Origin of the sequence: Vibrio fluminensis (assembly GCF_015278125.1) — a bacterium.
Taxonomy (GTDB): Bacteria; Pseudomonadota; Gammaproteobacteria; order Enterobacterales; family Vibrionaceae; genus Vibrio; species Vibrio fluminensis.
The window spans coordinates 403,699-461,369 of sequence record NZ_JADILO010000001.1; the positions used below are offsets into that span (position 1 = coordinate 403,699).

Consider the following 57,671-nt stretch of genomic DNA (forward strand, 5'->3'; position numbering starts at 1 on the left):
GTATTAACGTCCCCTCGTTCTAGCCAAATCCCGACCATTGAAGCTCATGAGCAGTTGACACTCACGGCCAAACCGGCCATGAACATCTCATACATTGCCGTCAATACTGAGCATCCAGCATTAAGTGACGTAAGAGTTAGACGTGCTCTGAACCATGCAATCAATCGTCAAAATATCCTCGATTCAGTTTACTACGGCACAGGTAGCCAAGCCTTCTCTGTTCTGCCGCAAAACTCTTGGGCCTATAACGGCGACAGCATTCAGGTACGTTATGATCGTAACTATGCGATTGCTCTATTGCGTGATGCCGGTTTCGCCGATGGACTGACACTGAATATGCTCGTACCACTTGAGCCTCGATCGTATAATCCTAGCCCGAGAAAAACCGCAGAACTGATCCAAGCCAATATGGCTGATATCGGTATTACGCTAAATCTGTTGACCGATGACAGATTTAGCGGTGTGGCGAGCGAAAATAGTGATAAAATCGACCTGTACTTAACGGGTTGGATTGCAGACACTGGTGACCCAGATAACTTCCTAAGACCACTACTCTCGTGTAATGCTGAGCTTGCTGGTCCAAATATCTCTAGCTGGTGTAATCCGGACTTCGACTTCCTACTAGATTTAGCTTTGGAAGTAGAAACGCCTCGTTATCGCATTAACTTATATAAGCAAGCGCAAAACATTCTCAATTCAGAGTTTCCTGTAATACCACTGAACCACGGAATGCAGTTCCAAGCGCATGATAGTTCGTTAGTAGGTTTTAAAATGAGCCCATTCAATGCTCAGCCATTCGATCAAGTAGAGAGGATTCGCTAGATGTTTCTCTACACAATTCGACGACTGAACTTATTTATTATTACGTTACTGATCTTAACCATTGTCGGTTACAGCTTATTGCGTCTCGACCCAACCTCACATTGGGCAATGCAAAGCTTTTGGGGTGGTTGGACAAGCTACATTGGCGAGCTAACCCACCTCAATTTTGGTGTTAACAAAGCCGGCGTGCCGATTATTGATGAGCTAGAAACGGTATTCCCTGCCACTTTAGAACTCGGATTAATTGCCTTTATAATCTCATTGATCATCGGCATCCCTGTCGGCACTATCGCGGGTATGAAGCAAGGTAAATGGGTTGATACCATCATCTCCTTTACCTCGATGTCAGGCTACTCAGCACCGATTTTTTGGGTAGCGCTTTTGATGATCATGGTGTTCTCACTCCATTATCAAATGTTCCCGGTAGCCGGACGATACGATCTGCTTTACCAAATTGACCATGTGACTGGCTTTGCCTTGATTGATGCATTTTTAACTGAAGGTCCACAACGCGCGCACGCTTTACAAAGTGTGATCAACCATCTGATCTTACCGTGTTTTGTTTTGGCTTTAGCGCCGACAACACAAGTCATTGGTTTGATGCGAGCATCCGTTTCAGACGTAATGAGCAAAAACTATATCCGCGCCGCACGAATCAAAGGTTTATCCACGCGAGAAATCGTTATGCAGCACGTGCTACGTAATGCCATTCCGCCAATCATTCCTAAAATCGGTGTACAACTCTCTAGTATGTTGACCTTAACGATTGTGACTGAATCCATTTTCAACTGGCCTGGTATTGGCCGCTGGCTATTGGATGCTCTCGCAAACCAAGATTATGTGGCGATTCAAGCTGGTGTAATCGTCGTGGCAACGCTAGTACTCACTGCCAATATTCTTTCAGATTTGATTGGCGCGATGATCAACCCATTGGTAAGGAAAGAGTGGTATGCTAACCGATAACATATATCAAGAAGAGCGCATCCCAACTCAGTTTGAGCGCTTTTGGCGTAGTTTCCGCGCTAACAGCTTGGCCATGTTCGGTTTATGGTGTCTGATCATTGTTGCGCTTATCACCATCATTGCCCCGTGGATCACGCCGCATGACCCTCAAGCACAAAGTGGTGAGCTATTACTGCCCCCCTCTTGGAGCCCTGCGGGAACGGTCGAGTATTTTCTTGGCACCGATGATTTAGGCCGAGATATCTTGTCGCGCCTGATCATTGGTTCGCAACCAACGTTTGGTGCAGCGGTGTTAATTACCGTTATCGCTGCGGCAATCGGCAGTGCTATCGGCACTCTAGCGGGCATGACCAAAGGCTTGATATCAAGTACGTTAAATCACCTGCTTGATACCGTAATGTCTATCCCGTCGCTGCTGCTTGCGATTATCTTCGTTGCCTTTCTCGGCTTTGGTGAATTCAATGTGTTACTGGCGATCTGTATCGCATTGATCCCAAGATTTATTCGCTCGATCTATATCGCTGTCCATACTGAAGTCGAGAAAGACTACATTATGGCCGCCCGCCTAGATGGTGCGAATAACTTCTATCTCCTGTGGAACTCGATCCTACCTAACGTATTAGTGGTGTTTGCCACCGAATTTACTTTGGCGCTTTCTATTGCCATTTTAGATATTACTGCGTTGGGTTTCCTTGGTTTAGGCGCTCAAGCCCCAAGTGCTGAATGGGGTGCGATTTTGGGTGATTCAGTAGAGCTGATTTATCTCGCTCCGTGGACAGTAACACTACCGGGATTGGCCATCATGTTTACTGTCGTGGTTGTAAACTTAGTGGGTGAAGGCGTGCGCCAAGCTCTAAATGCAGGGGTAGAATAATGCCGTTGTTAGATATTCGACACCTGACGATTGAAATCGAAACGCCACAAGGTCGCGTGAAAGCCGTTGACCGTATGAGTATGACACTCAATGAAGGTGAAATTCGTGGTTTAGTGGGTGAGTCTGGCTCAGGCAAAAGCTTGGTCGCGAAAGCGATTGTCGGCGTTTGTAAAGACAACTGGACTATCACTGCGGACCGTATGCGCCTTGGCAACATTGACCTACTTCAGCTCACCCCTCGTGAGCGACGCCGCGTAATCGCGCGTGATATCGCGATGATATTTCAAGAACCGTCTACCTGTCTCGACCCTTCAGAAGAGGTGGGAAAACAATTAATTGAGTCCATTCCTTCACGCTCTTTTGACGGGAAATGGTGGCAGCGTTTTCAATGGCGTCGCAAGCAAGCGATCGCCCTGCTACATAAAGTCGGCATCAAAAATCACCGCCAGATCATGAGTAGTTATCCTTATGAGTTAACCGATGGTGAGTGTCAAAAGGTCATGATTGCGATGGCGATTGCCGCCAAGCCAAAATTGCTGATTGCCGATGAGCCGACCAACGATCTGGACCCAATCACCCAATCGCAAATATTACGTCTACTAAGCCGCATGAACCAAATCAACAATACCAGTATCTTGTTGATCGGTCATGACCTGACAACCATTACTCAGTGGGCAAATCGCATCACCGTAATGTACTGCGGGCAATCGGTAGAGTCGGCGGATACAGATAAAATCCTTGAGAAACCGAAACATCCTTATACCGCAGCTCTGCTTAAAGCGATGCCAGATTTCTCAGAGTGGATTCCACATAAGCAAAAATTACAATCGCTTCCGGGCTCGATACCGCCATTGCAACATTTGCCGATTGGCTGTCGCCTTGGTCCTCGTTGCCCTTATGCTCAGCGTCAGTGCGTAGAAATTCCGATGCCAAAACGAATTAAAAACCACAAATACGCTTGCCACTTCCCACTCAACACGGAGAAGAAAGGATGAGTGCATTATTAGAAGTCACCGACCTGTCCAAGGTTTTCATCAGTCGCCCGGGGCTATTTCGTAAGAAAGAGCACGTTGCGGTGCAGCCTGTCAGCTTCAGTTTAGAAGCGGGACAAACTATTGGTTTTATTGGTCAAAACGGCTCAGGAAAGTCGACACTTGCACGCATGCTGGCTGGCATGGTTGAACCGACGTCAGGAGAGATCCGCGTCAACGGCGATTTGCTAGAACACAAAGATTACTCAACTCGCTGTAAGCTCATTCGCATGATCTTCCAAGATCCTAACACCTCACTGAATCCAAAAATTCAGATTGGTAATATCTTAGAAGGTCCATTGAAGCGTAATACCAACATGCCGCCCGAGGCGCGAGTAAAACGTGTAAAAGACACTCTATTGCGCGTCGGCTTGTTGCCAGAACATGCGTACTTTTACCCACAAATGCTCGCGACAGGTCAAAAGCAGCGTGTATGTTTGGCTCGGGCACTGATTCTACAACCCTCAATCATCGTCGCGGATGAAGCGTTAAACGGTCTCGACATGGCGATGCGCTCACAGATCATCAACCTATTTCTTGAGCTGCAAGAAGAGATGGGCGTGTCATTTGTTTACGTATCGCAACACATCGGCACGGTTAAACACATCACGGATAAGATTATGGTGATGCATGAAGGCGAAGTGGTTGAAGCAGGTGATACACACGCTGTATTGAGTAACCCGCAAAGCACCATCACCCAGCGTTTGGTGGATAGCCACTTTAACAAGGCACCAAATTTCAGATAAGGATGTAAATTGTGGCAAGGATCGCCTCACTTCTCCTACTGCTACTCAGCTCGAGTTCAGTCCATGCTACCGAACAAAATTGGCTCGATATCAGCTTTGTTCGCGCCGCTTTCCTTGATGTGGCGCTGAAAAATGAATACTCATCCGGCGATAAACCCTTAGTTAAGTGGCAGCAACCAATTAAGATCTGGGTGAAGCATAAAGTTGGCGATCAAGACCTGCATGATGAATTAGTCGACGCCCACCTCCAACATCTTCAGCAAGTCACTAACCATCCGATCTATCGCGTTCCAACTCGCGAGCAAGCCAATGTAGTATGGATATTTACCCGAGAGTCATGGTGGCAGCAAGATATCAGCCAAGAAATTGGTAAAGATGCACTGAAGCATATTCGCGGCGCCATTTGTAAAGCCAGTTATCGCACCTCCGTACGAAACAAAGACATTGTTAAGGCGACGATTATTATCCCTGTCGATCAGAGCCGCGCATATGGTAAGTTGCTCGCTTGCATTGTAGAGGAGATCACCCAAGTGATGGGACTACCGAATGACTCGCAACTCGCCTACCCTTCTATATTTAATGACTACACACCAGATGATCTTTTATCACCGCTCGATGTGGTATTACTCAAACTCCTTTACGAGCCATCGCTCAAAAGTGGCATGACCAAACCGCAGGTCGCAAAGCAGCTTGATGTTTTACTGCCGCAATATCAGCGCAGCGGTTTGCTAAAGGATGCAGTCAACATCTCACGCTCTGCGCCACTTCGCAAAATGCTGGAGTAAATTGATATAAAAAAACCCATCCGAAGATGGGTTTCAAAATCATTCTGTGCTCAGTTAACCGATGGATTAAGCAAGCTCAGTTTGTAGCCATGGCCAGCCTTGCTTCTTACGGCTTAGCGTGTTTTCCATCATTAGCATGCCGTCTTGTTCATGCTTAACTAGCTTCTCAGCCCACTCACCTTTGTAAAGTAGACGAGTTTGCGCTGTTGTGATGTCTGTTAGCATCACAGCTGCGAATGCTAGACCTTCTTCAGCGCAACGGCGCTCTAGGTCAGCTTCAAGTGCATCGATCATGCCGTCAACTTGCTCTAGAGTTGCAAGCTCAACTTGACCTACTACTACGTCACGACCGTTGAATGGGTAACCTTTAAGGTCTTTCTCAACAAGTTCAGCCGCAGATAGACCTTCGATGTCTGTCTTAGCGATCAGTAGATCTTTGATGAAAGCGTCAACATCTTGTACATCAGCAATTGCCGCTAGTTCAGCAACCGCATCTTTGTCTTTTTGCGTACAAGTTGGAGAAGCAAAACCTACAGTGTCAGAAAGGATTGCTGACATCATAAGCTTAGCGATTTGAGGAGTAATTGCGTGACCTTCAATCTTGAACATGTTGAATAGTACAGTGTTTGTACAACCTACAGGCCAGATCCAAGCTTCCATTGGGTTCACTGTCATCACGTCACCTAGACGGTGGTGGTCAACGATACCTAGGATTTCTGCTTCAGCCACATCGTCTGGTGCTTGTGCTAGATCTGAGTAGTCAACTAGCCAGATTTGCTCGCCAGCAACAGAAGTACGTAGAACTGGAGTTTCAGCGCCAGCTACTTCTAGAATGTGTTGAGTTTCGCGGTTGATCTCGCCTTGGCGAATTGGCATTGCTTCAACGCCACGTGCTTTAAGTAGCTCAGTTGCTACGATTGCACTACAGATACTATCACTATCAGGGTTCTTGTGACCTACAACTAGAATCATTGCTCTTCCTATTTAAGTCTTACCACTTGCCTAAATTATGTTTTTGCCACGTAAACGCGGTTTTCTAGGCAATTACTTACGAAAGCCGATACTTTACCTGATTTTTGCAATTTGTCATCGGTAAATTAATCGGAACGCTTCGCTTACAGACGACGGAATACGGATTAGGGAAGAAGGATTACGGAACGCTCAACTTTGTGGAGCTACGGATGCAGGGCTGGAGAAAGGAGAAAATAATAAAGGGTTGCCTTATTTCAGCAACCCTTGAGTGGTTTCAATCAACAAGTGATTATTTGTGGCGCTCTTTTAGCTTGTTGATCACATCATTGAACGACAAGCCTTGGTCTTGAAGCAAAACAAACAAATGGTAGATGAGATCAGCAGATTCACAGACTAATTCCGCCTTGTCACCCGACGTTGCCGCAAGCGCGACTTCAACGCCCTCTTCACCCACTTTCTGCGAAATACGTTTGGTGCCACGGGCATAGAGACTCGCGGTGTAGGATGAATCGGGATCGGCATCTTTACGAGCAGCCAAGAGTTGTTCAAGTTGATGAAGCCAAACCAATTGAGATTCTTCTTGCTTATCGCCATCCCAACAGGTTGTGGTACCCGTGTGGCAAGTTGGACCGATTGGATTCACTTTAACCAATAAGGTGTCATTGTCACAATCAAGTGCAGCATTAACGAGGTTGAGCACGTTGCCCGAAGTTTCGCCCTTGGTCCAAAGACGCTGCTTGGTACGGGAATAAAAGGTCACATGCCCTGTTTCACCAGTTTTTGCTAACGCATCTTGGTTCATGTAACCCATCATTAATACTTGGCTTGACTGGAAATCTTGCACAATCACAGGCAATAAACCATCCACTTTATTCCAGTCAATACGCTCGCTTAGTGCCACAATATCGCTCACTTGAAAACTCATAACTTCACCTCGACTGGTCGTGCTACTACGCCTTGCGCTAGTAGGTACTGCTTTAATTCGCCAATATTAATCACTTGTTTGTGGAATACAGATGCTGCGAGTGCGCCATCAACGTTGGCTTTATGGAAAGCTTGCGCAAAGTGCTCCATTGCCCCTGCACCACCCGATGCAATCAGTGGCACCTTACACACTTCACGCACCATATTAAGCTGCTCGATATCGTAACCGTTACGCACGCCATCTTGGTTCATCATGTTAAGTACAATTTCACCTGCACCACGTTTTTGCACTTCTTGTACCCAATCACGGGTTTGCCATTGGGTCGCTTTAGTGCGTGCTTCATCACCAGTGAACTGATAAACCTGATATTTGCCCGTCTCTTTGTCGTAGTAAGAGTCGATGCCCACCACGATACACTGCACGCCAAATTTATCGGCTAGTTCAGTGATAAGCTCAGGGTTTGCTAGTGCTGGCGAATTGATTGACACTTTATCAGCGCCAAATTCTAAAATACGCGCCGCATCTTCTGCCGATTTAATACCACCGGCAACACAGAAAGGAATATCAATCACTTCCGCTACGCGTTTCACCCAGCTTTTGTCGACCACGCGACCGTCGCTTGATGCGGTAATATCGTAAAACACCAACTCATCTGCGCCTTCTTCTGCGTAACGCTTTGCTAGCGGAACAATGTCGCCGATGATTTCATGGTTGCGAAACTGAACGCCTTTTACTACCTGTCCATCCCGCACATCGAGACACGGAATTATTCGCTTTGCCAACATGCAAATGCCTCCTCTGCGGTAAACTTGCCATCCAGTAGAGCGCGACCCACAATGACACCTGCCACGCCAGTACCTTTCAGCGCTTCAATATCCGCTAAGCTGCCGATACCTCCAGAAGATTGAAACTGCACTTGTGGGTACTGCTTACAAAGGTCGACATAAAGCTCAACGTTAGAGCCTGCGAGCGTGCCATCACGCGATATGTCGGTGCAAAGCACATGCTTTAGACCCACCGTTAAGTAGTCATTGATCAGCGCTTCAATGGTCACGCCGGAGTCTTCTTGCCAACCTGAAATCGCTACTTTTCGTGTACCGTCAGCATCGATATTGATATCCAGTGCCAAGACAATTTTCTCCGCACCATATTTCTTCATCCAACCTTTCACTAGCTCAGGCTGCTTAACGGCAGTTGAGCCAACGACGACACGTTGTGCGCCCGCTTCTAGCAAGTCGACCACATCTTGCTCGCTGCGCACCCCGCCACCAATTTGAATGTTGGCAGGCGTACTGGCGAGTAGCTTGGCGATAAGATCAAGCTGACGAGCGGTGGTGTCTTTCGCACCCGTTAAATCAACTAAGTGCAGCCAATTGGCGCCCGCTTGGTGATAAAGGTTGAACTGCTCAGCCGGATCAACCTTGTATTCTGTTACTTGACCGTAGTCGCCTTGGTAAAGGCGAACTACTTGTCCTTCAATTAAATCTAACGCTGGAATGATCACGTGTAGGTCCCTCTACAAATTTAAGAAATTCTCGATAAGTTTTGAGCCCGCGCAGCTTGAGCGCTCAGGGTGAAATTGCACCCCATAATAGTTGCCACTTTGCACCGCGGCGCTGAACGGCTGACCATAATCACACTCCGCAATAGTGTAGTCACCAACAGGCATGGCAAAGCTATGCACAAAATAGAAATACTCGCCTTCTTCAATGCCTTTAAATAACGGATGTTCCGGTAGAGATTTGACGGTATTCCAGCCCATGTGTGGTAATGGCAGTTCACCGGTTTGCATCAGCTTTACTTCACCGTCACACAAACCTAAACACTCAACTTGCGCGTCCGCTTTCTGCCCTTTCTCTTGGGAGAATTTGCCTAAAAGTTGCATACCAAGACAGATGCCAAGGAGCGGCTTTTCTACTTGCTTAACCAAACTAATCAGATTGCGCTCTTCGAGGTTTTTCATTGCCTCACTCGCCGTGCCTACACCGGGTAAAAACAGCTTATCAGCAGCCAAAACCACTTGAGGATCTTTGGAAATTTCAACTTCACAGCCCAAGCGTTCAATGGCAAATCGAACCGAGGAGACATTGGCACAACCGGTATCAATAATGACGACTTTCTGTTGTTTCATAATGCCTCCTACAACACGCCTTTGCTGCTTGGTAGCTCTGTACCTTCCACTTTGATGGCTTGGCGCAATGTACGACCAAAGGCTTTAAATAAGCTTTCGATGATGTGGTGATCATTATCACCTGACGACGATAGGTGCAGCGTACAAGCGAGAGTGTCGGTTAATGAACGGAAAAAGTGCACCACCATTTCGGTTGACAGATCACCTACCTGCTCGCGGCTAAACTCGGCGTCAAACTTAAGGTACGGGCGACCTGATAAGTCAAGTGCACACTGCGCCAAACACTCATCCATTGGCAAGCTAAAACCAAATCGACCGATGCCGCGTTTATCCCCCAGCGCATCTTTAAGCGCTTGCCCAAGTGCCAGCGCGGTGTCTTCGACTGTGTGGTGATCATCGATATGCAAATCACCTTCCACTTGGCAAATCATCTGGAAGCCACCATGGGTAGCGATTTGATCCAGCATATGATCGAAGAAGCCTAAACCTGTTGAAATCTGGTTGCCACCTTGCTCATCAAGATTAACGCGCACTCTAATATCGGTTTCTTTGGTGGTGCGAATCACTTCCGCAATGCGTGCATTAACCGTCAAATCTTTGAGGATTTGCTGCCAACCCATGGTTTCTGGATGATATTGAATGCCGCGAATCGCCATGTTCTCTGCCAATTGCAGATCCGTGGCGCGATCGCCAATCACCACTGAATGTTGGAAGTCAACCTTGCCACTTTGTAGATACTCTTTCACCATGCCAAGCTTTGGCTTGCGACATGAGCAGTTGTCCTCTTCAAAGTGCGGGCAGATCAAAACATCGTCAAACTTCACGCCTTGCGAGGAAAAGATCTCCATCATCATGTCATGTGGGGCGTCAAAATCGGCTTGTGGGTAGCTATCGGTGCCTAAACCATCTTGGTTCGTCACCATCACTAGGCGGTAACCTGCATCTTGCAGTGCAAGTAAGCTTGGAATAACGAAAGGCTCAAGTTTTAGCTTATCGAGGCGATCAACTTGGAAGTCGATTGGTGGCTCAACGATCAACGTGCCGTCACGGTCGATAAACAAGATTTTTTGCTGCTTGCTCACTGGAATATCCTTATCAATTTAGCGCCCTCGCCCTCAAGCCAGAGCGCACTACTTATTTAACTGCTCGTCGCTAAGCGTAGAAATTGCGAATAAAACCTAAGGTCTTTTCACATTCGTCGCGATTGCCGACACTAATTCGCACGCAATTTTCAATCGGTGAGTTACGCAAAATAATGCCACTGTCCCAAGCCGCTTTAAATAGCGCATCGCCATCAGGGAATTTCACCAGTAGGTAGTTACCCCAACCATCGAACACTTGCACATCGGCAATCATCGATAAGCCGACTTGTAGATAAGCGCGGTTGGCGTTGAGATCTAAAACCTGGAACTTCGCGCGTGCAAGCCCCGCTTCAGACAGTGCTTGAATCGCAATATCCGCCACAGGCACTGGCACTGGGTAAGGCGCGATCACCTTATTAAGCACACCAATTAACTCTTCATTCGCAAGCGTAAATCCGCAGCGCAGTCCCGCAAGCGCGAACGCTTTTGATAAGGTGCGCAGAATCGCTAGGTTTGAATATTGGGCGAGCAAATCGACCGTTGAAGCTTCAGGGCAAAAATCAATATATGCTTCATCCATCACCACAATCGCGCGGTCTTTGGTCATCTCTAGTAAGCTGATAATGTCTTCGCGCTTAACCAAATTACCGGTTGGGTTATTTGGGCTACAAACAAACACCAATTTCACCGCATCTAAGTTGGCTTCTATGCTCGCTAAATCAAGTTGCCAATCCGCAGTTAGCGGAACGGTCTTGCGCTCCACCCCGATGGTTTCGGCACTGATGGCATACATGCCATAAGTCGGTGGACAAAATAGAATCGCATCTTCACCCGGCTCACAGAATGCGCGAATTAAAAGTTCAATACCTTCATCCGCACCACGTGAAGTTAAGGTTTGCTCTGGCTTCACGCCCGCATAGGCAGCGTAAGCTTCAATTAAAGCTTTAGGCTGACACTCACTGTAGCGGTTTAAACGAGTAAAATCGGTCTTATATTCATTGTCGAACGGAGATTCATTCGCGTTGAGCCACACGTCGCCACTGCCGCCGATACGACGCGCAGAAAGATAAGGTGTTAACTGCTGAACCTGTTTACGTGCTAACTTTTCCATTACGCTTCTCCTCGTTGAAGCAACTTCTCTACGCGAATTGTAACAGCTCGCTTGTGCGCGTCTAAGCCTTCGGCTTCTGCCATCGTCACGACCGTTGGCGCGAGTGTTTGTAAACCTTCGGCTGATAGTTCCTGTACTGTCATACGTTTAGAGAAATCTGCCAAACCTAGGCTCGAATAGGTGCGGGTATAACCGTAAGTTGGCAGCACATGGTTAGTACCAGATGCGTAATCACCCGCTGATTCTGGCGACCAATCACCTAAGAAAATCGAACCGGCATTATCCAGTAAAGGCAGCAGTTCGCGTGGGCTCTTGGTCTGTACAATCAAGTGTTCAGGACCGTAGTAATTCGAGATAGAAACCGCCTGCGTCAGCGATTCAGAAATAATGATCAAACTGGAAGCGAGCGCTTTTTCAGCAATGTCAGCGCGGGTTAACTCTTTGAGCTGACGCTGCACCGCATCCGAAACTTGATCCGCAATCACTGGTGAAGGTGTCACTAACACCACTTGCGAGTCAGGTCCGTGTTCAGCTTGGCTTAGCAAATCAGCAGCGATAAAGTCGGCATCAGCACTTTCATCCGCAATCACCAGCACTTCTGACGGACCAGCAGGCATATCAATCGCCGCACCGCGAAAATCGTTACTCACTTGTCGCTTCGCCTCTGTCACATAGGCGTTACCCGGACCAAAGATCTTATCCACTTTCGCGACGGTTTCAGTGCCGTATGCCATAGCCGCGACTGCTTGACCGCCGCCTACATTGTAAACTTCATCAATATTGCACAGCTTAGCGACATAAAGAATTTCATCAGCAATCGGCGGTGGTGAACACAACACCACTTTCTGACAGCCCGCGATTTGCGCGGGTACACCAAGCATCAATACCGTTGACGGCAGCGGTGCACTACCACCAGGAATATACAGACCCACTTTTTGAATCGGGCGAGTGACTTGCTCACACAACACACCCGGCTGCGTTTCAACCTTAATTGGCTGTGGCTTTTGCGCCTTGTGAAACTTAGCGATATTGGCATACGCTTGCTCAAGCGCCTGCTTCATTTGCTCAGTCAGCCGCTCAGAAGCGGCATCAATTTCCGCTTTAGAGACGCGAATGGATTCTGGCTTTACGCGATCAAACTTTTCAGTTAACTCAAGTAACGCTGCATCACCTTGCTGACGAACTTGCGCAATCACTTCAGCGACCGCGGCGGTAATATTCGCCCCTTCAGCTATCGCCGGACGCTCTAATACCGCATCTTGCTGGGTTTCACTTAATGATTGCCAAACAACAGTTCTCATGACAATTACTCCATCATTTTTTCAATTGGCAATACTAGAATTGAACTCGCACCCAACTCTTTGAGTTGTTCCATGGTTTCCCAGAACAGATTTTCGGTACTCACAAGGTGAACGGCAACTTTTTGTTTTTCTGCAGACAGAGGCAATACAGTTGGGTCTTCTGCACCAGGCAGTAGTGCTTTAATCTGCTCTAAGCGATCAACGGGTGCGTGCAACATAATGTATTTTGATTCTTTAGCTTGTTGTACACCTTGCATACGAGTCAGCAGTTTGTCGATAAGCTCTTGTTTCTCTGCATCAAACTCGCCTAAGCGCTGAATAAGCGTCGCTTTAGAACGGAAAATAACTTCGGCTTCTTTTAGACCATTGGCTTCGAGCGTCGCGCCCGTTGAAACTAAATCAGCAATCGCATCTGATAAACCTGCGCGCGGCGCCACTTCAACCGAGCCAGTCAGCATACAGGTAGAGAAAGGAATACCCTCTTTGTCCATATACGCTTTTAGCAGTTGCGGATAAGTGGTAGCGATACGTTTACCAGCAAGATCTTGTGGACCGTTGTACTCTTGATCTTTATTAATCGCGATAGACAAACGACAGCCACCAAAATCAAGGCGACGTAGCTGAACAAACTCACAAGGTTCACCCAAGGCTTTACGATCGAGACGAACTTCTTCTAATTCGTTTTCACCGATAAAGCCAAGATCTACCACGCCATCCATGATCAAACCTGGGATGTCGTCATCACGAACCAGTAACAAATCAATGGGCATATTAAGTGAGTGAACAACCAAACGCTCACCCATAATGTTAAATTTTACGCCGCACTTTTTAAGCAATAGCTGACTCTCTTTGCTTAGGCGACCTTTCTTTTGAATAGCGATTCTTAGGCGTTGTGTTTGCATTGCGTTATCCCTGTGCAAGTAATACTTAGATATTTTATAAAGCCGTAAAATTGAAAAACCCTCGGAAGATCTTTGTCTCCCGAGGGTTAATTCTTAAAATCTCTGACTTAAGCCTCCGGGAGTATCCTGTCCCCCGGGTACGCGTACATCTCCCGAAAGACTACATTGGGTGATGGTGATGATGAATGTTCATGATAAAATTACGCATACTTATTTAAGCTCTTCATTTCTGCTTGGTTGATAACCACACTAACCAAGCCGTTAACTTTTTTCAACTATTAATTTAAGTTTTTTTCATCTTATAACAATATCTAGCCCATTGCGTCGCATTGATTGAACTTGGCTATATGTTGTTTGCTTTGATTAGCTTCTCTCTCTCGCCTGATTCACTTTTCAAGGCACACAAAAAAAGGAAGCCGAAGCTTCCTTTTCAATCTTTGTTTTGCCGAGTTTTAGCAAGAGCTCATTTTTGACTTAGACAATACACTCAATACAAAACATACCGCGACAAATGCTGCTGTTGCTGCTGCGAAAGAAATCGCTAGGTTGTCAGTAATACCAAGCGCGATAAAGCCGATACAAGAGACAAGCGCTACCGACAGCGCGTATGGCAACTGTGTCGCAACGTGGTCGATGTGGTTACAACGTGCACCTGTCGATGACAGAATCGTCGTATCAGAGATTGGAGAACAGTGGTCACCAAATACTGAACCTGCTAGTACCGCACTTAGCATAGGTAGCATTAGAGCAATATCCGTATTACCAGCCATGTCACCCGCGATTGGCAGCATGATGCCAAACGTACCCCATGAACTACCGGTTGAGAATGCCATCACACCAGATAGTAGGAATAGGATCACTGGCAACCACTGAGGATCGATGTTGCCTTGTGCCATTGTTGACAGGTAACTACCTGTTTTCATGTCACCAATCACAGTGCCGATTGACCATGCAAACACAAGGATCAGAATCGCACCGAACATTGATTTTGCACCAATCCATAGCGTGCGATTGATTTCTAGTGCTGGCAGACCCTGCTTTACTACCGTAAACAGTGCAACAAACAGACCAACCAAACCACCGTAAATTAGCGAAGTACCAACATTGGTATTTTCAAACGCGCCAAGTAGCGCGAATGACTTACCCGCTTCTGCTAGAGCTTGACCACCGGTGTAAAGCATAGAAGCAACCGTTGCGATAATTAGCGCAACAATCGGCAGAACTAGATCAGATACTTTGCCTTTTTCGCTCTCAGTAATGTCCAGCTCTTCATCTAAAGCGCGTGCTTCATCAAAATCGTCGCTTTGCACGTCATCAAAGCCGCGGCCTTGTGCTGCTGCGATTTCGTGATCACGCATCTTACCTACATTCAAACCAAACCACGCAACCGCAAATACCATCAGTAGTGCAAAAATTGCGTAAAAGTTCATTGGCACCAAACGCATATAGGCACCCAGCGCTGAATATTCTGTAATACCGTGAGAAACCAAGATACCGCTGATGATTGTCATGATGTATGCGCCCCAGCTTGACGCTGGCATTACGACACACATTGGCGCGGCAGTTGAGTCTAGGATGTAAGCTAGCTTAGCGCGTGATACATAAAAACGGTCAGTTACAGGGCGAGAGATAGCACCAACTGCCAAGCTGTTAAAGTAATCATCAATAAAGATAAAAATACCTAAAAACGCAGCCAATAGTTTTGCACCACGTTTACTTTTCACTCGTGACTGAGCCCAATCAGCAAATGCGCGAGTACCACCCGATAGGGTTAATAATGCGGTCATCATACCTAGTAATACTAGGAAGCCGATGATGCTCATATTACCAGCATTGATTGAGCCATCTTCAACAAATACGCCAAACACAGTGTTTTTAACGTAAGTTAAAGTGTCACCCAACGAGTAATCAGCCAAAAGAATAGCACCTAGTAGAATACCCATACCAAGTGATAACAATACACGACGCGTAACAATAGCTAGCGTCAAAGCCACTACCGGAGGCAGCAGTGATAAAGGAGATGATGCAAAATCGATTAAATTCATGATCTTCGAAACCAGTAATAAATGGTTAGAGATCTACTGCAGACACATAGATTCCATTATCTATGCATGTTGAACATAGCGACAGGGAAGTGAACACTCCACCCAACCCTACAGTAGCGCTCCATAGTTATACAAATAATAGACTATGGCAGTGTTGCCCCTATTCGAACGCAACCCCAGCGAGTGGTTTTGATATACCAGTTCACTTCGGCGGATAAGACCTTTCACGCTTGTTCATTGGCATCACCCCAACAAACGTTACTGATTCATTCCGCTCCTCTACCGCGACAACCAAAGAATAAGCTGAATTAAACATTCTTTAACACAACTTTAACCAATGTGACGCATTAGGTAACGGTCATTGTACTTATAAAAATCACATTTACAACAGATATTGCTATAAAAAATCACCGTAATATTGTCACATAAAACCAATAACTCGGATTAGGGATTGAGGCGTTATCGGTCAGCTTACTCTTAATACTTTCTAGAATAAAAAGTTAGCTCCAATTACTCGTTATAAAAATACAATGACTATTGATTGTTCATCATGATTTATTTTTGCTCACATTAACCTTCTTCTCAGCACCTTAAACGTATCACTTGGAATTAGTCTTAAGGTGGTAACTAAACCACCGTTCTATTTACGACCTGCCACCCTTTGTCTTTAACAATAATTTGAATAGATATTATTTGAATAGTTAAAGTGGCGATTATGAAACTAGGCACTATACTTATAGGCTATTTTGATTCTATTCATATTACTTCTTATTAAAGAACAGAATGTGAACTGAGTTTAAACTTTCAAATCTTATCAGCGCGACAAATTTATTTCATACAATTTACAATATTTAAATTGTATTATCAGGAATACACTATTAATATTACTTTGTCGCTTACAATATATTGGTGAGATTTTATGTCGGAATTAACAAAAACTCTTTTAAACATTCGTAGTCTTCGTGCTTTTTCTCGCGAACTTACTCTTGAGCAATTAGAAGAAGCACTAGAGAAATTAACTCTAGTCGTTTCTGAGCGCAAAGAAGTAGAAGAAGAAGAGCGCGCAGCACAAGCTGAGCAAGAAGCTAAATTAGCAGCAATCGCAGAACAAATCGCAAAAGATGGTATTGATGTTAGTGCACTTATCAGCGCACTTGCTGGCGAGACGAAAACCAAAGCTAAATCTAAGCGTGCTCCTCGTCCGGCGAAATACAAATACCTAGACGAAGGTGAAGAAAAAACTTGGACAGGTCAAGGTCGTACACCTTCAGCAATCCAAGCTCAATTAGATGCGGGCAAATCTCTAGAAGATTTCCTAATCTAATTTATCTAGATACAGATATAGAAAAAGCTCCCTTCTAGGGAGCTTTTTTGTATTCGTGGTTTTTATTAAAGCCCACACTAAGGTGAGCTTTAATAATCTCGCTTATCTTTCCCAGTAAGCTTCTTCTAAGCTGTCTTCACGCTCAGGCAAACCACGAGACAAACGAGGTGAGTGCTGAACCAGCACTTCGTAACTAGCGCGGTTTGAGTATTTACATACCTGAGAGAATGATGAATAAGTTAAGAATGCGTAAGCGTGCTTACTTGAGTTTGGCACGTTTTCTTTATGGTATTTATTTGCCGCCATATCATGCAAAAGCGCAGATAGAGCTGCGTCGCCAGCACCATTAGTATTCTTAATTTTCTCAGGGCCACCCATATAAGGTGAAATATGCGAATAAACTTTAATCGGATTTTCACATAGCGACTTCGTTGCTGGGCGGCTAAACTCATAACGGTTAAATTCAGCAATACAGCCAGGAAGAAGTGGCAACGTAGTTTCACGTTTTGCTTCGTCTTCACTGTAACCCGCCATATATAAACCAACAGGGCCAGCCGTACACAATACCAAATCAACCCAATCCAAAGCTTTATCTGAAGCCGCTAGTGGATCGTGTTCACCCGTTAATGCTTCTGCTTCATCTTCGTTCATCGCAACAACACTTACATGATCACGTAAGAAGTCTTGCCAGAATTTAGGATCGTCTTGAATAACGAATTTAGTACCCAGAGTTAATACAACTGGCACATCATATTTCTTCGCATATTCAATTGCACGCATTGTTGCTTCAGGCATTGGATCACCTGGCTTACAACGAACTAAATAAGCAGTCAGTACTAACGCAGAAGCATTTTTAAAAATCTTCTCTGGAATACTATCAGGGCGAAGTTGGTTCATTTGACCTTCACTAATTGCAAAAGTACGTTCGCCATCTTCTGTAATAAGCGCAAAACAACGACCAATAGCACCTTCAACACCTTGTAGGTAGTTAAGGTCCATACGACTAGAGGTATTACACAAATAACGATAACCGTAGCTACCTATTTTTATGTCTTGGCTCATTACACCTAGTAGTGTTGATTTATCGTCTGCTAATACAGAGTAGTTATGTAGTGTATTACCAATTGTACCACCAGCGTATTCGTTAGTGATAAGGCAAGTCTCTTTTAACTCGTTGTATAACGCTTCTGCCGTTTGGTCATCAATCACCAATGAGTGACCTTTGCTCAGACCATATTTTTCGATGAGTTCCGAATCAACCTTTGCTTCAATGTCCACCAATGTTTGATCGATACCAATAATATGGGTACGAGACATTTTCTTACTTGTTTGCGCTTGGCTCACCAAAGGATCACGCGCATGTACTGGAAAGTAGTGCTTTGATTTACGTTGACCGGGAAATTTCATAATACAGGTTCTGATTAAGGGAAAGACAGGAAGGCGAATTCTACTGCGCTAGCGAATACGCTGCAATAACTGCGAGTATAGCAAACGTTTACTCTATTCACCTTCCATAAAACTAAGGTCAGGAAGACGTTCTAGGTGCTCAGAATAGCGCTTCAAATTGAATTCACCTTCGTTTTTCATAACATCAAAAATCTCAATTGATACTGCACATGCCATCATCGCAATTGCATCATCACGGCTAGTCCCTGTCATCATTAAACGCATCAAGGTCTCTTTGACTTTTAATGGATTACCATCGGCCAATTGGTTCTCAATCACTTCAATTAAATCTGATTCTTGGAAAACTTGGTTCTCATCACTCATGGTGCTTATATTACCTAATAAAATACGAATTCAACTGCTAGACGAAGATTGTTTGCCTAGCAGCGCTTGATTTTCGCCTACTATGCCATATATAGAGGACTTATCGTTATTAATAACGCAGGTTTTAACCGATAAATTGACAAAAAGAGTATCATTTCGAAGTGTGATTTCGATCTCGGATCTGTCGCAGCGAAACGCTTTCTGTTAAAATCTGCCCCCAGTTAATTTTTGTGGTGTTAAGCAATGTCTGAGAACTGTACTGACAACAGTCAAAAGAAAGTCATCGTTGGTATGTCTGGCGGTGTTGATTCATCGGTTTCTGCGTATCTTCTTAAGCAGCAAGGCTATCAAGTAGAAGGCCTGTTTATGAAGAACTGGGAAGAAGATGACAACGAAGAATACTGTACTGCGGCGCAAGATCTAGCCGATGCACAGGCAGTGTGTGACAAGCTTGGCATTCACATGCACAAGATTAACTTTGCTGCTGAATATTGGGACAACGTATTCGAGTACTTCCTAGAAGAGTACAAAGCTGGCCGTACGCCAAACCCTGATATTCTGTGTAACAAAGAAATTAAATTCAAAGCATTCCTCGAGTATGCTGATGAAGTGCTTGATGCAGACTACATCGCGATGGGTCACTATGTTCGTCGTTCTTTCCCGACAAATGGCGAGAAGCCACAAATGCTACGTGGCCAAGACGGCAACAAAGACCAAAGCTACTTCTTATATACACTTAGCCATGAACAAGTTGCGCGTAGCCTATTCCCTGTTGGTGAATTAGAGAAGCCAGAAGTTCGTCGTATTGCTGAAGAGCAAGACCTAATCACAGCGAAGAAAAAAGACTCTACCGGTATCTGTTTTATCGGCGAACGTAAATTTACTGATTTCTTGGGCCGCTACTTACCTGCTCAGCCAGGTAAAATTGAAACCCCTGAAGGTAAAGTGATTGGCGAACACCAAGGTTTGATGTACCACACACTAGGTCAACGTAAAGGCCTACATATTGGTGGCACTAAAGGCGGCGGTGGTAACGAAGAACCATGGTACGTAGCAGAAAAAGACCTAAAGCGTAATGTACTGATTGCAGTACAAGGTGCTGACCACCCACTTTTAAAATCTAATGGGTTAATTGCATCACAATTACATTGGGTTGATCGCACACCAATTAATGAACCGTTACAATGCACTGTGAAAACACGTTACCGTCAAACTGATATTGCGTGTACTATCATCCCTGTGGATGACAACACAATCAAAGTAATTTTTGATGAACCTCAAGTTGCTGTGACTCCAGGTCAATCGGCTGTTTTCTACCAAGGTGAAGTATGTCTTGGTGGTGGTATCATCGAACAACGAATTTAATCAGACGTATTATTCAGGAGTAACTCTACGTGGCTAACACTCTTTATGACCGCACCATTGCTTTTGCAGGTATTTGTCAAGCTGTCGCTTTAGTTCAGCAAGCAGCAAAGAACGGTTATTGTGACACTGACGCGTTTGAAACTTCACTGAAAGCGATTCTGAATACTAACCCAAGCAGTACACTCAATGTGTTTGGTCGTGAATCTGACCTAAAGCTTGGTTTAGAGTGCTTGGTGAAAGGCATTGATAGCACACCAACTGGTAGTGAGATTACTCGCTACATCATTAGTCTTATGGCACTAGAGCGCAAGCTTAGCAGCCGTAACGATGCGATGGCACAGTTAGGTGATCGCCTACAAATGTTAGAACGCCAAGCTGACCATTTTTCTTTAACCGATGATCAAATGCTCAGCAACCTCGCGAGCGTTTACCTTGATGTCGTAAGCCCGATTGGGCCACGAATTCAAGTCACTGGCACACCAACAGTATTGCAGCAAACCAGTAATCAGCACAAAGTCCGCGCTTTGTTGCTTTCAGGAATTCGTTGTTCTGTACTTTGGCGCCAAGTCGGAGGTAAACGCCGACATTTGATCTTCGGCCGTAAAAAGATGGTCGAGCAAGCACAAATTCTACTCGCTCGAATGTAATTTAAACACGCGGCCTACCGCGTGTTTATTTTTTCAGAGTAAAACAACCTTGGCGCAAACGTTTGCGCAACTTTAGTGACAAACGCCAAACTTCTTGGTATAAAGCTCACAAATTCTAGAAATCAATTCAGGAGAACATCATGGAACTGTCAGCATTGACTGCTGTTTCACCAGTAGACGGCCGTTACGGAAGCAAGACTATTGCGTTACGCGAAATTTTCAGTGAGTACGGCCTACTAAAGTACCGTACTATCGTTGAAATTCGCTGGCTACAAAAGCTTGCTGCTACTGCTGAAATCGCCGAAGTGCCTGCTTTCAGCGCAGAAGCTAATCAATTCCTAGACGATCTTGCTGCTAACTTCTCTGAAGAAGACGCAATGCGCATCAAAGAAATTGAGCGTACAACTAACCATGACGTAAAAGCGGTTGAGTACTTCCTAAAAGAAAAAGTAGCTGATGTTCCTGAACTTCACGCGGTTAACGAATTCTTCCACTTTGCATGTACTTCTGAAGACATCAACAACACCTCGCACGCTCTAATGCTAAAAGAAGCGCGTGAAACGGTTATTCTTCCAGAAATTCGCAACCTAATTGATGCGATTAAAGCACTTGCAGTGGAATACCGCGACATTCCTCTACTGTCTCGTACACACGGCCAGCCAGCATCTCCATCGACTATGGGTAAAGAGATGGCGAACGTAGCGTACCGCATGGAACGTCAGTTCAAGCAAATCGAAAACGTTGAGATCCTAGCTAAGATTAACGGTGCTGTAGGTAACTACAACGCACACCTTTCAGCTTACCCTGAGCTAGATTGGCACAAGTTTTCTGAAGAGTTCATCACAGAGTCCCTAGGCGTAACTTGGAACCCATACACTACGCAAATCGAACCACACGATTACATCGCTGAGCTGTTCGATGCAGTAGCACGTTTCAACACTATCCTTATCGACTTCGACCGTGACGTATGGGGCTACATTGCTCTAGGCCACTTCAAACAAAAAACCATTGCTGGCGAAATCGGTTCTTCAACGATGCCACACAAAGTTAACCCTATCGACTTTGAAAACTCAGAAGGCAACCTAGGTCTAGCGAATGCAGTATTCGGTCACCTAGCACAAAAACTGCCTATCTCTCGTTGGCAACGTGACCTTACAGATTCAACAGTTCTTCGTAACCTAGGTGTGGGTGTGGGCTACGCTATCATCGCGTACACTTCTACGCTAAAAGGCATCAGCAAACTAGAAGTAAACCGCGAAGCGCTACTTGCTGAACTCGACAAGAACTGGGAAGTTCTTGCAGAACCAGTACAAACTGTTATGCGTCGTTACGGCATCGAAAAACCATATGAGAAGCTAAAAGAGCTGACTCGTGGTAAGCGTGTAGACGGCGAAGCAATGCGCAACTTTATCGACGGCCTTGAACTGCCTGAGCATGAAAAAGCGCGTCTAAAAGAGATGACGCCAGCGAACTACATCGGTCAAGCTATCGAGCTAACTGACAAGCTGTAATTGCTTACAAACACTTAATTAATCAAGCCTCCCTTGGGAGGCTTTTTTCTAGGTTTCTATTTAAAACACCGTTATACCAATCAAGATAAGTAACTGGTCAGCTAATTGCGCAAGGAAAATCGCTTAGAATTAGGCACAGATTGCCGCTAACTAGTTATTCTAATTACAAAATCTGTAACGACGTTATCAGCGATTTTAATCAGCAAGAATGGTCAAAGACTTGTGCTGATTGGTATTACTGCTTCTGAAAGAAAATCGTCACTGTTGCGACCTGCACACCAAATTTTTTCACCTTAGTGATGTTAAACAGGTGTTTATCATCTTGACGAAACAGCCAATCATCCATCGTAACAGTTAATGTTGAGCCATCGTAAGGCAATTCGAAGTCATATTGCCATCGCATCGCGTTCCCCTGCTCTGCCCCAGTCGCGATACCAATAATATCTTGCGCTGTGCCTTGATAAGAACCATCTTCTAACCGCTTAATATGCCAAATACGCTGCTCTTCAACCCCGTCGCTGTAAACAAAATCTTCGACCAAAGTTAATTTGTTGCCATCAACTGTCCCAACAATATCGACCTTGAAACTGCGCGTCTTCTTGCCAGAAAAATCTTGTACCATTCCCCAGGCTTCCACCTCGCCTTGGAAATAGTCAAATAGGGCGAAGTTTGGACTGCTTTGTTTGTAGTCATCAAGTTGTGTACCACAGCCAAACAGAGTCAATAATGTTGAGCACATGATCAACAGTTTCACTTTCATCGTTTCATCCCTATTAGTTGTCGCCTTAAATCAGCATATTCCGTTTTTGGTGAAAGCCAAATTGATAGAAAGGCATCGTTCAGACGTTCATCAGAAATGGTACCAATATGGCGACTTTTTGAGGGCAAGGGAGAATAAACAAATTGCCCCGTTTCACCATTCGTTATATACGTCAGTGTCTGTCCCGATTTGATATTAGGAAAAATAGCAGATAATTGCGTAATCCAGGCCTTAGCATCCCTTTCCGTATAGCCAAGCTTTACCCATTGCTCATAGGTAGCATCTAAAAGCTGCTTTTGAGTTATATTTCTTTGGTAATTTATTGACAAGGCCAATGGGTGAGGTGTGACATCTAAAGATTGCTGCTGATATATTCCCGTCGGCGAAGTTAACTTTGATTGGTAAATATCAAAAAAAAGTATTGATAATTGTGCTTCACCAACTTGATTCCAATTTTGCCAGTTGTCCGTTTGTTGTGAATTCTTCTGATTTTCTGCCGATAGAGAGGCCAGAGAATAGGGTGAACAAAAAACAGCGACGCTCAGCAATATCAATTTATACCAAGTTATCTTTTCCATGCTCATGATGTTTTGCCCCAACATTTATCATTTTCATACAGAAGAAAACAAAAGCAAGCCACTGTATGAAAAACAACACAATTGCCACAGGCAATGAAAATCCAAGTGACACTGCTCCAAGTTTGTAACCCGCCAAATAGCTCAACGCTCCGGCTAGACCACCTACTATAGATACGATCCACGTTGGGTAATGGCTCACTATTTTGCCAAGAAAGAGTGCATACCAACAAAATCCCCCCCAAAGAGCCACCAGCCAAATGGGAATAAAAGCACTCTCAAAAGCAATTAAGCCAAATTTGATATTAACGCTATCGAGAACAACCCCGATTATTGTGAGAATAAGCCAAATACGCCAATTAAACTCTTCACGCCTCGCCGTGACTAAAATCAAACAAGTTACGCCTAACAAGACAGCCCACTGCCATGATTCTTTGCCGAGCACCGCTGCAAACCAGACCATTTGAAACAATGTCGAGATAATGAGTAAGCGCTTTAATTGACTCATAGATTACCTACATCATTACCCTAAGGTCTCTGAAACGTCATATGCACAGTACTGATCGTCTTTGCTTTAAAACCACCCTCGCAATAGCAGAAGTAGTAGTTCCACATGCGAATAAAGCGCTCATCAAACCCAAGCTCGGTTACGCGCTCTAAATTAGCGTTAAAACGCTGATGCCAATGGTTGAGAGTGACCGCGTAATCTTCCCCAATATCGAATAAGTCACGTAACACGAGATCACTACTTTTGGTTGTAGTTTGCGTTAACGCAGTAATCGAGGGTAAGAATCCACCGGGGAAAATATACTTCTGAATAAAATCGACACTGTTGCTGTAACTCTTGTAGCGTTGATCAGCGATGGTGATAGCTTGAATCGCCATCAGACCTTGTGGTTTAAGTAGTGATTGGCACTTTTGAATGTACGAAGTTAAGTACTCTTTACCCACCGCCTCGATCATTTCAATAGAAACCAGCTTGTCGTATTGTCCTTCCAACACTCGGTAATCTTGTTTGACCAAAGTAACACGATCTTCGAGGCCTAATGATTCTATACGCTGTTTGGCGTAAAGGTATTGAGCATCAGAGATCGTAGTAGTAGTGACTCGACAACCATAGGTTTGTGCCATATAAATGGCCATCGCCCCCCACCCTGTGCCAATTTCAATCACATGATCACTTGGTTTAAGTTGTAATTGCTGACACAAACGCTCCATCTTATTGATTTGCGCCTGTTCAAGAGAGTCTGTACCTTTATTGAATACTGCCGACGAGTAAAGCATGTTTTGATCGAGAAACGTTTGGTATAAATCATTACTCAAATCGTAATGGGCATGAATATTTTTTTCTGAATTTTCAAGCGTATTTCGGTTAAGCCAATGAGACACCCGATGGATAATCTCAGTAAGAAAGCCGGTACGACTCTCTAAGTTATCCAACATTGCTAAGTTACGCGCCATGATCTCAGTTAACGCAGTAAGATCAGGGCTGTCCCACCAGCCATCCATATAGGCTTCTGCTGCTGCAATACTGCCACCTTTCAGCAGGCGAGTATAAAAAGCAGGGTTGCGTACGATGATCACAGCGACAGGCTGCGAGTCATTGCCACTACCAAAATTCTCTCGATGCACGACCTTACCTGCTTCGAATTCTTCGACAACAGTTAGGGTGCCGATAGTGATCTTATGTATACAACTGAATACTACACTTCTAGCGGTTTTCTCAACCGATGTCAGTCGCTTTGGAAGGGTTAGAGTTTGAGTTGTCATCTTCCTATGCTCCTTTGCTGCTATTACTGCTCTGGTCAGAACTTTGCTGATATTTAGGGTGTGAATAGAACGGTGCCCCTTTGACCCATAACTTTAGCGCATGCCAATAAATTCCTATGGTCACTTTTACTGCCATCGCTGGGGTAGCGATCAGTTTTTTCGCCAATGAAAAGCCACCAAGCGTTTGTTTCTGCATTGAAAGTGTCGCATCAAACTCTTTGCTATCGCGATGACACTCAAGATGAACGTGTAGACGCTTGGTTAAGGGCTTCACCAACCACATGTAACGCTGCTCAACTGGATTAAATGGCGAGACATGAAATGCTTTTTGATGTTCAAAACGCCCATCTTCACTGGCTGGAATAGCGTAGTAATGGCGTTCGTTCCAAGGAGTATTGCTCACCTCAGCTAACAAATAACGCCACTGATTTTGATCGTCATAAACATAGTAAAAATTAACAGGACTAAAATAGATCCCGAGGTAACGTAGATGAACGACTGCCTCAACGCGACCGTTGTGAAACTGCTCCCCGGTCAATTCGAAGACTTTTTTAAGCACCGCTGTTTTAAAGTCTCCTACACCTAGGTAGTCTTCACGACGAAAACGTGCCCAATGCCACCATTTGTCACCCAACCCCCAAACTTGTTTGAATACTGTATCCAATTCATCCAAGTCTAGACATGGCATAAACAAGGGGTAATTCAGTGAATGTTTCACTGGTGAAAAACGTCGATGCCTCACCGACCCCACGAGAAGCGAGCTATTCATCTAGGCCGCTCCCTTGACTTCTACTTTGTTTGGCTTAGCTTTAAGCTCAGCCACGACATCAATTGCGCTGCGCACGCCATCTTCATGGAACCCGTTGTACCAATAAGCACCACAGAACCAAGTGTTTTGTATACCATTGATCATTTCACGCTGCTGTTGGGCAGCCATTGTCTCTGTTGTAAAAACGGGGTGGCTATAGTTGAAAGTTCGTAAAATCTTATCCTTAGCAATTAAATCGGCGCTGTTTAACGAGACGCAGAAAGTCTCTGGGCTGTCGATATGTTGTAGGATGTTCATGTTGTAAGTCAGGGTCGGAGGTGCCAGCTGTTCTCGCTCACTGCCGTTAAGGCGATAGTTCCAAGCCGCCCATGCAGCTTGCCGCTTTGGTAACAGGCTGCTATCGGTATGGAGAACTACCTCATTACTCTGATAAGCTAAGGGGGCCAGTACTTTCTGCTCATCAAATGATGCATCACCAAGCAAAGCCAGTGCTTGATCGCTATGACAGGCAAAAATGACTTGATCGAAACGCTGGGTTTGTCCATTCACAGTGATGTTTACACCACTAGAATCCCTTGTCACGCGCTCAACCGGAGAGTTGAGCTGAATTCGATCTACAAAGCCTTGGGTTAAAGCGGGGATATATTGCTTTGAACCGCCTTTAATCACATACCATTGCGGGCGATTAACCACATCAAGCAAGCCATGGTTTAGGAAGAATCGAGCGAAAAACCCCAATGGAAAAGCACGCATATCAGCTAACGTAGAAGACCAAATCGCTGCGCCCATCGGCAAAATATAGTTATCGCTAAAATAATCACTGAAACCATGCTCAGTCAAAAATTCACCTAAGGTTTTATCATCTTCACAGGCAGACAGTTGGTCTTTTTCTGCTCGCTCTCTAACGAGTTTGTTAAAGCGCAAGATCTCTAGGATAAACTTGTAGAATTTAGGGTTAAGCCAATTGCGCTTTTGCGCAAACAGAGTGGAAATGGTGTGGCCGTTGTATTCCAAACCATTAGCTTGGTTAGAGACAGAAAAACTCATTTCTGTGGCTAGTCCTTGTACACCCACTTCCTTCATCAATCTAATGAAATTTGGATAGGTTCTGTCATTGTAAACAATAAAACCGGTGTCAACCGCGTAACTCTTACCCTTAAGTTCCACATCAATAGTTGCGGTGTGACCACCAATGTAATCATTCGCTTCAAATAGCGTAATGTCATGCTGCTTGTGTAAGTAATAGCCGCACGTTAACCCTGATATACCAGTACCGACGATTGCGATTTTCATTGTTGTTGATCCTCTGCCCTTGGGTTTTATCAGTTATTAAGTTTGCCGCACTGGCATCACTATCCTTTCAATAGTTTGGAACTTAATGCGTTTTGCCAGCGATATGGCAGTAAGCCAATTAAACGTAAAATGGAGGTGAATCGTGATGGAAAGTAAATATAAGGCTGACGTTTCTCTATACCACGACGAATGGCAACCGACGCCTCTTCGGCGGTCACAATCATCGGCATATCAAAGGTGTTTTTGTCAGTCAGTGGCGTTTTAACAAATCCTGGATAAACGACTGTGACATCTATCTGTTTAGACTTGAGAGTCATTTGCAGCGTGCGCGCGAGATAACTAACCGCGGCTTTCGATGCGCCGTATGCCTCAGCACGTGGCAAAGCCAATTCACTGGAAATAGAACCAATCACGATGACTTGGTCTCCCGGTTTGAAAAAGCGCTGTGCTGCTTGCAGTGAATTAACCAAGCCTAAAAAATTGGCTTCGAATACTCGTTTCATCAACGCGCTGTCGATTTCGCCGCTTTCAATGTATTCACAATTACCAGCGTTAAAAATCCAGATGTTGGGGTGTGAATGCATACTCTCGAGCGCCTGCCCCGTTGCTTCTGCGTTTGTGATGTCAAACTGTAAGGTCTCAACGTTAGCGCCGTGCTGCTCAAAACCCTTCAATGCAATGGGGTTACGACCACACACTACAACTTGCTCACCGTTTGCCAAGTAATCTTGTGCAAGTTGGTGACCAATTCCTGAGGTAGCCCCTGTGATCAACACCGTACTCATTCTCCTAACCTCGCCTTGATGGTTTTTACGATTGAACCAAGTAATGGCAGGTTTTCGTAGAGCATCTCACCAAGATCAAAATAATCTCTATGGTAGATGACGCGACCTTCAGCAAACGACAGGTGGCTAACGCCATTAACAAATATGGTCGCGCCTTTCTGCAGTTTCGGATGTTTGAGTTCCATTGTCCAAGTGATAAAACCGCTGTCACCCTGTTGCTGATGGTGTTGAATATTAAACTGGCAACGATCGACGTTGCGATAAAGAGAATCGAAATAACGTTTAAGTTCTACCCAACCTTCAAGACGGTGAGCAGCATCTTCAAAAACCACATCGGGATGATATACATCGCTCAGCAGATGAAGATTAAATTTGTTTAGCTGTTGATAAACAGAACCGACTGTCGCTACATCCATGAGAAACTCCGATAATTGTACACAAATTATTTTTGTATAACACATTCACTCTAGAACATATCAAAAAGTTGTACAAATTTATTTTTGTATAACTTATTTCAGTTTACGGATGTTTTTCTGATTGGATCAAAAAAGGCTTGGATAAAAATCCAAGCCTTTTGTAACAAATTTAGTGTGTTAACTTTGGTGTCTAATCGTTAGCTAGCAAGCCACACTTATAGACCGCTACGCAGAGCTGCGATACGCTTATCAAGTGGTGGGTGGCTCATCAGTAGTTCAGTCATCGAACGTTTACCGTTAATACCAAACGCCATCATAGAACCTTCAAGTTGAGACTCATGGCTCATCTTCAAGCGCTCAAGAGCCGCGATCATCTTTTCTTTACCCACAAGGTTTGCTGCGCCTGCATCAGCATAAAACTCACGGTGACGGCTGTACCACATCGTGATAAAGCTCGCTAGGAAACCAAACACCAGTTCAAGCACCATAGATACGCCAAAATAAACCATCATATTGCTGCCGCCTTCACCCTCTTCGTCACTGTTATTTGACGATACGATGTTGGCGATAAAGCGCGATAAGAAGATTACGAAGGTGTTCACTACACCTTGCATTAGCGTCATGGTAACCATGTCACCATTAGCAATGTGACTCACTTCGTGTGCAAGCACCGCTTCAGCTTCATCACGAGTCATGTTGTGTAGCAGACCTGTTGATACAGCTACTAGCGAATCATCACGTTTTGCCCCCGTTGCAAACGCGTTGATATCTGCTGAATCATAAATCGCAACTGTCGGCATACCAATGCCTACTTGCTGAGATTGACGACGAACCGTTTCAAGCAACCAATGCTCTGTCTCGTTGCGAGGGCTTTCGATAACCATACCGCCCACAGAGCGCAGTGCCATACCCTTTGACATCATCAAAGAGATAAATGAACCACCAAAACCAAACACAGCCGCCATGACCAGCAAGCCTGATAGGCTACCAGGCTGCATACCAGTGACAGCATAAACAATATTCAAAACAACGCTTAGCACGAGAACGACAGCTAAGTTTGTTGCCAGGAATAACATTACTCGCTTCATTACTTTTCTCCGAAACAGGAAGCTCTTTTTCGTGGCTTGACTACAAAAATCATCGCCTTTATATGTGGAAGTACTAGCCTTTAGTCAACTAGACCTCGCTAAGCCATAGGCTAGCACATAGATATAGACGAATCACACTAAACTCAAGTTATAGAAGCAAATTGATACACTTGTTTTCAACCTGACTAGGATTTGCGCCTAGTCTACCAAACTCTAACTGGGTAAATAGTGCCAACGCGTTAGACTTTGGTCGAATTGAGACGATGTGAAAAAGTGCTAGATTTAGTATCAGGAACGAAACAACGTCTAGATAGGAAGAGCTCATGGTTGAAGCAAGTAATTACCAAATGGCGATCGATTTGTTATGTTGTCATCTCGGTATTTCAGAAGAAGAAGCCAAGCAGCAGTTAGGGATCTCGTCAGAGCACGCTATGCAACAAAGAATCGCAGAAACTCAATCGGCCTTAATGGGGTTGAACAGCGACAAATAGTCTGAATTGAAACTGAAAGGGCTGCCTAATGGCAGCCCTTTTTCTTTGTCCAGAAAGTCATTAGCCCACTAAAGGAGTGACATCGATGTACTTAGCCAGTTCTTTACGTTTCACACTTGGAACATAAGGGATTTCACCAATTTTAGGTGCGTCGATCTTCTGCTCTAACATCTCAATAATTTCAGCGTAGTGCTCTGTGCCTGGGTTAATGCGATTAGCAACCCAACCTGCGACTTTTAATCCATCAGCTTTGATTGCATCAAGTGTCAGCAATGCGTGGCTCAAACAGCCTAGCTTAATACCAACCACTAGAACCACTGGCAAATCTTCACGCTGTACCCAGCTTGATAGACAATCAGTATCTGAAACAGGCACACGCCAACCACCCGCACCTTCTACTAGTACGATGTCTGAGTTTTGTTTGTGCTGCGACAGTTTGTCACTTAACACATCGTAATCAATGACAACGTCTTCACGCTTTGCTGCAATATGCGGTGATGCTGGCAGCTCAAGCGCATACGGGTTAACGTCATCGTATGCCACTTCTACCGTAGCGGCCGCTTGTAGATATAAAGCGTCAGAATTACGCATACCTTGTTCAGTTTTTTCACTGCCAGCGGCAACCGGCTTATAACCAATGGTATTTAAGCCTCTCTCTTTTAAAGCGTTCAAAATCGCTTTAGAAGCTACTGTTTTACCTACATCGGTATCCGTACCAGCAATAAAAAATGCGTCGATCATAGATTAATTTTCCCCAAACAAACCTGATAAGTTGCGGGAACAAGCCCCTGATGGTTATGTTGAAAATTTTGGTACTCACGTTCTAAACGTTTTAGCGACTGCCGACTCGTCAACCCATGAGAGCGACCTTGAACATGATTCGCGCCAATGCCTTTTAAATCACGCATTAACGAGAATGCAGATGAATACCAAGCGATTATGGTGGGCAAGTCTAAGTGATGGTTTTTACACTGGGCTTGCGCTAACGCAATTTTTACCTGATTGGCAGTTATAAAATCGTTGACGTGTTGATATGAGTCAACTTTTGCCCAAGCCTGCTTGAGCTCATTAAGTGAACCGTCCAGTAATGTCGAGAAGACAACGCTCCCCCCTCGGCGAGTAACACGGCGCATTTCTGCCAACGGCACCGACAAATCGTCACACCACTGCAGCGCTAAACTAGAGAAAACATAATCAAACTGATGCGAGGTAAACGGCAGTGATTCTGCATCACCTTGTTGGTATTCCATACCTTGATGGCCACAACGTGCTTGCGCTTGCTGTAACATTTCACTCGACAGGTCGCAGCAAACAACCTGCGCCCCTCTTGCCCGCAGTTGCTGACTAAAGAACCCCGTGCCGCAGCCAAGATCCAATACCTGTTTACCACCAAGATCTTTGGGTAACAAATCAAGCAAACGAGAACCAACTTCTCGTTGAAACGCAGCATGCTTATCATAACTACCCGCTGCTTTACCAAACGCATCAGCGATTGCTTGTTTATTAGCAAAGTTCATCTGTTGCGAATTCACATATAACGCATTATTCATCAGAGTTAACCCTCTATTAACGCTTTTAGTGCATCAGCTAAATGAGTGATTTGGTGTATCGAATGGTTCGCCGTCAAAGTGATCCTCAATCTTGCTTTACCTTGCGGTACTGTAGGGGGACGTATCGCGGTTAACCATTGACCTCGAGACTTAAGTTGCTGCGACAGCAAAACGGCTTTCTCTGATTCACCAACAATAAACGGTTTGATTGGTGTATCGGTATATTGATAACCAGCGATGTTTTGCAATGCCTTATCATAGTGATAATAAAGCTCACTTAACTTATCTCTGCGCCATTGCTGCGTGGCAATCATATCGACAGCATGAGACAGAGCATGAGCTTGAGAAGGCGGCATTGCTGTCGAGTAGACATGGTGGCGAGCAAACTGAGTTAAATAATCACCTGTCGCTTGGTCACACATGATTGCCGCACCAGATAAACCAAACGCTTTGCCAAAGGTAACCACTAATAATTGCGGTTTAATCCCCGCAGCATCGCAACTGCCCTTGCCTTGATGACCCAAAACGCCAATACCATGAGCATCATCGACAGCAAGCCAAGCTTTGCCCTCAATTACTTGAGCAATTTGCGCCAACGGCGCTTTATCACCATCCATGCTGAACACCCCTTCAGTGGCCACTAAGGTGTTCGATTGCAGCAGCTTAGTTAGGCTACTCACATTATTATGCTGAAACCGCTTCATCGTCGCGGGTGATAGCATGCCCGCTTCCATCAATGATGCATGATTGAGTTTGTCTTGCAGCAGTAAGTCACCCTTTTCGAGCAGACTAAACAGCATCGCTTGATTGGCAGAAAACCCTGAACTAAACAGGATTGCACGAGAATAACCCAACCATTGGCAAAGTTTCTCTTCCAACAATTGGTGCGCGTGACTAAAACCCGTCACCAATGGGGATGCACCGCTGCCATTACCATAGCGATCGATCCCCTGTTGCCAAGCCTTTGCCAATTCTTTATCCGCCGCCAGCCCAAGATAGTCGTTACTGGAAAAGTTGCCGTATTTAACCTGTTCATGAGTCAGAACTGGATCATTACCCGACTCCACTGACGTAATTTGACGATTCAAGCCTTGCTGCTTACGCAGCTTTAAACAGTCAGCAATACGCTGATTAAACCCCTGCGTCATAAAATAGGTCGTCTTTGCTTGGACGAGCGGCAACACGCTCAACAACACGATCTAATAGATCATTCTCTTCGATTTCATCCGGACGCTGAGAGACTTGTTGGCTATTGATGCCGAGCTTATTAAACAGCTGCATGTCTTTATCTTCCGATGGATTCGGTGTGGTCAACAGTTTACAGCCATAAAAGACCGAGTTGGCACCCGCCATAAAGCACAGAGTTTGCATCTGCTCATTCATATTTTCGCGACCCGCAGATAAACGAACCGCAGACATTGGCATCATGATACGTGCAATGGCGATTAGACGAATAAAGTCGAATGGCTCAACATCCTCGACTTTTTCTAGCGGAGTGCCTTTTACTTTCACCAGCATGTTAATCGGCACACTTTCAGGGTGTGTTGGTAAGTTAGCCAATTCGCACAGCAAACCCGCACGATCGCTGGCACTCTCACCCATACCGATAATACCGCCTGAACAAATTTTCATTCCCGCATCACGAACATGAGATAAGGTATCTAAACGATCTTGGTAGGTACGAGTAGTAATAATATTGCCGTAAAACTCTGGCGAGGTATCGAGGTTATGGTTGTAGTAGTCAAGGCCAGCACCTGCGAGTTGCTTAGCTTGATCTGGGGTAAGCATACCGAGCGTCATACACGTCTCAAGACCCATATCCTTCACGCCTTTTATCATTTGCGTCAGATGTGGCATATCGCGCTGTTTCGGGTTCTTCCACGCAGCGCCCATACAAAAACGCGTTGAACCGGCATTTTTTGCCTTGGTAGCCGCATCAAGTACACGCTCGACTTCCATCAAACGCTCTTTCTCTACGTCCGTGGTATAGCGCGCGCTTTGCGGACAATATTTACAATCCTCTGGGCATGCCCCTGTTTTGATTGAAAGCAAAGTACTCACTTGCACATGGTTATGCTGCTGATATTTTCGATGCACTAACTGCGCTTCAAAAAGCAGGTCCATGAACGGCTTTTGCATTAGCTGTTTAACTTCACCATGAGTCCAGTTATGACGAACTTCCACATCTCTTCCTTATTATGTTCTTTGCTAAGCCAGCCCAAATACAGAGCCATTAAATCAAGTGGCTCAATTAAAAGCATGACCTCAACAAATAGATTTTATATCCACGACCAATCAGACATCGGGACGGTTTTATGGTTGACAGTCTATCGCCACAGAGTAAGCTGTCAACAACAAAACAAAATGAAAATTTACAACTGGTTAAATTTTAATCTTTGCGAGTAATCATGGATCTAGATTTTGATCGCCAGCATATTTGGCACCCTTACACTTCAACCATTAACCCTCTGCCTTGCTATCCAGTGGCTAAAGCAGCCGGTGTAACTATTTATCTTGAGAGCGGTGAAGAACTCATCGATGGAATGTCATCGTGGTGGTCAGCAATTCATGGCTACAATCATCCCTACTTAAACCAAGCCGCTCATCAACAAATTGATACGGTGTCACATGTGATGTTTGGTGGGCTTACCCATGCTCCCGCAATCAATTTGTGTAAAAAGCTCGTGGGTATGACGTGCGACTCGCTACAGCACGTATTTTTAGCGGATTCTGGCTCTGTGGCGGTAGAGGTGAGCCTAAAAATGGCACTGCAATATTGGCATGCGAAAGGGGAAGCGCGGGCTAAATTTCTGACTCTGCGAGATGGCTATCATGGCGACACGTTCGCTGCCATGTCAGTCACTGACCCTGATAATTCAATGCATTCTTTATACAAAGGCTTTTTACCTGAGCATATCTTTGCTAACTCGCCGAAAACCGGATTTTGGCAAGTGTGGGATCCCAGCGATCTGGATGATTTCAAACAAAAGTTAACTGATCATCACCAAGAGATCGCCGCCGTGATTTTGGAACCAATCGTGCAAGGCGCCGGTGGGATGCGTATTTATCATCCTGAATTTCTGAAAGGGGTACGTGAGCTTTGCGATCAATTTGAGGTGCTGTTGATCTTAGATGAAATTGCTACTGGTTTTGGTCGTACAGGCAAATTGTTCGCCTATGAACATGCCGATATCGAACCGGATATTCTATGCGTGGGTAAGGCGCTCACCAGTGGCTATATGACCTTGTCCGCGACCTTAGCGACCAGTAACGTTGCCAATAAGGTTTGCGGGGGTCAAGCTGGATGCTTTATGCATGGTCCGACTTTTATGGGTAACCCTCTTGCCTGCGCGGTTGCCACTGCCAGTATGGAACTGCTAGAGCGCAACGAGTGGCAAGTGCAAACCCAAATGATCGAGCAACAATTTGCTCGCTTACTACCACAAATCCAAGAGCATCCATTGGTGGCGGATGTGCGCTGGTTGGGCGGTATTGGTGTAGTCGAGACGCACAAAGCAGTCAATATGGAACAAATTCAGGCGCACTTTGTCGCCCAAGGAGTGTGGATTCGCCCGTTTGGTAAGCTTATCTATATGATGCCGCCGTACATCAGTCACGCTCAGCATATTGAAAAGCTGGTCGCCGCTATTGAGAGTGCACTCAATAAACCTGAGTACTTTCAATAGAGACAAGCCGCTATAAATAAAAACGACTAAACGCAAAAAGGGTTGGCACGCTGCCAACCCTTTTCAGATCATTCGATGATTACTCTTGGTCAATCATCCAACGACGGAATTCTTTACGCTCTTCTTTGCTTGCTTTTAAATACCAAGCTTTAAGCTGTTCAACGTTTTTTGGCATCACTTTAGGAGCTTCAGCACCCTTGCTGCTCGCTACAACAGAACCCGCTGTCGCTACCGCTGCTACTTCTACCGCAACTGGCGCATCAACCAATTCACCATTGTTAAAGTAAATACCGCGCTGTTTATTGTGCTCAGCAACTAGGTTATCCATACCCGCGTATGGCATAAAGCCACCTTTGCCTTTTAGTACCGCTTGCTCAAACTTAACTTCTTTACCATCAACCAACACTTTCCAGCCTGGGTTGGCTTTTTCAAACTCTATGTCTGCTTCAGTTTCACTGTATACTTTTGGCGCAAGAATTTTGATATCGCTGCCTTTAGCATCAAAGTTCAAAAGGAAAGGCTTCGATGTGTAAACTTTAGCACTGTTGCCAGAACCCAATTTGTCATCAAAACGCACAATAGCTTGAACAAAACCATCCTCTACTTGGTTTTGACCAATTTTATGTTCTGCCTTTTGACCGTTAATATAGAGAATTGAAACTCCATCTTGCGCAGAAAGGACCGCTGCTTGTAACGGAAAAGTCAACACACCCGCCATCACAGCAAATAAACTTTTAATCTTCAAAGGAGTTCCCCTTAAACAACAATGTAATGTAAAAAGCCACCCGAAGGTGGCTTTATAGTATATCTTATTAAGCAATCATTAGAATGATGCTTTAACACCGATTGCAACACCAGTAGTGTTATCACGGAAGTCAGGGTTTGCAGTAGTACCTAGGTTAGTCTCACCATCGTTACCAGCAACTTCAACGTATGCAGTTGTGTTAGGTGCTAGGTTGTAACCAGCGTTTACAAACCAGCTGTTTACGTCCATATCAGAGTCGTCGTGGCTAGAGTGAGAGTATGCAGTTGCAAATGTCCACTTACCTAGGTAGTAGTCAGCACCTACAGTTACTACGTCTGTATCTGCATCATCAGCGTGATCCATCTTAGTCGCGTAGTAACCAATACCTAGACGAATGCTTTCAAAACCAGAGTAATCTGCTTCAAAACCGTAAGCTTTTTCGTCACCGTTTGAAGTTTCATTGTAGTTTAGAGAAGCAAAGAATGCAGATAGGTCTAGGTCAGCAACACGGTAGCCGAAACGACCATCGTAGTAGTTGAAGTCATCGCCTTCAACAGTTTGAATTTGACCGCCAGTAACGCTATCGATTAGGTCGCTGTGACCGATCTTGTCTTGGATAAAGCCAAGAGTTGTGTAGAACGTACCGTTGTCGTAGTCGTAACGGATAGCTTCGTCAGCACACGTTACGTCATCAGAACCAGCGTTGTATAGTTTGTTTACATCGAATTGGTAATCGTTTGTGATGCCACCTAGGTCATCGACAGCAGTACATAGACGACCGAACTTGATAGAGCCGTAAGTCTTAGAGTAAAGCGCTACGTATACGTCGCCGCTGCGAGTAACTTCTGCGTTGTTGCTTTCTGAACCATCAAATGCCCAGTAACCACCGAAAGATAGGTCATCGTTTAGAGCGTAACGAACGTCAAAACCGAAGTCAGCATCTTCGATTTGTTGGCTCATAGAGCTGTTTGAGAAAGAGTTTTGGTAAGTTACTTCGATGTCACCGTGAATGTCTACAGTCACGCCATCTTGGTTGTAAAGTTCGATTGCTTGAGCAGATGTTGCTGCTGCAAGAATTGAAAGAGCTACTAGAGTCTTTTTCATAGTTAATCCACTGCCTTTTCTTAGATTAGGGAATTCCTTGTCCGGTTCCCTTTTATTTTTTTGGAGGTGTTTCAAACTAAATCGCTTGACACCGCCGCTTTCAAATTTCGGTGCTAGATTGCAGAAGATTGTTCTGACTGTCAAATCTTATAAAAACCACTCCTAAAAAAACATCAAAACCATAATAAACAACAACTTATGTGTAAATTAGTTAGTTTTGCGACCAACTTCTAACCTAGATAGCAGGTTCATCAGCAGTTGATACGCGTCGCAACTACAGTTTATTACTCTATTGCTTTACATTAAATTTACACCAAACAGAATTTAACACTAGATAAGTCTAATCTTTATAGTTTTATATTTTTCGCCTTTAGAAATAAATATAACTAATTGAAGGTTCAGTTTTTTTTTGTGAAGCGGATCTAGATTTATTTAAAAAGCGTGCGGAATCGTGAACTACATAACAGTTAAGGAAGTGTGCTACTATCGCATCTCGTTAGAAAGGCGCTGTTATGACCAACACAAAAATCCATCAAACTATTCGCACTAGCTACCAGAACCTACAAGCACAACTAGAAAATTTCGTACCTCGCCGTGCACAAAACTATCTAGTTGCAGAAATAACTAAGACCCTATGCGGTGAATACCATAAAAAAAATCGTATGATTGTGGCCGAGGCCGGAACCGGGATCGGTAAATCGCTTTCTTATCTTATGGCGGCGATCCCCGTAGCTTTTCTTAGTCAACGAAAAGTGGTTATTTCTACCGCGACGGTTGCACTGCAAGAACAGCTGATTAATAAAGATTTACCTTTATTTAGACGCATTACTGACCTGAATTTTTCATTCTTACTGGCCAAAGGGCGTCAACGTTACTGCTGCGCGGAAAAACTCGCCAATGCTTGCGGCGCTGACGGTCAGCAAATGGCAATGTTTGAGACCAAACCAAAGCGCAAAGATATCGAACTACTTGAAACTATGTACCGTTCGCTTGCGCAAGGTAAATGGGATGGCGATAGAGACTCATGGCCAAAATCGATTGATGATCACATTTGGCAGCTTATCGTTAGTGATAAACATAGCTGTAATAACAGTATGCCTTCTCATCGCGGTTGTCCTTTCCAAAAAGCGCGTAGCGAACTCGACAAAGCCGATGTGATTATTGCCAATCACAGCTTGGTGATGGCCGACGCTGATTTAGGTGGCGGTGTCATTTTACCCGAACCTGAAGAAACCATTTATGTGTTCGATGAAGCGCATCATCTCCCTCATGTGGCACGCGACCATTCCGCTGCTGCTGCCAGTTTAAAGGGTGCCGCAACTTGGCTAGAGAGACTAAATCAGTCAGTGACCAAATTTTCTGGCCTCGCGGATGAGAAGCGTGTGGCCCGTTTTCGTAACGAACTGCAAGATGCCGTACAACAATTAATCCCTTCGCTAACCCAATTAGCGGGGCGTTTCGACCCAGCCCATTTTAGTGAAAACATTTACCGTTTCGAACATGGCGATCTGCCTGATTGGTTAGCCGCTGAATCCAAAGATCTTAAACAACTCTCTAACAAAGGCGCTCAAGCCACAGCCAAGATCGCTGATCTGATTGCAGAAAGAGTAAAAGATGGTGAAGTTGCTGCGCGTTTAGCTGAGCCAGCATTGGCTGAGTTAGGTTTCTACATCCAGCGTATGGATAACTTAGCGCAAGTATGGCAACTGATGGCAGAGCCACCTCGCGATAAAGGGGCACCTCTCGCTCGCTGGTTAGAGCTAAGCCCTGAACGAGAGGGGGACTTTATTGTTAACGTGTCCCCCCTTGAGGTGGGTTGGCAACTTGATCAACAGATTTGGAGTCGATGCTTAGGTGCAGTATTAGTATCGGCAACGATGCGCGCGCTCAATTCATTTAACTTTTTCTGCCGCCAAGCGGGGATCAGTGATAAAGCAGAAGATGGCACCCGATTCTTGGCGCTCGCGTCACCTTTCGACTATCAGAATCAAGCCGAGTTGCGCGTGCCTAAGATGAAATACGAGCCGCAAGCAAAGGAGTTTACGGAATATCTTATTGAAATTCTGCCTAATCAAATTAAAGACAAAAAGGCTAATTTAGTTTTATTCTCTTCTTATTGGCAGATGAACCAAGTTGCCGAAGCCTTGGACAAACAATTCATCAAAAAAGGGTGGGCGTTGCAGATCCAAGGTAAAGAGTCTCGCAATGAAATTCTAAACAAACATAAAACGCTGGTGCAATGTGGTAAAACTAGTGTGCTGTTTGGTACGGGCAGTTTTTCCGAGGGGTTAGATTTGCCCGGTGAGCTGTTAGAGAACCTGATCATCACCAAGATCCCTTTTGGCGTTCCTACCTCACCAGTAGAACAAGCACATGCTGAATATATTGAGCACAAAGGAGGCAATCCATTTATGCAGATCACCGTCCCAGAGGCGAGTAAAAAGCTCATCCAGTCAGTTGGACGCTTACTGCGTAAAGAACGGGATTCTGGTACAGTAGTCATCTTAGATAGGCGCCTTGTAACCAAACGTTATGGCAGCGCCTTACTGGATTCACTACCACCCTTTAAACGTGTCATCGAATAATTTACGACCTTGCTGTCTAAACTAAGCAGCCAGAATAAGAAGAATCATCAATGGAAATGTTTGAACCAACGATGTTGTTGGTACTCGCGCTGGTCGCTTTTGTTGCTGGATTTATAGATGCTGTCGCCGGTGGCGGCGGCATGTTGACTGTCCCTGCCCTGTTATCACTAGGCTTGCCACCTCATATTGCTTTAGGAACCAACAAACTCGCAGCGACGTTTGCGTCATCAACTGCGGCATTTACTTACTATCGCAAGCGGCTCTTTCATCCTCAGTTTTGGAAAAGAGCTTTTATCTCAACATTAATTGGCGCAACTCTTGGTACCTTGTTTGTTGACTGGATAAGCACAGAGTGGTTAGAAAAAGCGTTACCACTGATTATCTTAGCGGCTGCTATCTACTCCATTTGGCACAAAACCCCAAAAAATAGCAGCAACGAACTGCCACCAGCTTGCGCAGCGTTTAATAAAAAGCAATATGTTCAAGGCTCTATTCTTGGTTTTTACGATGGTGTTGCTGGCCCTGGCACTGGCGCATTTTGGACGGTTAGTACCATGGCGCTATATCGCTTGAACATCCTCATGGCTTCAGGCGTTGCCAAGGCGATGAACTTCACCAGTAATTTTACCTCATTGATAACCTTTGCCATCTTGGGACATATCGATTGGGTGCTAGGCTTAACAATGGGGATATGTTTAATGGCTGGCGCTTTTGTTGGCGCCCATTCTGCAATCCGATTCGGCGCTAACTTTATTCGCCCTATTTTCGTTACTGTGGTTAGTATCCTGGCTATCAAACTAGCCTATGACGCATGGTTTATTGCAATATGAGTCAATTAAAACAGTTAATCAGCACTTTAGATCAGCTAGCGCGACAAGCTGCTGACCTTGACCGCTCGCGCGGAGAGCATCACCAAGCCTTATTTGACGAACGCTTATTTCATGGCAGCGCTCGACTACTTGTCCCTTGTGTCAAAGAAGCCCAAGCGACTTTAGAAACTTTAATTCGTGAACAAGACAATGGCAAGTTGACCGCATTGCGCGCCGAGTACTTATCTGAACGTTTACTGGCGCAAGTCAGTGCTATCCAGCGAGAACTTGCGACTCGGGCAATCCGTAAAAAAGAACCAAAGCACCACAGCCACTTCCAAAAGCCAATCAATGTTCTATACCAAGAACTGGCACAACACCAAGACTGGGAGCGACGCCTAATGGAAATGGTGCGTGACAAGCAACTCGCACTAAATAGCGCTCCTCCTTTTGCTCAACAACAAGCTCAACAAGCTTTACTCACCACAGAGCAAAGACTTGAACGTTGCCGCGTCGCTAAAGTAAAACTGGAAAAACAAATCACTTATCGAGAGAGAAACCAATAGCATGACTTCAACTGCCAATAGCCTTGACAACGCCCCAGACGAAATCAAGCTTGCTGTCGATCTCATTTATTTACTAGAAAGTAATGAAGTCGATCCACAAATCGCACTCAAAGCGATTAAGATCGTCAAGAATGATCTTGAAGCTAAGTTGGCACAGCAAGCCAAATCAGCAGAATAAGTCAGCAAAGCGCGTCAGAAAAAACGAATCTAAACCTAGTTGGGAAAACCTAGCCAAAAAAGGAAGCACAATGAAAGTCGTATCGTTTAACATTAACGGTTTAAGAGCTCGCCTTCATCAACTCCAAGCCCTTATCGACAAACATCAGCCGGATGTCATCGGCCTACAAGAAATCAAAGTACATGATGAAGCCTTCCCATTAGCCGACGTTGAAGCAATGGGTTACAAAGTTTATTTTCATGGACAAAAGGCTCACTACGGCGTTGCTATGCTGTGTAAAAAGGAGCCATTGTCGGTTCAAAAAGGTTTCCCCACAGACAATGACGATCATCAAAAACGTATGATCATGGCAACATTCGAAACAGACAATGGTGAAAAAGTCACAGTTCTAAACGGTTACTTTCCGCAAGGCGATAATATTAGTCATGAAACTAAGTTTCCTTATAAGCGAGCTTTCTATCAAGACTTAATGACCTACCTAAGCGAACACCATACTAATGACGAAAATATCATTGTGATGGGTGATATTAATATTAGCCCTACTGACCTCGACATTGGCATTGGCGAAGTAAATCGTAAACGCTGGCTTAAAACTGGAAAATGTTCTTTCCAACCAGAGGAGCGCGAATGGTTGCAAACATTATTGGACTGGGGATTTGTTGATACATTCCGTTTAGTCAATCCAGAAGCAACTGAACGATATTCGTGGTTCGATTATCGTTCACGTGGTTTTGATGATAATAGAGGGTTGAGGATTGATGTTATCTTAGCAACAAATTCATTATCTACTAAATGTACCGTATCTGATATTGATTACGAACTACGTGGCATCGAAAAACCATCAGATCATGCGCCAATATGGTCAACATTCGAGTAAATAATTTATTTCAGGGTTTCTTACTAATAAGAAACCCCTTGCAAAACCATGTTTTAAAAGAAAAAATAGCTCACATCTTATATATCCTTACTTAATCGCCTTTTAAACTCTGTAGCACACGCCAATATTTGAATGTTAGGATTGCGCAAATTATTGGTCATGGCAATGTTCAGGTATGGATATTAATAAATACGAATGGAAAAACCTTACACCATTCAGTAAAAAGGTTCTAGCTTACCTCTTATTCGTAGGTTTAATTCTGAACTGCCTCGTACTTGTGATCCCTATTTATAGCTTACAAGTTTTTGACCGTGTGTTAACTAGCCGTAGTGTTGATACGCTATTACTGCTCAGTGGTATTGGTTTATTTCTATTAGTTATCCAAGCCGCTTTAGATGTTATCAAACAACATTTTCTTTTTAGTAATGCAGCGCGTCTAGATGCGATTACATCAAGTTACCTATATAAGTCCTTACCTATTCAAAAAGTTGAAAATATTGCCAGTCAGAGTGATGTTAGAGAAATAAAAAATTTCATTACCTCTCCAGCTTTTTCGTCAGCATTTGATATTGTATGGACACCTATTTTCATTGGTGTCATGTTTATTCTGCATCCTTATATTGGCGCGTTAGGTCTAGCTGCAGTTATTGTGGTTGGTGGCTTTTCAATCTACTCACACAAAAGTAAAGATAAACAAGTTCTACAGTTGCAAGCGACTTCTGCCGCATGCAGAAATGCAAATAATGAAGCGCAAACTCGGCAAGAGAGCTTAAATGCACATTACTTACTTGAAGGATTAAGCCATCAATATCAACACATCACCGCTGAGAGGATCTGGTACGAACAAAAGCTAGGTCTCACCTCCGCGAAGTTTACATCTATCGCCAAGTTCATTCGCTTCATTTTACAAATGGCCGTAATGGCGGTGAGTGCGCTATTGGTGGTAAACAACTCAATGTCAGCAGGCGGAATCATCGCAGCATCAATCTTGATGTCGCGCGCGCTACAACCCTATGAACAGTTAACTAGTATATTTCAAGGATGGAAAAATGCTCGCGATGCAGACAGTCGTTTAAGTCAGTATTTTGCTATTCAAGCCGAACAGCATAAAGGTACAGAGTTCGACCAAGTCCAAGGTGCGTTGCACATAGATAACCTCACGTGGTACCCACCAAAGGAGAAGTTACCACTGTTGAAGAACATTCGTTTAAAACTAGAACCCGGCAATCGTCTATTAATCACAGGCTCAAGTGGGTCAGGTAAAACGGTTCTTTGTAAACTACTTGCTGGTATTCATACGCCAACATCCGGCACGATTAAGATTGATGGGGCGAGTCTCAACCAATGGGACCGTGGTCAATTAAAATATACCATTGGCTATGTTCCTCAAGATATTGAGTTTTTAACGGGCTCGATAAAGCAAAACATTGCCTGTTTTGATAAGAGTATGACTGATCAACAAGTGATCCGTGCGGCTCGAACGGCTGGCGTACATGAAGATATATTAAAACTTGAACACGGATATGATACCAATCTGGGCAACGCAGCAACCTACTTAGCAATGGGCCTACGCAATGGAATAGCCATTGCCCGTGCAATCTACTACACACCTAAAATAGTGATAATGGACGAGCCCAATGCGCATTTAGACACCGATAAACTGCAACAATTTAAGCATTTGCTGACTCAATTCCAGCAAAGCAATATTGCCGTGGTCGTGGTGTCACACAACCAAGAGCTACTTCCTCACGTTGATTGGGTGGTTGAACTCCAACAAGGACAAATCATTTCTGCGCAGAAAGCTAACGCAATATCTAAAGTTCAGAACATCAAAAAGGTGGCATCCGATGGCTAATAGTTCTTACCATGAAATCCACCAAGACTATATCGAATATCGTGATGGTCGAAACCTCAACTTTAGCGTGTCAGCAAACATAAAATATGCGCTCGCTTTAGTCCTAATTCTACTTTTTGGCTTTGGTTACTGGGCTTCATTTGCCGAACTATCCAGTGCAGCTATCGCAAGAGGTATGGTTATTGTTGAATCAAAGCGCAAACCTGTTCAACATCTAGAAGGCGGTATTGTTAAACAGATTCATGTTGAAGATGGGCAGAATGTTGAGCAAGGCGAATTGCTGGTCACACTTGATTCGTCTCAAGCGCAAGCTCGTTTTTTAGGCTTGCAAGCCCAATGGCAAAGTGACCTCGCACGATTGAACCGATTACAAGCGGAACTTCAAGACGACTCTGAAATTAAGTTTGACGCTCGATTACTAGAGCGTGATCAACAGCCCCGTATACAGACCATTTTAGAGACACAAACCAAATTATTCGAAAAACGCCGAGCTCTACAAATCGGTGAAAATAAAATCTTGTTAGAAAAAGTCGCTCAAGCTAAGAGTGACCTTAAAGGGTTACAACTGCGCTTTAAAGCGGATAAGAAAACTTTGTTGTACCTAGGCCAACAGGTCGAGATGCATGAGAAGCTCTTAGAGACTGGGAATACATCGCGATCTAAGTTACTTGATCTTAAACGTGAATCTTCCGAACTGGAAGGTGACCTAGCAGAATTAACCGCGAAAATTAATCGCGCAATTCGCTCCGTCTCTGAGGCTGAACTGCAAGACGAAAATGCGGAGTATCTCTACGCAAAACAGCTCGGTGAAGAAATACAGCAATTAGAAAAAGCCATCAATGAAACGGCCGAAGCAATGAATAATGCAGAGCAAGTACTAAGCCGTGTTGAAATACGCGCTCCTCAAGCCGGTATTGTGGTTGGATTAACGATCTATTCCAGTGAATCGGTTATTTCACCCGGTGAAAAGATTATGGAGATCGTCCCTCAGCAAGATCTACTGATCATTGAAGCAATGTTGAAACCAGAAGATATTGATAACGTCTACGAGAGCTTAAGTACGGAAGTGCGATTAACTGCCTACAATTTCCGACGTACACCGCCAATTCGCGGCCAGCTCATTCATATCTCCGCAGACACCATTGTCGATCAAACAACGGGTGAGCCTGCATATTTAGCAAAAGTTCAGCTCGAGCAAGCTGACCTAAAACAATTAGATAACGTTACCCTATACCCAGGAATGCCCGCAGAAGTAATGATCCTACTCAATGAGCAAACACCTCTTGACTATTTACTTGGGCCACTTTCAGTAAGTGCATATAGGGCGATGAGAGAAATTTAAGGGCAAGCCAAAGAATCCCTCGCCCTTAGCATTAACTTGTGGGGATTCAATAATACAACAATTGAGAAAAGCCAAACTTATCGCGAGGTAAGGACGGAAAGCTGCAGATCTCACAGGAATGAGATGGCTGAGCTGCCTCAAATTAATCATCAGATTGATAGAGGAAATTTTCATGACGGTTAAACAAGTAAATGATTCGGCGACCCGTATCGAAGTAGTAGATGTAATCGACCCTACACTAGATGATAGCGCCCCACTTTCATCTGGCGTAGGCACACCGGAAGATGATCTAATTATCACAGAAGGTGAGAACAATTTTATCGATGCTCAAGCTGGTAATGATGTCATCGATAGTGGTAAAGGTGAAGACTTTGTTGTTGCTGGAGAAGGTGCTGATCTTGTCAATGCTGGTAACGGTGACGACGTAGTTCTTGCAGGTAGTGGTAACGATATTGTGATTGGCGATGACTTTGCCAAACAATTAGTAGTAGACCCAGATACAGGCGAAATAGCCGTTGATTTCAGTAACGCGAAAAGTGCAAATCTGTATCTAGCTAAAGCCTATAACCCTGACGGCACAGAAGCGACACTATACAAAAAAGGTGGAACGTTCGGTGTTCAAGGCAACAGTGAATCAGGCGCTGGTGGTCAAATCGGTTACAGTTTTGTAGAAAATGATCTCACGGGCGATAAGAAAGGCGCATCTGAAGTCCTTTCTGTTAGTGTGGATGAGCACAGTTACGCTGCTCAAGTTACCATTGATCGTCTATTTGCAAACGAGGGTATTTCAGAAGATTCTTCGGTAAGAGATATCAATGAAGTTGGTGTTTGGACACTTCTTCGCGATGGCATCGTCGTTGAACGCGGTTACTTCACAGCGGGTGAATTCAATCAAGCAACCCTTGATGCTTATGGTCTCAACGCTGAAACGGATAACCTTAAAGTCTTGGAAGATGGCAATGGCCGCTCAAACGGTACTTTTACCATTGATCCACAAGATACGGGCTTCGTAGCCTTCGATGAAATCCAATTCTCTGCAGCAATCGGCCACTATGAAGCCAATAGCAGAGGTCGTTTGGACTCGAGTGACTTCGTAGTAAAAGAAGTTAAAACGGTTGAGTTAACGTCTGATCCTAACACTAGCAATGATGATCACCTTTATGGTGAAAATGGAGACGACGTCTTACTTGGTGTCGATGGCGATGACTTACTAGTTGGTGATAACTACTATGACTTCTTCGATGCAGATAGCCTCAACTTGTCTGATGCTCGCGTATTTAACCCGACAAATATCGATGGTTCAGCCAGTGAACAAGGCTCTCAAGTTGGTGTCGTAGGAAACCCTGAATCAGGTGTTCCAGATCAACTTGGTTATACGTTTGATCCTAACACGCTTGAAGGTGAGTCAGAATCAATTACTTATTCACTAGGTAACGATACAGCAGCAGCGCAAGTCTCTATCAATCGCTTGTTTGCTGATGAAGGCAAAGATGGGGTTAACGAGATCGGTAAATGGACCGTATTTAATGATGGCGTAGAAGTCGCGTCTGGCTACTTCACCAGCCAAGATTTAGACGCCAATACCCTTGATGCACACGGCCTTACACTTAACGACAACATCAAAGTACTAGGTAGCTATAACGATAACAGCGGTGTATTTGATATCACGTTGCAAGATACCAACGGTCAGAGCTTCGATACAATCGAATTCTCTGCGGCCGAAGGGATCTACGAGAATGGCGTGCTCGACATTCTCGATTCAAGCGATTACTTCGTTAACGAAATTAAAACTATCGACTTTGATGCTCTCTCTCAAAGCCAAGAAGGAGATGACTGGCTAGATGGTGGTAAAGGTAACGATATCCTTGAAGGCGGATATGGTCGCGATGTACTTATCGGTGGTGAAGGTGACGATCTCCTATTTGGTGATTACTCTCGTGCCACTGCAATAACGGAAGGCACAGAAGAAGATCTTACCGAGGGTAAAGCACTTAGCCCAGATGGCACCCTAACGGAACTTGCTAATGCAAATGGCGGTGTAGGTGTTGTCGGTAATGACGAAAGTGGTTTGTCTGCTCAGATTGGATATAGCTTCGTTGAAGGCGATGAGTCAGGAGATAAGAGCAACTTCTCTGAAACACTCGTTCTTTATGTCGATGAGCATACTGTAGCGACAGACATTGCCGTTGATCGCTTATTCAAGGATGAAGCATTTAACGGTGCAAACGAAGTTGGCAAATGGACAGTACTCGACAACGGCGTTGAAGTAGAAAGCGGATACTTTACCGTTGGTGACTTAGACGCAGAAACTCTTGCAACTTACGGTATTAACCCTGAAGTTGATAATGTCACTGTGCTTGAAAATGGTAACAATGTCTCAAACGGCACACTAACTATTTCTCCAGTTGATATTGGCACTGCAACGTTCGATGAAATTCAACTGTCTGCAGCCGCTGGCGTATTTGATAAGAAAGGCAATGGATTTGGCCTTGACTCAAGTGACTTCTTAGTTGATTCAGTTGTCACCTACCAGCGTGATGACCTATTGGTTGGTGGTGAAGGTAATGACTTAATCGATGGCGGTTGGGGCCTAGATGTTGTAGAAGGCGGTGCCGGTGACGACCTGATCTTCGATAACGGTAACGACTATATCAATGGTGGTGAAGGCTTCGATGTCGTTGTTGCTGCCAACTCTCCTCACGCGGTAGAGCTTGAGTTAACAGGCGATTCTAAGCTACAAAATGTCGAAGCTCTAGTGGGGACAAACCAAGTAGATAGTCTTTACCTTGACATTGATACTGTCGCGGAAAACACCAATGAGCTGTTTATAGCAGAGATTGAAGAGTTTGATTTCACCGCTACAGATTTTGCATTTAGCAACGCAGAGGTCGTTGAGGTCGCTTCAGGTAACTTCAACGAGCAAGTACTTGGTTACCTTGCTGACTCTGATACTAGCCAGCTACACAAATACACCTTCAATAACGAAGAAGGTGACACTGTTAGCGTCTTCTCTACCGTTGAGTGGGATAACGTTGAGCCAGTGTAATTAGACTAACGGTCTAAAACAAAAACGGAGCTAAAAAGCTCCGTTTTTTTATCTGAGTACTCGAATATTTACTTAGATATTAATAAAGCCAGCATCAACAGCCGTATTGACTTCTGCTTCGTAATCCACGCCTTCAACGCCGAAACCAAACAGTTTCAAGAACTCTTCCTTATACTCAACGTAGTCAGTTAGCTCTTTTAGGTTCTCAGTCGTAATTTGTGGCCAAAGCTCACGGCAGTGCTGCTGAATATCTTCGCGCAGTTCCCAGTCATCTAGGCGTAGACGATTTTGCTCGTCAACTTCCGCTGCGCTACCGTCTTCTTTGTATAGACGTTGGCTAAACATACGGAAAATCTGTTCCATACAGCCTTCATGAACGCCTTCTTCGCGCATCTTCTTAAATACCATCGCAATGTACAACGGCATAACTGGAATCGCTGAGCTTGCTTGCGTTACTACTGACTTAAGTACAGCTACGTTCGCACTGCCGCCTTTTTCAGCCAGCTGCGCATTAAGTGCTGATGCTGCACGGTCTAAGTCCATCTTCGCTTTACCTAGTGCACCATCCCAGTAGATTGGCCAAGTTAGCTCTGTACCAATATAGCTGTATGCAACTGTCTTACAACCATCGGCTAGCACACCAGCATCTGCAAGCGCGTTAACCCAAAGTTCCCAGTCTTCACCGCCCATAACGGTCACAGTGTCTTTGATCTCTTCTTCGGTCGCTGGTTCAACACTTGCTTCGATGATGACATCTTTGTTGGTGTCTACTGCTGTTGAAGTGTATGTTTGACCGATAGGTTTTAGCGCAGAACGAATAAGTTCGCCCGACTCTGGCATCTTACGCACTGGAGAAGCCAATGAGTAAACCACCATGTCTACTTGACCTAGATCTTGCTTAATTAGGTCAATCGCTTTTTGTTTTGCTTCATTAGAGAAAGCATCGCCATTTAGGCTTTTTGCATACAGACCTGCTTCGCCAGCTAGCTTATCAAAAGCAGCCGCGTTGTAGAAACCTGCTGTTCCCGGCTTCTTCTCAGTGCCTTCTTTCTCGAAGAAAACACCGATGGTTGATGCACCGCCGCCGAATGCAGCCGCGATACGAGAAGATAGACCGTAGCCACTTGAAGAACCAATAACAAGTACACGCTTAGGTGCGTTTTTGATTGGACCTTGTGCTTTGGTGTAAGCAATTTGTTCTTTTACGTTAGCTTCACAACCCACTGGGTGTGTTGTGGTACAGATAAATCCACGAATTCTAGGTTTGATGATCATATTCAACTTCCTTTAAAAAACTTGGCTAGGATAAAAGGTTCAAGGCCAAATCTCACCAAATTTCTTGCAAATTCACTGCTAAATGCAAGTGGTTGGAGCTGTTTCAAGCAAAAAAGGGGCACAAACGAGCCTATCCAACACCAAACAAGGCTCCTAAATCGGAGCCTTGTTAATTAGCTGGAAATTTGAGAATCGACTACGCGACACTGTTTAGCTTTGGTTTTCGCACGTCATCATGCGTTCTTACTTCAGAAAAATCATGACTAAAGTGGTCAACTTGAATCGCTTTGTAACGTAGCTTCTCTGCCGCCAATACTTGTTCGATTTCTTGATCACTAAGCACGCCCGCTTCTTTAGCCTGAGCCAATCGGTCTGCCAGTAAACCTTTACGTGCCACTTTACCTTCGCGCGCAGCAGTGATCAGTTTGCGCTCAATCGCTTTTACTCCGTACATGGCTAAGAAAGCATTTTCCATCAAGCCCACATTATCATCCTCTTGCTCACCAATGTAGCAAAGGTGAGTTAGACGATCGCGATGTGCGCCCGGCGTCATTAAGCTTTCTGCTAGCTTGACCGCAAGATCATCACTTGGTTTTTCAAAGCGGTTGCCTAGTGGGAAAATAAGAGTTTTCAGTAAACGTCCCACCGATTTTTGTGGGTAGTTACTAAATGCTTCTTTAAGTGATTTAGCCGCATGATACAAACAGTGTTGCAGCGCATAATGAACGTAATTTAGATCTTCTTGGTGACGTCCATCATCCTCGTACTTTTTCAGTGCGGCTGAACCCATGTATAGATAAGCCAACGCATCACCTAAACGCGCCGAGATCATCTCTTTACGTTTTAGTTCGCCACCTAAGGTCAACATAGCAAAGTCAGCACTCACGGCTAATGCTCGGCTCATACGGGTTAAGTCTCGATAGTACACTTGCGTTGGACCACTAACACTTGCTTTGACAAATCGAGAACCAGTGAGTGCAGCACCAAATGCTCCAAAGGTATTCTTAGTAGCGTGACCAATGTGCTTAAACAGCAACTTATCGAAATCTTCTGCCGCTTGGTCTTGATCTGGGTTAGCGGCGGCTTCCATTTCTTGCAAAACGTATGGGTGACAGCGGGTTGCACCTTGTCCGAAGATCATCAAGTTACGCGTCAGGATATTGGCCCCCTCTACCGTAATCGCGACCGGAATACCAAGATAATGCTTCGCCAGATAGTTCATAGGACCATCTTGGATTGCGCGACCCGCATGAATGTCCATCGAATCATTTAAAATGGTACGTGCCATCTCCGTCATATGGTACTTGGCAATTGCCGTGACAATGCCCGGTTTTTCTTTCATATCCAGAGACGTGGTAGTCAATGTTCGCGTCGCTTCAAGGAGATAAGTCAAACCGCCAATGCGACCTAGCGCCTCAGCAACCCCTTCAAACTTACCAATCGACATACCAAATTGCTTACGAACATAAGCATAAGCACCCGTAGTACGGGACGTTAGATGACCGATAGCGGTCCCCAATGCAGGTAAAGAGATACCGCGCCCAGCTGATAGACATTCCACCAGCATACGCCAACCTTTACCAGCGTATTCCTGACCGCCAATAAGCCAATCTAAAGGAATGAAAACATCTTTACCACGCGTTGGACCATTCATAAACGCCGAGCCAAGTGGATCATGACGCTCACCGATTTCGACACCTGGGTGATCCGCAGGGATCAGCGCACAACTAATACCAATATCTTCTTTATTGCCCAATAAACCGTCAGGATCTTTCATCTTAAACGCCAGACCAAGCACTGTCGCAACGGGCGCTAGCGTGATGTATCTCTTATTCCATGACACACGAATACCAAGAACTTCCTCACCTTGGTGCTCGCCCATACACACAACACCTTCATCAGGAATGCCACCAGCATCAGAACCCGCTTCAGGACCTGTCAAAGCAAAACATGGAATGTCTGTCCCATCCGCGAGGCGAGGTAACCAGTAATCTTTCTGCTCTTGTGTACCATAATGGGAAAGTAGCTCACCAGGGCCTAGTGAGTTAGGTACCATGACTGTGACTGCTGCACTAATACTGCGAGTTGCAATACGAGATACTATGGTCGAGTTTGCTAATGCAGAAAACTCCAAACCGCCAAAATGTTTGGAAATGATCAATGAGAAGAAACGCTCTTTACGTAAGTATTGCCAAACTTCCTCTGGAAGATCGCGATCATCTTTGTTGATTTGTTGATCATCTAACATTGCCAGCAAAGTTTCGAGCTGATTGTCCATAAAGGACTGCTCTTCAGCAGTTAGTGCAGGTTTAGGATATTGGTGCAAAGTCTTAAAGTCAGGACGACCAGAAAACAACTCCCCATCCCACCAGACACTCCCCGCCTCCATCGCTTCTCGCTCTGTTTCTGATAGCGGTGGTAACACTTTTTTAAACATTTTGAAAGCAGGGTCACTGACCCATTTTCTTCGTAGAGAGCTCATAACCAGTTCCTTTTGTTCACGGTTTCTATATTGGATCCAATCGTCGTTGGAAAATTGTAGTTATATTTTTGGTTACTCTGCTGATACACCAGCAGCAAGATATGGAATCAGTTGATCTAATACACACTGCGCATCCACTTTTTTGCCGTAATCATTGAAGGCAATCTCGGACAGTGCCTGGCTCGAAGCCATCGTGAAAACACAAGTACCAAGTGTGAAGTGTAATCGCCAGAAAACCTCCTCTCGGCTAAGCGTTGGGTTCGCTTTCATCACAGAATCAACAAACAGAATCAATGTTTCCTGATAGCGGGTTGTGATGAACCAGCGCAAATGTCCTTGCACATCGGTATATCCTCTACCGAGCAGTAACATAAATCGACTGGTCCCATTGGGACGCACATGATTAAGCGACATAAAGGGATCTCGAACCGCCTCGAAAACTTGCTTCATCGTGTAATCATTATTGAGATTTAAAGTAATAAGTGCATCGGAAACTGCGGGCATAAAAGCTTCGAGATATCGGTCAAGGACAGCCCGAACTAGCGTCTTTTTATCGCCAAAGTGATAATTCACCGAAGCGAGATTCACGCCTGCCTTACTGGTTATCGTGCGCAGAGACGTGTCTTTGAACCCATGCTCAGCAAACAAAGCTTCCGCAACATCTAGAATCTTCTCTTTCGTCTTATGCCTTGCACTCATTTCAATCACCTGTATTAAACGCTTGTTTGAAAATATACATTCAACAAACATCATTAACAACAGAGTAACATCACATTTTCAAACTTGGACAAACTCAGAGTGGGTGTCTAAATGGTAAGAGGTTGAAATAGAAGATAATTAAAAAAAATTAAATTTTTGGGGAACTGAATGCAAAACGGTGAGTCTCAATAAGTGTAGATAGGATATAGCTGAATGTTTACTGGCCGTCGACTTTACCGAATTACTTCTTTATCTACACTGCTTTTTCCAAATTAACTCCTGCTAAATTAATTTGTATCAGCCCAGCGCAACTTGCTCTGGGCATTTTTTTGCGTTTTTTATCTGACTAGGGACCAATCTCTACTGGTGTGAATGGAAAACCCAGAGACTACTGAGTATAAAGTTACTCACCATTCCGAGTAATATGCCCAGTACCAAAGCTAAGTACGGAATCGCGCCATCATTTCCAAACAGCGTCAAAATCAACTTAAAAGTGATGAAATTAGGGATCGCAGAAACCGATGCGCTCAACATAAACTTACCCCACTCAACCACTAAGAGTAGTCGTGGTTGAACATACCGCTTGCGGCTATAGTTCAAAAAGGTAAAGCTTCGATTCCCCACCCATGTCACTGTTGCTGCGCATATAAATGCGACTAAGCGAGCCTGCAACATAGGCAAAGCAAGCCACTTTAAGCAAAGAGTAAAAACTAGGGCGTCGGCAACAAAGCCCACGCCCCCAACCAGTGCAAATCTACACAACTTGCTGTCTAAGAGATGTCGCATATCGTGGTCTAAGATGCCGGACTGCAACGATAGAGAGTACGTTTACTTTTAGCGGTATACTCAACGACACAACTTAATGCCTGCTTCTCCACCAGCTCTGCAACCTGCTTTTTCTTACCGATCAGCTGGAAACGAGGCATTGTGAGGGGCTCAACATTCTCACTTAACTTCAAAGCTTTACCGTGACTATAAAACTGACCAGAGAAAGGTCTCTTGCCGACATAAAACGTTGGTAGTGACGGATCGGCCTTATCAAAAATGATCTTGTCACTTTTTTTGTTACCAACGCCCAAATTAGTCACAATAACCGCAATAACGAGTAGCACCGGAATTATGCCCGCGGTCACTTTAAACCATTTTGGATCATAATCGATGTCCGACAGCAGAACTGCAATCAACACGGCAAGTGCAGGGACACCAGGTAAAACATACGCAGGTAAAATGTTGCCAGATAACGTAAACAAAACCATTGGCGACAACATCCAGCACAGTAAGAAACTTAAAATGCCTGTCTGTTTAAAACGCTCACTAGATACAAGCTTACGTTTCTTCCACAGCAACACTGGCAACACAATTGACCAAGGAGCGGCAGAATAGAGCCAGAATAACCAAATCATCCCTCGAGGTTCATCGTGGGCGCTGCCGTATAAATCCCCTTCCCAACCACTCACTAGAAAGCGCTTAAAATGCTCACCAACTATAAAGTAATCAATAAAACCAGGTGTTGCTTGCTCTGCCATCACATACCAAGGTAAAGCAATCAGCAGCATTAAACAGCTTCCAGAAACGAGAGGAAAGCGCTGCCACAATGCCTTAATCCCGCCAACCACACCATGTTGAATAATGAGCCAGGGCACAACGGCAAGTCCCATCAAGACAATAACTAATGGGCCTTTCGCCAATAGACCTATCGCTAAACCAACAAAAGCAACATAGCCCCAAAGCCGAGTGCCTTGCCAACAACGATAAAACCCGACCATCGCCAGCGCTAATCCCAAAGTCAATGCCATATCCGTCATCACTGCGCCAGCAGAGATTGCGAAAATGCCACAAGTAGCCAACACCACTGACGTTAGTAGTCCACTGAATTCCAATTTTCGAGCAAAACTTGCCATCAATACAATAATGACAATACCGGCTAGCCAATGCGGAAATCGAACGGCAAATTCATTGATACCAAATGCCTCAATTCCCCCTGCACTCATCCACGTGAACAGGGGTGGTTTTCCCCAAAACGGCACACCATAATCGAACTGCGGCGTGAGCCAGTTACCTGTTTCTGTCATGATGCGCGCCATTTCGCCATAGCGAGCCTCAGTCGTGTCCATAAGAGGATACGCCCCTAACGAAATCAATCGAATCAGTAAGACGGAGCCAAGAATTGCCCATAAATGCACTCGATTAAAACTCACGCGCGCTTCTCCACATTATTATCAAAAATCATTACGGCTGGTTTTTCTTTCACTGAATCGACCAAAAATAGCGGACGCTGTTTAGACTCGATAAAAATCCGTCCGATATACTCACCCAACACACCGATTGACAGTAGTTGAATCCCGCCAAGCGCTAACTGCACCACCATCATCGATGGATAGCCTGTGACATCATTACCCCAAAGTAAGGTCTGAGCGACAATCACTAAACCGTAAATAAAAGCGCCACTCGCTATCAGTGCACCGCATACTGTGGCAAGGCGTAATGGTCGAATCGAGAAAGAAGTGATGCCATCGACAGCAAGACCAATCAGCTTGAAGTAATTCCATTTTGTTTCGCCACTAAAGCGTGCATCACGATCAAATTGCATAGTGTATTGCTTGAAACCTGGCCATGAAAAAATCCCTTTCATATAGCGATTTCTCTCAGGCATGCTATTGATTTGCTCAACAACTCGACGACTTAGCAGACGAAAATCACCGACATTTTCAGGAATTGACGACTTGGCCAGATGATTTAACAGGCGATAAAACACGGCGGCAGATTGACGCTTAAACCAAGTTTCACCATGGCGCTCTTTACGCTGCATATTCACTACATCGTAACCTTCACGCCATTTAGCCAGCATTTGTGGAATAAGCTCAGGTGGGTCTTGCAAGTCGGCATCGATCAAAATTACCGCTTCACCACGGCTATACTCTAGCCCTGCACTCATTGCCGACTCTTTACCAAAGTTACGACTTAATGAAATGCTACGTACAATGCTGCTGGTCGAACGAAAACCCTCAACGATTTGTAAGCTTTCATCACTACTGCCATCATTCACATAGATAATTTCGCAACGTTCCGGCATGCCATCGAGTACATTCGATAAGCGCGAATGAAGTGTTGGGAGTACTTCTGCTTCATTAAAATAAGGAACGATGACTGATAAAGTAATCGCCGATTCATATCGTCTTTGAGTGATTGAAATTAAATCCATAACGCCGCCATCATTAATTAGCTGTTATTAAAGTGCCTCTATGCCACTAATCTATGTCACGGTATGTGGAAAGAATGTTATTGACGTTTTTTTCACATCGAATTTGATGTTATATAGTGGACGTCAAAACTCGATTTCCTTTGGTACAACGCATGCACAAAATATTACTCGTAGAAGACAACCGTGAAGTCGCAGGGATCCTGTTTGATTATTTCGAATGCTTAGAAATGGAACTAGATTACGCCGACAATGGTGAGCTAGGGCTACAGCTCGCTTTAGAAGGCAATTTTGACATGATTATTCTCGATTTAATGCTGCCGAGAATGGATGGTTTAACTGTATGTAATAAACTTCGCGAAGCCGGTAATACTACGCCAGTGTTAATGCTCACCGCGTTAGATAATCGCGATGATATGCTAGCAGGTTTTAGTCATGGTGCTGACGATTACCTAACTAAACCCTTTGATCTCGAAATCCTTGAAGCGCGCATGCACGCATTAATTAAACGCTACCGTGGCACTATTGCAGCGACCAAGCTGACTGTCGGACCAATCACTATCGACCAAAAAACGCGCAAAGCATACCGAGATGATAAGTTATTAGCCCTTAACCCCACCACTTACACTATTTTAGAAATGTTGTGTGCACGCGCGCCTGAAGTGGTTACTCGCCGGGACATCGCGGAGAAGCTGTGGGACGAAGCGGAACCCAATAATGATGTACTTCGCAGCCATATTTATCAATTACGCGGACAATTAGACAAGCCATTTGAGCAACAGCTTTTAGTCACCATCCCTAAAATCGGCTTCCGCTTAGAGATAAACCCATGAAACGTATCTTGCGCAGTACGCAATCACTTACCTCAAGCCTAGCCGCCTTTTTCATTGGTATTTCAGTCATCATTGGCGTGATTGCCTTTACTGTTTTTGCACTCGCTATTCATTGGTCTGAAGATCGAATGGGTGAGAGACGAGCGTTACTGGATCGAGACATCGCGATAGAACGCTTTATCGCGGGTGAAAACGGTAAAATTAATATTGATGTGTTAACCGACGCCTATAACGACGTATCTTTGGTTCCAGAAGACTATCGCCAATTCCTTACTGACCATGAGAACTTCCTCGGTGAAATAGAACTCGATCATCTTGATGACTCGCGTATGGTCTACAAGGGGTCCTACAGTCACAAAGGAAAAAGCTACGATGTTATTTTGCTGTCACGCATCGATAATGTTGAGTTCGACCTTGATGAAATTGTTTACTCTAGCCTAATAGTCGTGACAATTGTCTCTCTGCTAATGTTCATTTTTGGCACCGTTTTGTATCGCCTCTCAATTCGTCTAATTGAACCTCTTAACGATATCGCTCAGCAGCTTGAAAGCCACTCAGGTGATAGTGAGAGCGAGTTTTCCATTTC

The 57,671-nt window shown here is 44.6% G+C and carries 55 protein-coding genes, 2 riboswitches and 1 other annotated feature (2 of these 58 only partly in view); of the genes, 22 read left to right on the top strand and 33 right to left on the bottom strand.

Going from position 1 to position 57,671, the window contains the following annotated elements:
* The 6 genes in view from IRQ95_RS01810 to IRQ95_RS01835 are tightly spaced (at most 11 nt apart) and all read left to right on the top strand, a layout consistent with a single transcriptional unit that may run on beyond the window.
* Positions 1 to 822 carry the 3' portion of an ABC transporter substrate-binding protein gene (locus tag IRQ95_RS01810; RefSeq protein WP_194435296.1) on the top strand. 795 nt of this gene lie to the left of the window's left edge, so 822 of the gene's 1,617 nt are visible here — the last part of the coding sequence; its start codon lies off the left edge, out of view; the stop codon is at positions 820 to 822.
* Positions 823 to 1,785, top strand: coding sequence for an ABC transporter permease (locus tag IRQ95_RS01815; protein ID WP_194435297.1), 963 nt, complete (start codon positions 823 to 825; stop codon positions 1,783 to 1,785).
* Positions 1,772 to 2,659, top strand: a complete 888-nt coding sequence (sapC, locus tag IRQ95_RS01820) for a putrescine export ABC transporter permease SapC (protein WP_194435298.1) — start codon at positions 1,772 to 1,774, stop codon at positions 2,657 to 2,659. The genes IRQ95_RS01815 and sapC overlap by 14 nt, the downstream gene beginning before the upstream one ends.
* Positions 2,659 to 3,654 (top strand): peptide ABC transporter ATP-binding protein, encoded by a 996-nt coding sequence (locus tag IRQ95_RS01825; RefSeq protein ID WP_075649957.1) that lies wholly within the window; start codon positions 2,659 to 2,661, stop codon positions 3,652 to 3,654. The genes sapC and IRQ95_RS01825 overlap by 1 nt, the downstream gene beginning before the upstream one ends.
* Positions 3,651 to 4,436, top strand: a complete 786-nt coding sequence (locus IRQ95_RS01830) for a peptide ABC transporter ATP-binding protein (protein WP_194435299.1) — start codon at positions 3,651 to 3,653, stop codon at positions 4,434 to 4,436. Before IRQ95_RS01825 ends, IRQ95_RS01830 begins: the two co-directional genes overlap by 4 nt.
* 11 nt (positions 4,437 to 4,447) lie before the next feature.
* On the top strand, positions 4,448 to 5,221 hold the full coding sequence (locus IRQ95_RS01835; RefSeq protein WP_194435300.1) for a DUF2927 domain-containing protein: 774 nt from the start codon (positions 4,448 to 4,450) through the stop codon (positions 5,219 to 5,221).
* A 66-nt stretch (positions 5,222 to 5,287) separates the two neighbouring features.
* Here IRQ95_RS01835 and IRQ95_RS01840 read toward each other — a convergent pair whose 3' ends face one another.
* The 10 genes from IRQ95_RS01840 to IRQ95_RS01885 all read right to left on the bottom strand — a co-directional run bounded on the left by IRQ95_RS01840 (position 5,288) and on the right by IRQ95_RS01885 (position 15,690).
* Positions 5,288 to 6,193 carry a manganese-dependent inorganic pyrophosphatase gene (locus IRQ95_RS01840; protein WP_075649960.1) on the bottom strand — a complete coding sequence of 302 codons (906 nt, stop codon included), beginning with the start codon at positions 6,191 to 6,193 and terminating at the stop codon, positions 5,288 to 5,290.
* 289 nt (positions 6,194 to 6,482) lie between these two features.
* Positions 6,483 to 7,118, bottom strand: a complete 636-nt coding sequence (gene hisIE / locus IRQ95_RS01845) for a bifunctional phosphoribosyl-AMP cyclohydrolase/phosphoribosyl-ATP diphosphatase HisIE (protein ID WP_194435301.1) — start codon at positions 7,116 to 7,118, stop codon at positions 6,483 to 6,485.
* Positions 7,115 to 7,903 (bottom strand): imidazole glycerol phosphate synthase subunit HisF, encoded by a 789-nt coding sequence (gene hisF, locus IRQ95_RS01850; RefSeq protein ID WP_194435302.1) that lies wholly within the window; start codon positions 7,901 to 7,903, stop codon positions 7,115 to 7,117. Before hisF ends, hisIE begins: the two co-directional genes overlap by 4 nt.
* Positions 7,885 to 8,622: a 1-(5-phosphoribosyl)-5-[(5-phosphoribosylamino)methylideneamino]imidazole-4-carboxamide isomerase gene (hisA, locus tag IRQ95_RS01855; RefSeq protein ID WP_194435303.1), complete on the bottom strand. Its 738-nt coding sequence runs from the start codon at positions 8,620 to 8,622 to the stop codon at positions 7,885 to 7,887. The genes hisF and hisA overlap by 19 nt, the downstream gene beginning before the upstream one ends.
* 12 nt (positions 8,623 to 8,634) lie before the next feature.
* On the bottom strand, positions 8,635 to 9,249 hold the full coding sequence (hisH, locus tag IRQ95_RS01860) for an imidazole glycerol phosphate synthase subunit HisH (protein ID WP_194435304.1): 615 nt from the start codon (positions 9,247 to 9,249) through the stop codon (positions 8,635 to 8,637).
* 8 nt (positions 9,250 to 9,257) lie between these two features.
* Positions 9,258 to 10,331 (bottom strand): bifunctional histidinol-phosphatase/imidazoleglycerol-phosphate dehydratase HisB, encoded by a 1,074-nt coding sequence (gene hisB / locus IRQ95_RS01865; RefSeq protein ID WP_194435305.1) that lies wholly within the window; start codon positions 10,329 to 10,331, stop codon positions 9,258 to 9,260.
* A 70-nt stretch (positions 10,332 to 10,401) separates the two neighbouring features.
* Positions 10,402 to 11,442, bottom strand: a complete 1,041-nt coding sequence (hisC, locus tag IRQ95_RS01870) for a histidinol-phosphate transaminase (RefSeq protein ID WP_075649966.1) — start codon at positions 11,440 to 11,442, stop codon at positions 10,402 to 10,404.
* Positions 11,442 to 12,743, bottom strand: coding sequence for a histidinol dehydrogenase (hisD, locus tag IRQ95_RS01875; protein WP_194435306.1), 1,302 nt, complete (start codon positions 12,741 to 12,743; stop codon positions 11,442 to 11,444). Before hisD ends, hisC begins: the two co-directional genes overlap by 1 nt.
* Before the next feature lie 5 nt (positions 12,744 to 12,748).
* The gene (gene hisG / locus IRQ95_RS01880; protein WP_194435307.1) at positions 12,749 to 13,645 is read right to left on the bottom strand and encodes an ATP phosphoribosyltransferase; all 897 of its coding nucleotides are present in this window, start codon (positions 13,643 to 13,645) and stop codon (positions 12,749 to 12,751) included.
* A 49-nt stretch (positions 13,646 to 13,694) separates the two neighbouring features.
* Positions 13,695 to 13,830 (bottom strand) — a sequence feature (His leader region).
* A 267-nt stretch (positions 13,831 to 14,097) separates the two neighbouring features.
* Positions 14,098 to 15,690 carry a Na+/H+ antiporter NhaC family protein gene (locus IRQ95_RS01885; protein ID WP_194435308.1) on the bottom strand — a complete coding sequence of 531 codons (1,593 nt, stop codon included), beginning with the start codon at positions 15,688 to 15,690 and terminating at the stop codon, positions 14,098 to 14,100.
* A 106-nt stretch (positions 15,691 to 15,796) separates the two neighbouring features.
* A riboswitch (Lysine riboswitch) is annotated at positions 15,797 to 15,980 on the bottom strand.
* A 629-nt stretch (positions 15,981 to 16,609) separates the two neighbouring features.
* Between IRQ95_RS01885 and IRQ95_RS01890 the strand changes: the two genes are divergently transcribed.
* Positions 16,610 to 17,014 carry an H-NS family histone-like protein gene (locus IRQ95_RS01890; protein ID WP_194435309.1) on the top strand — a complete coding sequence of 135 codons (405 nt, stop codon included), beginning with the start codon at positions 16,610 to 16,612 and terminating at the stop codon, positions 17,012 to 17,014.
* A gap of 102 nt (positions 17,015 to 17,116) precedes the next feature.
* Here the strand turns inward: IRQ95_RS01890 and IRQ95_RS01895 are convergent, their stop codons facing one another.
* Together IRQ95_RS01895 and IRQ95_RS01900 are read right to left on the bottom strand one after the other, a co-directional pair.
* Positions 17,117 to 18,421: an inosine/guanosine kinase gene (locus tag IRQ95_RS01895; RefSeq protein ID WP_194435310.1), complete on the bottom strand. Its 1,305-nt coding sequence runs from the start codon at positions 18,419 to 18,421 to the stop codon at positions 17,117 to 17,119.
* A gap of 93 nt (positions 18,422 to 18,514) precedes the next feature.
* On the bottom strand, positions 18,515 to 18,784 hold the full coding sequence (locus IRQ95_RS01900) for a hypothetical protein (protein WP_075649972.1): 270 nt from the start codon (positions 18,782 to 18,784) through the stop codon (positions 18,515 to 18,517).
* Between the two features lie 243 nt (positions 18,785 to 19,027).
* On the opposite strand from IRQ95_RS01900, the gene mnmA reads away from it, so the two are divergent.
* The 3 genes from mnmA to purB all read left to right on the top strand — a co-directional run bounded on the left by mnmA (position 19,028) and on the right by purB (position 22,307).
* Complete coding sequence (gene mnmA, locus IRQ95_RS01905) at positions 19,028 to 20,149, top strand: tRNA 2-thiouridine(34) synthase MnmA (RefSeq protein WP_194435311.1); 1,122 nt, start codon at positions 19,028 to 19,030, stop codon at positions 20,147 to 20,149.
* Between the two features lie 29 nt (positions 20,150 to 20,178).
* The gene (gene hflD, locus IRQ95_RS01910) at positions 20,179 to 20,796 is read left to right on the top strand and encodes a high frequency lysogenization protein HflD (RefSeq protein ID WP_194435312.1); all 618 of its coding nucleotides are present in this window, start codon (positions 20,179 to 20,181) and stop codon (positions 20,794 to 20,796) included.
* A gap of 140 nt (positions 20,797 to 20,936) precedes the next feature.
* Positions 20,937 to 22,307, top strand: a complete 1,371-nt coding sequence (purB, locus tag IRQ95_RS01915) for an adenylosuccinate lyase (protein ID WP_194435313.1) — start codon at positions 20,937 to 20,939, stop codon at positions 22,305 to 22,307.
* A 235-nt stretch (positions 22,308 to 22,542) separates the two neighbouring features.
* Here the strand turns inward: purB and IRQ95_RS01920 are convergent, their stop codons facing one another.
* From IRQ95_RS01920 to htpX, 9 genes are all read right to left on the bottom strand, one after another.
* On the bottom strand, positions 22,543 to 23,067 hold the full coding sequence (locus IRQ95_RS01920) for a DUF3833 domain-containing protein (RefSeq protein ID WP_194435314.1): 525 nt from the start codon (positions 23,065 to 23,067) through the stop codon (positions 22,543 to 22,545).
* Positions 23,064 to 23,651: a chalcone isomerase family protein gene (locus IRQ95_RS01925; RefSeq protein WP_194435315.1), complete on the bottom strand. Its 588-nt coding sequence runs from the start codon at positions 23,649 to 23,651 to the stop codon at positions 23,064 to 23,066. The genes IRQ95_RS01920 and IRQ95_RS01925 overlap by 4 nt, the downstream gene beginning before the upstream one ends.
* On the bottom strand, positions 23,623 to 24,150 hold the full coding sequence (locus IRQ95_RS01930; protein ID WP_194435316.1) for a DUF2878 domain-containing protein: 528 nt from the start codon (positions 24,148 to 24,150) through the stop codon (positions 23,623 to 23,625). The genes IRQ95_RS01925 and IRQ95_RS01930 overlap by 29 nt, the downstream gene beginning before the upstream one ends.
* Before the next feature lie 20 nt (positions 24,151 to 24,170).
* A complete protein-coding gene (locus tag IRQ95_RS01935) occupies positions 24,171 to 25,412 on the bottom strand; it encodes an SAM-dependent methyltransferase (protein WP_194435317.1) in 1,242 nt (413 codons plus the stop codon).
* 4 nt (positions 25,413 to 25,416) lie between these two features.
* Complete coding sequence (locus IRQ95_RS01940) at positions 25,417 to 26,181, bottom strand: DUF1365 domain-containing protein (protein ID WP_194435318.1); 765 nt, start codon at positions 26,179 to 26,181, stop codon at positions 25,417 to 25,419.
* Entirely contained in the window at positions 26,182 to 27,474 is a 1,293-nt protein-coding gene (locus IRQ95_RS01945; RefSeq protein WP_194435319.1) for an NAD(P)/FAD-dependent oxidoreductase, read from the bottom strand.
* 59 nt (positions 27,475 to 27,533) lie between these two features.
* On the bottom strand, positions 27,534 to 28,259 hold the full coding sequence (locus IRQ95_RS01950) for an SDR family NAD(P)-dependent oxidoreductase (RefSeq protein WP_194435320.1): 726 nt from the start codon (positions 28,257 to 28,259) through the stop codon (positions 27,534 to 27,536).
* A complete protein-coding gene (locus IRQ95_RS01955) occupies positions 28,256 to 28,675 on the bottom strand; it encodes a nuclear transport factor 2 family protein (protein WP_194435321.1) in 420 nt (139 codons plus the stop codon). Before IRQ95_RS01955 ends, IRQ95_RS01950 begins: the two co-directional genes overlap by 4 nt.
* 215 nt (positions 28,676 to 28,890) lie before the next feature.
* The gene (htpX, locus tag IRQ95_RS01960; protein ID WP_194435322.1) at positions 28,891 to 29,763 is read right to left on the bottom strand and encodes a protease HtpX; all 873 of its coding nucleotides are present in this window, start codon (positions 29,761 to 29,763) and stop codon (positions 28,891 to 28,893) included.
* A gap of 323 nt (positions 29,764 to 30,086) precedes the next feature.
* On the opposite strand from htpX, the gene IRQ95_RS01965 reads away from it, so the two are divergent.
* A complete protein-coding gene (locus IRQ95_RS01965) occupies positions 30,087 to 30,254 on the top strand; it encodes a hypothetical protein (protein WP_194435323.1) in 168 nt (55 codons plus the stop codon).
* Between the two features lie 60 nt (positions 30,255 to 30,314).
* Here IRQ95_RS01965 and bioD read toward each other — a convergent pair whose 3' ends face one another.
* From bioD to bioB, 4 genes are read right to left on the bottom strand one after another with little or no spacing between them, the layout of a single operon-like run.
* Complete coding sequence (gene bioD, locus IRQ95_RS01970; RefSeq protein WP_194435324.1) at positions 30,315 to 30,995, bottom strand: dethiobiotin synthase; 681 nt, start codon at positions 30,993 to 30,995, stop codon at positions 30,315 to 30,317.
* Positions 30,992 to 31,804 carry a malonyl-ACP O-methyltransferase BioC gene (bioC, locus tag IRQ95_RS01975; protein WP_194435325.1) on the bottom strand — a complete coding sequence of 271 codons (813 nt, stop codon included), beginning with the start codon at positions 31,802 to 31,804 and terminating at the stop codon, positions 30,992 to 30,994. Before bioC ends, bioD begins: the two co-directional genes overlap by 4 nt.
* A gap of 5 nt (positions 31,805 to 31,809) precedes the next feature.
* On the bottom strand, positions 31,810 to 32,952 hold the full coding sequence (gene bioF / locus IRQ95_RS01980; RefSeq protein ID WP_194435326.1) for an 8-amino-7-oxononanoate synthase: 1,143 nt from the start codon (positions 32,950 to 32,952) through the stop codon (positions 31,810 to 31,812).
* Complete coding sequence (gene bioB / locus IRQ95_RS01985) at positions 32,936 to 33,988, bottom strand: biotin synthase BioB (protein WP_194435327.1); 1,053 nt, start codon at positions 33,986 to 33,988, stop codon at positions 32,936 to 32,938. The genes bioF and bioB overlap by 17 nt, the downstream gene beginning before the upstream one ends.
* 224 nt (positions 33,989 to 34,212) lie before the next feature.
* Here bioB and bioA point away from each other — a divergent pair, with 224 nt between their 5' ends.
* Entirely contained in the window at positions 34,213 to 35,490 is a 1,278-nt protein-coding gene (bioA, locus tag IRQ95_RS01990) for an adenosylmethionine--8-amino-7-oxononanoate transaminase (RefSeq protein ID WP_194435328.1), read from the top strand.
* Positions 35,491 to 35,569: 79 nt separating this feature from the next.
* Here the strand turns inward: bioA and IRQ95_RS01995 are convergent, their stop codons facing one another.
* A complete protein-coding gene (locus IRQ95_RS01995; protein WP_228481065.1) occupies positions 35,570 to 36,235 on the bottom strand; it encodes a DUF2057 family protein in 666 nt (221 codons plus the stop codon).
* 78 nt (positions 36,236 to 36,313) lie between these two features.
* Positions 36,314 to 37,339 (bottom strand): porin, encoded by a 1,026-nt coding sequence (locus tag IRQ95_RS02000; RefSeq protein ID WP_194435329.1) that lies wholly within the window; start codon positions 37,337 to 37,339, stop codon positions 36,314 to 36,316.
* A 512-nt stretch (positions 37,340 to 37,851) separates the two neighbouring features.
* Between IRQ95_RS02000 and dinG the strand changes: the two genes are divergently transcribed.
* The 8 genes from dinG to IRQ95_RS02040 all read left to right on the top strand — a co-directional run bounded on the left by dinG (position 37,852) and on the right by IRQ95_RS02040 (position 48,597).
* The gene (gene dinG / locus IRQ95_RS02005) at positions 37,852 to 39,924 is read left to right on the top strand and encodes an ATP-dependent DNA helicase DinG (RefSeq protein ID WP_194435330.1); all 2,073 of its coding nucleotides are present in this window, start codon (positions 37,852 to 37,854) and stop codon (positions 39,922 to 39,924) included.
* 50 nt (positions 39,925 to 39,974) lie between these two features.
* Positions 39,975 to 40,754, top strand: coding sequence for a sulfite exporter TauE/SafE family protein (locus IRQ95_RS02010; RefSeq protein WP_194435331.1), 780 nt, complete (start codon positions 39,975 to 39,977; stop codon positions 40,752 to 40,754).
* Entirely contained in the window at positions 40,751 to 41,299 is a 549-nt protein-coding gene (locus IRQ95_RS02015; protein WP_194435332.1) for a primosomal replication protein, read from the top strand. The genes IRQ95_RS02010 and IRQ95_RS02015 overlap by 4 nt, the downstream gene beginning before the upstream one ends.
* Before the next feature lies 1 nt (position 41,300).
* A complete protein-coding gene (gene rsmS, locus IRQ95_RS02020; protein ID WP_194435333.1) occupies positions 41,301 to 41,477 on the top strand; it encodes a pleiotropic regulatory protein RsmS in 177 nt (58 codons plus the stop codon).
* 70 nt (positions 41,478 to 41,547) lie between these two features.
* Positions 41,548 to 42,354, top strand: coding sequence for an exodeoxyribonuclease III (gene xthA / locus IRQ95_RS02025; protein WP_194435334.1), 807 nt, complete (start codon positions 41,548 to 41,550; stop codon positions 42,352 to 42,354).
* Between the two features lie 175 nt (positions 42,355 to 42,529).
* Positions 42,530 to 44,209 (top strand): type I secretion system permease/ATPase, encoded by a 1,680-nt coding sequence (locus IRQ95_RS02030; protein WP_194435335.1) that lies wholly within the window; start codon positions 42,530 to 42,532, stop codon positions 44,207 to 44,209.
* The gene (locus IRQ95_RS02035) at positions 44,202 to 45,551 is read left to right on the top strand and encodes an HlyD family type I secretion periplasmic adaptor subunit (protein ID WP_194435336.1); all 1,350 of its coding nucleotides are present in this window, start codon (positions 44,202 to 44,204) and stop codon (positions 45,549 to 45,551) included. Before IRQ95_RS02030 ends, IRQ95_RS02035 begins: the two co-directional genes overlap by 8 nt.
* 60 nt (positions 45,552 to 45,611) lie before the next feature.
* Positions 45,612 to 45,691, top strand: a riboswitch (cyclic di-GMP riboswitch).
* A gap of 32 nt (positions 45,692 to 45,723) precedes the next feature.
* Positions 45,724 to 48,597, top strand: coding sequence for a calcium-binding protein (locus IRQ95_RS02040; protein WP_194435337.1), 2,874 nt, complete (start codon positions 45,724 to 45,726; stop codon positions 48,595 to 48,597).
* Positions 48,598 to 48,669: 72 nt separating this feature from the next.
* Here the strand turns inward: IRQ95_RS02040 and fabV are convergent, their stop codons facing one another.
* The 6 genes from fabV to IRQ95_RS02070 form a co-directional block, all read right to left on the bottom strand.
* On the bottom strand, positions 48,670 to 49,872 hold the full coding sequence (fabV, locus tag IRQ95_RS02045) for an enoyl-ACP reductase FabV (RefSeq protein WP_194435338.1): 1,203 nt from the start codon (positions 49,870 to 49,872) through the stop codon (positions 48,670 to 48,672).
* A gap of 196 nt (positions 49,873 to 50,068) precedes the next feature.
* A complete protein-coding gene (locus tag IRQ95_RS02050; RefSeq protein WP_194435339.1) occupies positions 50,069 to 52,354 on the bottom strand; it encodes an acyl-CoA dehydrogenase in 2,286 nt (761 codons plus the stop codon).
* A gap of 72 nt (positions 52,355 to 52,426) precedes the next feature.
* Entirely contained in the window at positions 52,427 to 53,053 is a 627-nt protein-coding gene (gene psrA, locus IRQ95_RS02055) for a TetR family transcriptional repressor PsrA (protein ID WP_194435340.1), read from the bottom strand.
* Between the two features lie 360 nt (positions 53,054 to 53,413).
* Complete coding sequence (locus IRQ95_RS02060; RefSeq protein WP_194435341.1) at positions 53,414 to 53,839, bottom strand: GtrA family protein; 426 nt, start codon at positions 53,837 to 53,839, stop codon at positions 53,414 to 53,416.
* An 8-nt stretch (positions 53,840 to 53,847) separates the two neighbouring features.
* Complete coding sequence (locus IRQ95_RS02065) at positions 53,848 to 55,251, bottom strand: phospholipid carrier-dependent glycosyltransferase (protein ID WP_194435342.1); 1,404 nt, start codon at positions 55,249 to 55,251, stop codon at positions 53,848 to 53,850.
* Positions 55,248 to 56,255, bottom strand: coding sequence for a glycosyltransferase family 2 protein (locus IRQ95_RS02070; RefSeq protein ID WP_194435343.1), 1,008 nt, complete (start codon positions 56,253 to 56,255; stop codon positions 55,248 to 55,250). The genes IRQ95_RS02065 and IRQ95_RS02070 overlap by 4 nt, the downstream gene beginning before the upstream one ends.
* A 152-nt stretch (positions 56,256 to 56,407) precedes the next feature.
* Here IRQ95_RS02070 and IRQ95_RS02075 point away from each other — a divergent pair, with 152 nt between their 5' ends.
* Together IRQ95_RS02075 and IRQ95_RS02080 are read left to right on the top strand one after the other, a co-directional pair.
* Positions 56,408 to 57,085, top strand: coding sequence for a response regulator transcription factor (locus tag IRQ95_RS02075; protein ID WP_194435344.1), 678 nt, complete (start codon positions 56,408 to 56,410; stop codon positions 57,083 to 57,085).
* A protein-coding gene (locus tag IRQ95_RS02080) for a sensor histidine kinase (protein ID WP_194435345.1) crosses the window boundary here: on the top strand, positions 57,082 to 57,671 show its beginning. The gene runs 694 nt beyond the window's last position; the window shows 590 of its 1,284 coding nt (coding positions 1-590); it begins with the start codon at positions 57,082 to 57,084; its stop codon lies beyond the right edge, outside the window. The genes IRQ95_RS02075 and IRQ95_RS02080 overlap by 4 nt, the downstream gene beginning before the upstream one ends.

Excerpts from the sequence above, each read along its gene's own strand:
- purB (WP_194435313.1), top strand. The coding sequence starts at position 20,937 with ATGGAACTGTCAGCATTGACTGCTGTTTCACCAGTAGACGGCCGTTAC.
- IRQ95_RS01920 (WP_194435314.1), bottom strand. The coding sequence starts at position 23,067 with ATGAAAGTGAAACTGTTGATCATGTGCTCAACATTATTGACTCTGTTT.
- IRQ95_RS01900 (WP_075649972.1), bottom strand. The coding sequence starts at position 18,784 with ATGAGTGATGAGAACCAAGTTTTCCAAGAATCAGATTTAATTGAAGTG.
- IRQ95_RS02000 (WP_194435329.1), bottom strand. The coding sequence starts at position 37,339 with ATGAAAAAGACTCTAGTAGCTCTTTCAATTCTTGCAGCAGCAACATCT.
- IRQ95_RS02075 (WP_194435344.1), top strand. The coding sequence starts at position 56,408 with ATGCACAAAATATTACTCGTAGAAGACAACCGTGAAGTCGCAGGGATC.
- IRQ95_RS02035 (WP_194435336.1), top strand. The coding sequence starts at position 44,202 with ATGGCTAATAGTTCTTACCATGAAATCCACCAAGACTATATCGAATAT.
- IRQ95_RS01890 (WP_194435309.1), top strand. The coding sequence starts at position 16,610 with ATGTCGGAATTAACAAAAACTCTTTTAAACATTCGTAGTCTTCGTGCT.
- IRQ95_RS01840 (WP_075649960.1), bottom strand. The coding sequence starts at position 6,193 with ATGATTCTAGTTGTAGGTCACAAGAACCCTGATAGTGATAGTATCTGT.
- IRQ95_RS01885 (WP_194435308.1), bottom strand. The coding sequence starts at position 15,690 with ATGAATTTAATCGATTTTGCATCATCTCCTTTATCACTGCTGCCTCCG.
- hisG (WP_194435307.1), bottom strand. The coding sequence starts at position 13,645 with ATGCAAACACAACGCCTAAGAATCGCTATTCAAAAGAAAGGTCGCCTA.
- psrA (WP_194435340.1), bottom strand. The coding sequence starts at position 53,053 with ATGAGTGCAAGGCATAAGACGAAAGAGAAGATTCTAGATGTTGCGGAA.
- IRQ95_RS01940 (WP_194435318.1), bottom strand. The coding sequence starts at position 26,181 with ATGAATAGCTCGCTTCTCGTGGGGTCGGTGAGGCATCGACGTTTTTCA.
- hisH (WP_194435304.1), bottom strand. The coding sequence starts at position 9,249 with ATGAAACAACAGAAAGTCGTCATTATTGATACCGGTTGTGCCAATGTC.
- IRQ95_RS02050 (WP_194435339.1), bottom strand. The coding sequence starts at position 52,354 with ATGAGCTCTCTACGAAGAAAATGGGTCAGTGACCCTGCTTTCAAAATG.
- IRQ95_RS02060 (WP_194435341.1), bottom strand. The coding sequence starts at position 53,839 with ATGCGACATCTCTTAGACAGCAAGTTGTGTAGATTTGCACTGGTTGGG.
- sapC (WP_194435298.1), top strand. The coding sequence starts at position 1,772 with ATGCTAACCGATAACATATATCAAGAAGAGCGCATCCCAACTCAGTTT.
- hisD (WP_194435306.1), bottom strand. The coding sequence starts at position 12,743 with ATGAGAACTGTTGTTTGGCAATCATTAAGTGAAACCCAGCAAGATGCG.
- xthA (WP_194435334.1), top strand. The coding sequence starts at position 41,548 with ATGAAAGTCGTATCGTTTAACATTAACGGTTTAAGAGCTCGCCTTCAT.
- fabV (WP_194435338.1), bottom strand. The coding sequence starts at position 49,872 with ATGATCATCAAACCTAGAATTCGTGGATTTATCTGTACCACAACACAC.
- IRQ95_RS02030 (WP_194435335.1), top strand. The coding sequence starts at position 42,530 with ATGGATATTAATAAATACGAATGGAAAAACCTTACACCATTCAGTAAA.
- IRQ95_RS02070 (WP_194435343.1), bottom strand. The coding sequence starts at position 56,255 with ATGGATTTAATTTCAATCACTCAAAGACGATATGAATCGGCGATTACT.
- IRQ95_RS01935 (WP_194435317.1), bottom strand. The coding sequence starts at position 25,412 with ATGACAACTCAAACTCTAACCCTTCCAAAGCGACTGACATCGGTTGAG.
- bioA (WP_194435328.1), top strand. The coding sequence starts at position 34,213 with ATGGATCTAGATTTTGATCGCCAGCATATTTGGCACCCTTACACTTCA.
- IRQ95_RS01825 (WP_075649957.1), top strand. The coding sequence starts at position 2,659 with ATGCCGTTGTTAGATATTCGACACCTGACGATTGAAATCGAAACGCCA.
- IRQ95_RS01955 (WP_194435321.1), bottom strand. The coding sequence starts at position 28,675 with ATGGATGTAGCGACAGTCGGTTCTGTTTATCAACAGCTAAACAAATTT.
- dinG (WP_194435330.1), top strand. The coding sequence starts at position 37,852 with ATGACCAACACAAAAATCCATCAAACTATTCGCACTAGCTACCAGAAC.
- IRQ95_RS02015 (WP_194435332.1), top strand. The coding sequence starts at position 40,751 with ATGAGTCAATTAAAACAGTTAATCAGCACTTTAGATCAGCTAGCGCGA.
- IRQ95_RS01815 (WP_194435297.1), top strand. The coding sequence starts at position 823 with ATGTTTCTCTACACAATTCGACGACTGAACTTATTTATTATTACGTTA.
- mnmA (WP_194435311.1), top strand. The coding sequence starts at position 19,028 with ATGTCTGAGAACTGTACTGACAACAGTCAAAAGAAAGTCATCGTTGGT.
- IRQ95_RS01945 (WP_194435319.1), bottom strand. The coding sequence starts at position 27,474 with ATGAAAATCGCAATCGTCGGTACTGGTATATCAGGGTTAACGTGCGGC.
- IRQ95_RS01830 (WP_194435299.1), top strand. The coding sequence starts at position 3,651 with ATGAGTGCATTATTAGAAGTCACCGACCTGTCCAAGGTTTTCATCAGT.
- IRQ95_RS02040 (WP_194435337.1), top strand. The coding sequence starts at position 45,724 with ATGACGGTTAAACAAGTAAATGATTCGGCGACCCGTATCGAAGTAGTA.
- bioF (WP_194435326.1), bottom strand. The coding sequence starts at position 32,952 with ATGACGCAGGGGTTTAATCAGCGTATTGCTGACTGTTTAAAGCTGCGT.
- IRQ95_RS01895 (WP_194435310.1), bottom strand. The coding sequence starts at position 18,421 with ATGAAATTTCCCGGTCAACGTAAATCAAAGCACTACTTTCCAGTACAT.
- hisIE (WP_194435301.1), bottom strand. The coding sequence starts at position 7,118 with ATGAGTTTTCAAGTGAGCGATATTGTGGCACTAAGCGAGCGTATTGAC.
- IRQ95_RS02010 (WP_194435331.1), top strand. The coding sequence starts at position 39,975 with ATGGAAATGTTTGAACCAACGATGTTGTTGGTACTCGCGCTGGTCGCT.
- bioD (WP_194435324.1), bottom strand. The coding sequence starts at position 30,995 with ATGATCGACGCATTTTTTATTGCTGGTACGGATACCGATGTAGGTAAA.
- hisC (WP_075649966.1), bottom strand. The coding sequence starts at position 11,442 with ATGGAAAAGTTAGCACGTAAACAGGTTCAGCAGTTAACACCTTATCTT.
- rsmS (WP_194435333.1), top strand. The coding sequence starts at position 41,301 with ATGACTTCAACTGCCAATAGCCTTGACAACGCCCCAGACGAAATCAAG.
- IRQ95_RS01965 (WP_194435323.1), top strand. The coding sequence starts at position 30,087 with ATGGTTGAAGCAAGTAATTACCAAATGGCGATCGATTTGTTATGTTGT.
- IRQ95_RS01950 (WP_194435320.1), bottom strand. The coding sequence starts at position 28,259 with ATGAGTACGGTGTTGATCACAGGGGCTACCTCAGGAATTGGTCACCAA.
- bioC (WP_194435325.1), bottom strand. The coding sequence starts at position 31,804 with ATGAATAATGCGTTATATGTGAATTCGCAACAGATGAACTTTGCTAAT.
- IRQ95_RS01930 (WP_194435316.1), bottom strand. The coding sequence starts at position 24,150 with ATGAGTCAATTAAAGCGCTTACTCATTATCTCGACATTGTTTCAAATG.
- hisF (WP_194435302.1), bottom strand. The coding sequence starts at position 7,903 with ATGTTGGCAAAGCGAATAATTCCGTGTCTCGATGTGCGGGATGGACAG.
- htpX (WP_194435322.1), bottom strand. The coding sequence starts at position 29,763 with ATGAAGCGAGTAATGTTATTCCTGGCAACAAACTTAGCTGTCGTTCTC.
- IRQ95_RS01925 (WP_194435315.1), bottom strand. The coding sequence starts at position 23,651 with ATGAGCATGGAAAAGATAACTTGGTATAAATTGATATTGCTGAGCGTC.